38 protein-coding genes (1 of these 38 running past the window's edge) are annotated in these 44,895 nt (G+C 72.9%); 18 read left to right on the top strand and 20 right to left on the bottom strand.

The features are described from left to right. Positions 1-158 precede the first annotated feature (158 nt). Complete coding sequence (locus I4Q55_RS06110) at positions 159-1,586, bottom strand: NAD(P)/FAD-dependent oxidoreductase (RefSeq protein ID WP_206785000.1); 1,428 nt, start codon at positions 1,584-1,586, stop codon at positions 159-161. Between the two features lie 221 nt (positions 1,587-1,807). Here I4Q55_RS06110 and I4Q55_RS06105 point away from each other — a divergent pair, with 221 nt between their 5' ends. From I4Q55_RS06105 to I4Q55_RS06090, 4 genes are all read left to right on the top strand, one after another. Beyond that, entirely contained in the window at positions 1,808-1,954 is a 147-nt protein-coding gene (locus I4Q55_RS06105) for a hypothetical protein (protein ID WP_206785052.1), read from the top strand. Positions 1,955-2,043: 89 nt separating this feature from the next. Next, the gene (locus I4Q55_RS06100) at positions 2,044-2,988 is read left to right on the top strand and encodes an RNA polymerase sigma-70 factor (protein WP_206784999.1); all 945 of its coding nucleotides are present in this window, start codon (positions 2,044-2,046) and stop codon (positions 2,986-2,988) included. A gap of 82 nt (positions 2,989-3,070) precedes the next feature. Continuing rightward, positions 3,071-4,246 (top strand): NAD(P)/FAD-dependent oxidoreductase, encoded by a 1,176-nt coding sequence (locus I4Q55_RS06095; protein WP_206784998.1) that lies wholly within the window; start codon positions 3,071-3,073, stop codon positions 4,244-4,246. 26 nt (positions 4,247-4,272) lie between these two features. Beyond that, positions 4,273-5,103 carry an NAD(P)H-binding protein gene (locus I4Q55_RS06090; protein WP_206784997.1) on the top strand — a complete coding sequence of 277 codons (831 nt, stop codon included), beginning with the start codon at positions 4,273-4,275 and terminating at the stop codon, positions 5,101-5,103. Positions 5,104-5,239: 136 nt separating this feature from the next. On the opposite strand, the gene I4Q55_RS06085 is transcribed toward I4Q55_RS06090, so the two are convergent. The 3 genes from I4Q55_RS06085 to I4Q55_RS06075 all read right to left on the bottom strand — a co-directional run bounded on the left by I4Q55_RS06085 (position 5,240) and on the right by I4Q55_RS06075 (position 9,247). Beyond that, entirely contained in the window at positions 5,240-6,832 is a 1,593-nt protein-coding gene (locus I4Q55_RS06085; protein ID WP_206784996.1) for a histidine phosphatase family protein, read from the bottom strand. Positions 6,833-6,957: 125 nt separating this feature from the next. Next, the gene (locus I4Q55_RS50510; RefSeq protein WP_206784995.1) at positions 6,958-8,049 is read right to left on the bottom strand and encodes a CdaR family transcriptional regulator; all 1,092 of its coding nucleotides are present in this window, start codon (positions 8,047-8,049) and stop codon (positions 6,958-6,960) included. Between the two features lie 190 nt (positions 8,050-8,239). Continuing rightward, positions 8,240-9,247 carry a LacI family DNA-binding transcriptional regulator gene (locus I4Q55_RS06075; RefSeq protein ID WP_206784994.1) on the bottom strand — a complete coding sequence of 336 codons (1,008 nt, stop codon included), beginning with the start codon at positions 9,245-9,247 and terminating at the stop codon, positions 8,240-8,242. 167 nt (positions 9,248-9,414) lie between these two features. Here I4Q55_RS06075 and I4Q55_RS06070 point away from each other — a divergent pair, with 167 nt between their 5' ends. Next, positions 9,415-9,570, top strand: a complete 156-nt coding sequence (locus I4Q55_RS06070) for a hypothetical protein (RefSeq protein ID WP_206784993.1) — start codon at positions 9,415-9,417, stop codon at positions 9,568-9,570. Positions 9,571-9,664: 94 nt separating this feature from the next. Here the strand turns inward: I4Q55_RS06070 and I4Q55_RS06065 are convergent, their stop codons facing one another. Further along, the gene (locus I4Q55_RS06065; protein WP_206784992.1) at positions 9,665-9,922 is read right to left on the bottom strand and encodes a hypothetical protein; all 258 of its coding nucleotides are present in this window, start codon (positions 9,920-9,922) and stop codon (positions 9,665-9,667) included. A gap of 271 nt (positions 9,923-10,193) precedes the next feature. Here I4Q55_RS06065 and I4Q55_RS06060 point away from each other — a divergent pair, with 271 nt between their 5' ends. The 4 genes from I4Q55_RS06060 to I4Q55_RS06045 all read left to right on the top strand — a co-directional run bounded on the left by I4Q55_RS06060 (position 10,194) and on the right by I4Q55_RS06045 (position 13,010). After that, positions 10,194-10,727: a hypothetical protein gene (locus I4Q55_RS06060; protein ID WP_206784991.1), complete on the top strand. Its 534-nt coding sequence runs from the start codon at positions 10,194-10,196 to the stop codon at positions 10,725-10,727. Between the two features lie 159 nt (positions 10,728-10,886). Continuing rightward, entirely contained in the window at positions 10,887-12,281 is a 1,395-nt protein-coding gene (locus I4Q55_RS06055) for an amino acid permease (protein WP_206784990.1), read from the top strand. Positions 12,282-12,376: 95 nt separating this feature from the next. Beyond that, a complete protein-coding gene (locus I4Q55_RS06050) occupies positions 12,377-12,676 on the top strand; it encodes a hypothetical protein (protein ID WP_206784989.1) in 300 nt (99 codons plus the stop codon). A 52-nt stretch (positions 12,677-12,728) separates the two neighbouring features. Next, positions 12,729-13,010 (top strand): hypothetical protein, encoded by a 282-nt coding sequence (locus I4Q55_RS06045; RefSeq protein WP_206784988.1) that lies wholly within the window; start codon positions 12,729-12,731, stop codon positions 13,008-13,010. Between the two features lie 58 nt (positions 13,011-13,068). Here I4Q55_RS06045 and I4Q55_RS06040 read toward each other — a convergent pair whose 3' ends face one another. From I4Q55_RS06040 to I4Q55_RS06015, 6 genes are all read right to left on the bottom strand, one after another. Beyond that, a complete protein-coding gene (locus tag I4Q55_RS06040; RefSeq protein ID WP_242545318.1) occupies positions 13,069-16,755 on the bottom strand; it encodes a glycoside hydrolase family 2 TIM barrel-domain containing protein in 3,687 nt (1,228 codons plus the stop codon). Positions 16,756-17,034: 279 nt separating this feature from the next. Continuing rightward, complete coding sequence (locus tag I4Q55_RS06035; protein WP_206784986.1) at positions 17,035-18,963, bottom strand: DUF2264 domain-containing protein; 1,929 nt, start codon at positions 18,961-18,963, stop codon at positions 17,035-17,037. Positions 18,964-19,015: 52 nt separating this feature from the next. Continuing rightward, positions 19,016-20,026, bottom strand: a complete 1,011-nt coding sequence (locus I4Q55_RS06030; protein WP_206784985.1) for a hydroxyacid dehydrogenase — start codon at positions 20,024-20,026, stop codon at positions 19,016-19,018. Then, the gene (locus I4Q55_RS06025; protein ID WP_206785051.1) at positions 20,023-20,832 is read right to left on the bottom strand and encodes a carbohydrate ABC transporter permease; all 810 of its coding nucleotides are present in this window, start codon (positions 20,830-20,832) and stop codon (positions 20,023-20,025) included. The genes I4Q55_RS06030 and I4Q55_RS06025 overlap by 4 nt, the downstream gene beginning before the upstream one ends. Positions 20,833-20,873: 41 nt before the next feature. Next, a complete protein-coding gene (locus I4Q55_RS06020) occupies positions 20,874-21,806 on the bottom strand; it encodes a carbohydrate ABC transporter permease (protein WP_206784984.1) in 933 nt (310 codons plus the stop codon). Next, the gene (locus I4Q55_RS06015) at positions 21,806-23,122 is read right to left on the bottom strand and encodes a sugar ABC transporter substrate-binding protein (RefSeq protein ID WP_206784983.1); all 1,317 of its coding nucleotides are present in this window, start codon (positions 23,120-23,122) and stop codon (positions 21,806-21,808) included. The genes I4Q55_RS06020 and I4Q55_RS06015 overlap by 1 nt, the downstream gene beginning before the upstream one ends. A 106-nt stretch (positions 23,123-23,228) precedes the next feature. Here I4Q55_RS06015 and I4Q55_RS06010 point away from each other — a divergent pair, with 106 nt between their 5' ends. The 3 genes from I4Q55_RS06010 to I4Q55_RS06000 all read left to right on the top strand — a co-directional run bounded on the left by I4Q55_RS06010 (position 23,229) and on the right by I4Q55_RS06000 (position 26,670). After that, entirely contained in the window at positions 23,229-25,022 is a 1,794-nt protein-coding gene (locus I4Q55_RS06010) for a heparinase II/III family protein (RefSeq protein ID WP_206784982.1), read from the top strand. Then, positions 25,022-26,122: a substrate-binding domain-containing protein gene (locus I4Q55_RS06005; RefSeq protein WP_242545317.1), complete on the top strand. Its 1,101-nt coding sequence runs from the start codon at positions 25,022-25,024 to the stop codon at positions 26,120-26,122. Before I4Q55_RS06010 ends, I4Q55_RS06005 begins: the two co-directional genes overlap by 1 nt. 224 nt (positions 26,123-26,346) lie before the next feature. Continuing rightward, complete coding sequence (locus I4Q55_RS06000) at positions 26,347-26,670, top strand: hypothetical protein (protein WP_206784980.1); 324 nt, start codon at positions 26,347-26,349, stop codon at positions 26,668-26,670. A gap of 111 nt (positions 26,671-26,781) precedes the next feature. Here the strand turns inward: I4Q55_RS06000 and I4Q55_RS05995 are convergent, their stop codons facing one another. From I4Q55_RS05995 to I4Q55_RS05980, 4 genes are all read right to left on the bottom strand, one after another. Next, complete coding sequence (locus tag I4Q55_RS05995; RefSeq protein WP_307793131.1) at positions 26,782-27,636, bottom strand: protein kinase; 855 nt, start codon at positions 27,634-27,636, stop codon at positions 26,782-26,784. Between the two features lie 82 nt (positions 27,637-27,718). Beyond that, positions 27,719-28,816, bottom strand: coding sequence for a LacI family DNA-binding transcriptional regulator (locus I4Q55_RS05990; protein WP_206784979.1), 1,098 nt, complete (start codon positions 28,814-28,816; stop codon positions 27,719-27,721). A 125-nt stretch (positions 28,817-28,941) separates the two neighbouring features. After that, on the bottom strand, positions 28,942-30,315 hold the full coding sequence (locus I4Q55_RS05985) for a serine/threonine-protein kinase (protein WP_206784978.1): 1,374 nt from the start codon (positions 30,313-30,315) through the stop codon (positions 28,942-28,944). Positions 30,316-30,479: 164 nt separating this feature from the next. Beyond that, positions 30,480-31,862, bottom strand: coding sequence for a serine/threonine-protein kinase (locus I4Q55_RS05980; protein WP_206784977.1), 1,383 nt, complete (start codon positions 31,860-31,862; stop codon positions 30,480-30,482). Between the two features lie 258 nt (positions 31,863-32,120). On the opposite strand from I4Q55_RS05980, the gene I4Q55_RS05975 reads away from it, so the two are divergent. The 3 genes from I4Q55_RS05975 to I4Q55_RS05965 all read left to right on the top strand — a co-directional run bounded on the left by I4Q55_RS05975 (position 32,121) and on the right by I4Q55_RS05965 (position 34,376). Further along, complete coding sequence (locus I4Q55_RS05975; RefSeq protein ID WP_206784976.1) at positions 32,121-32,546, top strand: STAS domain-containing protein; 426 nt, start codon at positions 32,121-32,123, stop codon at positions 32,544-32,546. Between the two features lie 34 nt (positions 32,547-32,580). Next, positions 32,581-33,762 carry an MFS transporter gene (locus tag I4Q55_RS05970; protein ID WP_206784975.1) on the top strand — a complete coding sequence of 394 codons (1,182 nt, stop codon included), beginning with the start codon at positions 32,581-32,583 and terminating at the stop codon, positions 33,760-33,762. A 200-nt stretch (positions 33,763-33,962) separates the two neighbouring features. Then, a complete protein-coding gene (locus I4Q55_RS05965) occupies positions 33,963-34,376 on the top strand; it encodes an STAS domain-containing protein (RefSeq protein ID WP_206784974.1) in 414 nt (137 codons plus the stop codon). Positions 34,377-34,434: 58 nt separating this feature from the next. On the opposite strand, the gene I4Q55_RS05960 is transcribed toward I4Q55_RS05965, so the two are convergent. After that, positions 34,435-34,929 (bottom strand): hypothetical protein, encoded by a 495-nt coding sequence (locus I4Q55_RS05960; protein ID WP_206784973.1) that lies wholly within the window; start codon positions 34,927-34,929, stop codon positions 34,435-34,437. A gap of 147 nt (positions 34,930-35,076) precedes the next feature. Here I4Q55_RS05960 and I4Q55_RS05955 point away from each other — a divergent pair, with 147 nt between their 5' ends. Continuing rightward, entirely contained in the window at positions 35,077-35,577 is a 501-nt protein-coding gene (locus I4Q55_RS05955) for an SgcJ/EcaC family oxidoreductase (RefSeq protein WP_206784972.1), read from the top strand. On the opposite strand, the gene I4Q55_RS05950 is transcribed toward I4Q55_RS05955, so the two are convergent. Genes I4Q55_RS05950 through I4Q55_RS05935 form a run of 4 tightly spaced genes read right to left on the bottom strand, consistent with a single transcriptional unit; the run spans position 35,557 to position 38,742 of the window. Next, entirely contained in the window at positions 35,557-36,939 is a 1,383-nt protein-coding gene (locus I4Q55_RS05950) for a HAMP domain-containing sensor histidine kinase (RefSeq protein WP_206784971.1), read from the bottom strand. The two genes, I4Q55_RS05955 and I4Q55_RS05950, sit on opposite strands and share 21 nt — an antisense overlap. Beyond that, positions 36,936-37,604 carry a response regulator transcription factor gene (locus I4Q55_RS05945; RefSeq protein ID WP_206784970.1) on the bottom strand — a complete coding sequence of 223 codons (669 nt, stop codon included), beginning with the start codon at positions 37,602-37,604 and terminating at the stop codon, positions 36,936-36,938. Before I4Q55_RS05945 ends, I4Q55_RS05950 begins: the two co-directional genes overlap by 4 nt. A gap of 26 nt (positions 37,605-37,630) precedes the next feature. After that, positions 37,631-38,113 carry a DinB family protein gene (locus tag I4Q55_RS05940; protein ID WP_206784969.1) on the bottom strand — a complete coding sequence of 161 codons (483 nt, stop codon included), beginning with the start codon at positions 38,111-38,113 and terminating at the stop codon, positions 37,631-37,633. A gap of 11 nt (positions 38,114-38,124) precedes the next feature. Further along, positions 38,125-38,742 carry a cyclopropane-fatty-acyl-phospholipid synthase family protein gene (locus I4Q55_RS05935; RefSeq protein ID WP_206784968.1) on the bottom strand — a complete coding sequence of 206 codons (618 nt, stop codon included), beginning with the start codon at positions 38,740-38,742 and terminating at the stop codon, positions 38,125-38,127. A gap of 66 nt (positions 38,743-38,808) precedes the next feature. On the opposite strand from I4Q55_RS05935, the gene I4Q55_RS05930 reads away from it, so the two are divergent. Beyond that, on the top strand, positions 38,809-39,381 hold the full coding sequence (locus tag I4Q55_RS05930; RefSeq protein WP_307793130.1) for an XRE family transcriptional regulator: 573 nt from the start codon (positions 38,809-38,811) through the stop codon (positions 39,379-39,381). A gap of 218 nt (positions 39,382-39,599) precedes the next feature. Next, positions 39,600-44,895, top strand: the 5' portion of a protein-coding gene (locus I4Q55_RS05925) for an RHS repeat-associated core domain-containing protein (protein ID WP_206784966.1). 1,394 nt of this gene lie beyond the right edge of the window; the window shows 5,296 of its 6,690 coding nt (coding positions 1-5,296); the start codon lies at positions 39,600-39,602; its stop codon lies off the right edge, out of view.

The raw sequence follows: 44,895 nt of genomic DNA, 5'->3' as shown, positions 1-44,895 counted from the left end.
GCCCGTCCTGGGGGCGTACGGGCGAGCGGGCCCGGCTGTGGGGCCGGCCACCCGGGTGTCCCCACCGGGCGCGGCCATGGGACAAGCGTATTTCGCCCACCGGCCCGCGGGCCATCAGCGATCGGCGGAAACCTTCCCGGGGGAAACGCGGAACGCGGTCACGCCCGCCGGGCGCGGCGGAGGTGGCGCAGGGCCCGCGCGGCGGCGTTCGCGCCGCACATGCCGTGCGCGCCCGCGCCGGGCGGGGTCGCCGCCGAGCACAGGTACATGCCCGGCACGCCGACGTCGTACGGCGAAAGCGTGATCCGCGGCCCGAACACGAGCTGGCGGACGGTCGTGGCGCCGGTGATGACGTCGCCGCCGACGTAGTTGGGGTTGTACACCGCCATCTGCGTGGCCGAGCGGACCGCCGTGCCGACGATCCGGTCGCGGAAGCCGGGCGCGAACCGTTCGATCTGTTCGATGATGGCTTCGGTGGCGTCGCCCGGGTAGCCGTGCGGCACGTGCGCGTACGTCCACAGTGGATGGACGGTGCCCGCCGAGCGGCCGGGATCGGCCAGGTACTGCTGCCCGGCCAGGACGAACGGTCGCGCCGGCAGCCGTCCGGCGTGGATTTCGCGTTCGCCCGCGGCGAGCTCGGCGTAGGTCCCGCCCAAGTGGACGGTGCCGGCCCGGCGGACGTCGGTGTTGGCCCACGGCACGCCGCCCTCGACGGCGAAGTCGACCTTGAACGCGCCCGGCCCGTGCCGGTACCGGCGGTAGGCGCGGGCGATCCGCGGGGGCAGGCGGTCGCCGAGGATGTCCGCGACCGCGCCAGGGGTGAGGTCGAACAGCGTCACGTCGGCGGGCGGGAGCTGCGTCGCCGAGGTGACGCGCACGCCCGTCTCGATCCGGCCGCCGAGGTCGGCCAGCAGCTTCGCCAGCGCGGTGGTGATCGAGCCGGACCCGCCGACGGCGACCGGCCAGCCGTGCCGGTGCCCGGCCGCGATGATGCCGAGGCCGATGGCCGACGTCATCGGGTGGTGCAGCGGCCGGAAGGCGTGCGCGGCGATGCCGCCGAAGAGCGCCCGCGCCCGCTCCGTGGCGAACAGCCGCGCGAAGACGGCACCGGGCAGGGTGGCGGGCAGGCCGAACCGCGCCAGCGTCAAGGGGTGCTTCGGGAACCGCACCAGCGGGCCCATAATGTCCTCGGCGAGCGCGTCGAACCGCGCCGCCGGGCGGCCGAAGGCGCGCCGCCAGCGGGCGCCGTCGGAGCCGAGGGCGGCTTCGGTGGCCGCGACGGACCGGTGCAGCAGGGCCGCGTCCCCGCCGTCGAGCGGGTGCGCGCAGTCGATCTCCGGCCACGCCCAGGACAGGCCGTACCGGTCGAGGCCCAGCTGCGCGAGGAAGGCCGAGCCGACGGCCATCGGGTGGAACGCCGAGCAGTCGTCGTGCAGCAGCCCCGGCAGGATGGCCTCGGTGGACCGGGCGCCACCGCCGATCCGCCCGGCGGCCTCGAGCACGGTGACTTCGACACCCTCGCGGGCCAGTGCCACGGCGGCGGCGAGCCCGTTGGGGCCGCTGCCGACGACGACGGCGGTGCTCATGGTCTGCTCCCGATCGGCCGGGGATCACGGACGTCCAGTTTCGGGCGCGGACGGCGGCGCGCGGGCGGAAAGACGCCGAATCGGGGAGAAGGTTCCTCGAACGGCGGACGGGCCGGCCGTGGTCGTGAGGGATTTCCCCACCCGGGCCCGCCGGGCCGGTGGCGCGGGGTCCCGGGTGGTGTCATGAGGGGAACAGGCGCAAGCCGGGAAGGAGCGGCCGGATGGACACCGGAGCACAGGTGGTCGTGGCGGCGGTGGCGATCCTGGTGGTGTCGGCCCGGCTCGCGGTGGCACTGTGCCAGGCCCGCACGGACGCCCGCATCGCGGCCCGCCGCGCCCGCGAAGACCGGCGGCTCCCGGCGAGTTAGGTTCCCCGGCCGCGGCCGAGCGCACGTCCGGGCCGGACGGGTTGGCGAAAACCGGACACCACCGACCGGACACCTGGTTGACTGAAGGCATGCCGGTCGGTGTGCACGAGGTCGAGGTGTTCGAGAGCGCCAGGGCGAGGCTGGAAGCCATCGCCTACCGCCTGCTGGGGTCGGCGACCGACGCCGAAGACGCGGTGCAGGACACGTTCCTGCGCTGGCAGTCCGCCGAACGGGACCGCATCGAGACGCCCGAAGCGTGGCTCACGAAGGTGCTCACCAACCTCTGCCTCAACCGGCTCACCTCCGCGCGTGCCAAGCGGGAGACCTACGTGGGCCAGTGGCTGCCCGAGCCGGTCTTCGCCGGCGACCGGATGCTCGGCCCGTCGGACACCGTCGAGCAGCGGGAATCCGTCTCGATCGCGATGCTCACGTTGATGGAGCGGCTCTCGGCCAAGGAACGCGTCGTCTACGTGCTGCGCGAGGCGTTCGGGTACTCGCACGGCGAGATCGCCGAGGTGCTCGACCTCACCGAGCCGAACTGCCAGCAGATCTACCGGCGGGCCAAGCAGCACCTGGCCGCCGACCGGCGCCGGGTCGAGGTCGACGCGGCAGCCGCCCGCAAGATCGTCGAGGAGTTCCTCGCCGCGGCCCTCAGCGGCCGGACCGACTCCCTCGTCAAGATGCTGGCCGACGACGCCGTCAGCATCGGCGACGGCGGCGGCGTGGTCCTCTCGGTGCGGCGGCCGATCACCGGTGCCCTGCGGGTGGCCCGGTTCCTGCGCACGCTGTTCACGCCCAGCGACGCCAAGTGGGACATGGTCGGCGGCCGCCCCGACCTGTACGCGGCGGTCGCCAACGGGATGCCCGCGCTGGTCATGGTGGTCGGGGAGCGGATCGCCGGCGTCTTCACGCTGGACGTGACCGACGGCGGCATCGCGGCCGTCCACGCCCAGGCGAACCCCGCCAAGCTCGGCCGCGCGATGCGCGGCTGGGCGGGCGCCGACCACGGGGAGCCGCTCGCCGGCGACTGGTGACTCAGGTCACATCGAGCTTCTGTCAGGTTTCGCGCCGCTGTCCGGTTCAGGGAGCACACACCGACCGGACAGGAGCAAAACCATGAAGCACCGCATCGTCGTTCTCGGGGCCGGATACGCCGGAGCCAACGCCGCCGGGCGCCTCGCGAAGCGGCTGCACCCCGCCGACACCGAGATCACCCTCGTCAACGCCGACGCCGAGTTCGTCGAGCGCGTCCGCCTGCACCAGCTGGCGACCGGGCAGGACCTGAAGCCCCGCCCGCTGGCCGACGTCTTCGCCGGCACCGGGGTGCAGGTGCGGATCGCGCGGGTCGCCGCCGTCGACGCCGAACGGAAGACCGTCGCCCTCACCGGCGGTGACGAGCTCGCCTACGACACGCTCGTCTACGCCCTCGGCAGCACGGCGGGCGACCACGGCGTCCCGGGCGTCGCCGAGCACGCCCACCACATCGCCGGCAAGCAGTCCGCGCTGCGGTTGCGGGGGCGCCTGGCCGAGCTGGCCGCGGGCGGGACCGTGCTGGTCGCCGGCGGCGGCCTCACCGGCATCGAAGCCGTCACCGAGATCGCCGAAGCTCGCCCGGACCTCGACGTCGCCATCGCCGCCCGCGCCGGCCTCGGTGACTGGCTGAGCGAGAAGGGGCAGAGCCACCTGCGCAGGACGTTCGACCGGCTCGGCATCACCGTGCACGAGAACACCGGCATCACGGGCGTCGAACCGGGCGCCGCGGTCACCGCCGACGGCCGCAGGATCCCGGCCGACGTGACCGTCTGGACGGCCGGGTTCGCCGTGCACCCCATCGCCGCGGCCACGACCCTGGAAGTCGCCGAGACCGGGCAGATCGTCGTCGACGACACGATGCGGTCGGTCTCGCACGCCGACGTCTACGCCGTCGGTGACGCCGCGTTCGCCAAGGGCGCGAGCGGTGCGCCGCTGCGGATGTCCTGCGCCTCGGGGGTGCCGACGGCGCACCAGGCCGCCGACGCCATCGCCGCCCGGTTGACCGGACGCCCGCTCCCGGAGAACAAGATCGGCTACAGCGGCCAGTGCATCAGCCTCGGCCGCCACGACGCACTCGTGCAGTGGGTGACCCCGGACGACCGGCCGAAGCCGTCCGCCCTCACCGGCAAGACGGCCGCGCGCGTCAAGGAACTCATCTGCAAGACCGCGGCGTGGAGCATCGCCCACCCGACCTCGATGGCCCCGGTGCGGCGCCGCCACGTCGTCGCGGCCGCAGAGCCGCTCGTGACCGCCGGCTGACCTCGTCCGAGAAAGGAACGATCACCATGATCCTGCTCACCGGAGCCAACGGCGTCGTGGGACGCCAGGTGCTGAAACTGCTGCCGGACGAGGCTGTCGCGGTCACCCGCGGTCTCGACGGGACGTCGCTGCCCGGCGGGAAAACCGTCCGGGGCGACCTGTTCCACCCCCAGTGGATCGAGGCGGCGCTGGACGGCGTCGAAGCGGTGCAGATCAGCCCGCGCGCCACCGGTCCCGGGCTCGGCGAGCTGCTGAAGCTGGCCGTCAAGCAAGGGGTGCGGCGCGTGGTGCTGCTGTCGGCCACCACCGTGGAGTACCCCGCGGGCGAGCCCCGCTTCGCCGCCCAGTTCACGGCGGCCGAGGACCTCGTCACCCAGTCCGGTCTGGAGTGGACGGTCCTGCGCCTGGCCGACTTCGCCGCCAACGCGCTGGCCTGGGCACCCCAGATCAAGGCGGGCGACGTGGTGCGCGGCGCGTACGGCCGGGCGGCCAGCTCGCCGATCCACGAGGCCGACATCGCCGCGGTCGCCGTCCAAGCCCTCCGCGGCGAGCTCCCGGCGGATGCGGTGTACACGCTGACCGGGCCGCAGTCGCTGGACCAGCACGAAAAGGTGCGGCTCATCGGCGCCGCCCTCGGCCGGACACTGTCCTTCCAGGAGCTCCCGCCCGAGCAGGTCCGGCAGGGCCTGCTCGCGCAGGGGCTGCCCGAGGAGGTCCCCGCCCGCCTGCTCGGGTCCCTGGCCGACTACAGCGAGCGTCCCGGTCCGACGACCGGCACCGTGGCGGACCTCCTGGGCAGGCCCGCGCTCACCTTCGCCGACTGGGCCGGTGACAACGCGGCCGCGTTCGGCCGCTGAGCACCGCGAACACGGGCAGCCGCTCAGGACAGGCCCGGCAGCAGAGCGATGAGCTGGTGCGCCGGCAGGCCGGCACCGTGCGCACCGGCTCCGCCCGCGGCGGGCGCGGGCGAGCCGGGTGGAAGCTTCCACCTCGTCACGCTCGCGCCGGGACGGCGACCGGCGTGACACTCCGCGCCATCGCGGCCCCCAGCTTCTTCCGGTGGCGCCGCACGAAGACGAACTCGTCCGCCGGCATCGCCGCGAAAAACCCGAAGGCGGCGACCGGTGCCAGCAACGCCCCGCCGTGCCCGAGCGCGCCGGCGAACGTGAACCACAGGAAGATGTTGGGCGTGCACTGGGTGATGAACAGGTCGCGGGCCTCGCCGGCCGGGAGGGCGCGTTTCCTGAGGTACAGCACGGCGATCGCGCGCAGCACGAGCAGGGTCGCGAGCACGACCGCCACGGCCGGCAGCAAGCCGGCCGGGTGCACGCCGTCCGCCGGCGTCAACGCGAAGGTGGCGACCGCGGCCAGCGGGACCAGCGCGGCGCCGCCGACCCAGGTCCAGTTGGTGCTCAGCTGCCCGGCCCGGATGGGGTCGCGGCGGCGGAGCACCTGCGCGACGATCGCGGGCAGCACCATCGCCCCGCCCAGCACCGCGACGTAGCCGGCCGCCGCCGTGCCGAGCCCGGGCAGCCGGTGCGGGAACCACGCGGCCGCCAGCACCACGACCGGCAGCACGAGCGAGGCCGTCACCGTCTGCCGGACGGCGGCGAAGTAGTCGCCGCCCCACAGCAGGGAAAGGGCCGGCGTCAGCAGTGCCGGTGGCAGGAGCAGGAACAGGCCGAGCGACGACGCGGGGCCGTCGGCGAAGAACCAGACGAGGGCCAGCCCGGCGCCGACCCGCAGCGCCGTCAACGGCAGCGCCTTCCGGATGCTCGGGCCGTATTCCCGCAGTACCCCGGAATGGAGCCGGAGCATGCCGAAGAACGTGCTCAGCCCCAGCAGTGCGACCAGCACCCCGGTGAAGACCGGCGCCGGGATCGGAACGTGCAGGGCCAGCTGGGCCGCCGCGCCGAGCGCGGCGCCGCCCGCCACGAGGACCGGGAGCCGGATCTCGACGATCTCGCCGAAGTCGTGCACCGCGGACGTCTTCGCCGAGCCGCGCACGAGCCGCCGCAGGTCCGCTTCGGACACCGGGCGCGCATTGGGGACCTTCAGGTCGTGGTAGTCCTCCGCCGCGAGGTCCGCGACGACGACGGCGAACATCTCGACCACGTACTTGTGCGCGACCACGAGGATGTTCTTCCCGGCCCGGGACCGGGGCAGCAGGACCTGCTCGTAGTACCGGCGGATCCGGTCGTGCAGCAGGCTCCAGGACTCCCCGCCGGGCGGGCACCCGGTGCTGCTGTGGAAGTATTCGGTGTAGGCGCGGAAGCCGATGCTCTTCTTCACCAGGCTCTTGTTCTGGGCGGTGAAGACGCCGAAGTCGCGCTCGACGAGCGCGTCCGAAACGACCAGTTCGGGGTGGGCGCCGAGCCGGTCGACGATCACGCCGGCGGTGCGCCGGGCCCGGTCCAGCGGCGAAACGTGCACCTCGTCGTAGTGGATCCCGAGTGCGGCGACGCGGTCGCCCGCCTGCCGCGCCTGCCGGAGGCCCAGCTCGGTGAGCGGGGTGTCCTGCCTGCCCGCGAAGAGGTTCTGCTCGTTCGCCAGCGATTCGCCGTGCCGGACGAAATGGATGACCATGCGCGCCTGCTTCCGGAAGAATGCGGAAAGGAAACCGGTCCACATCGACCGTCCGCCGATCGATGATCGGCTTCGCCAGTCTCGGCCAAGCCGGCGGCGGAATCAATTCGCATTCGGCGAAAGCCTCAGTGCCCGGATTCCTCCAGCGGCAACGGCGGGGGCGGGGTGGTGGTCGCCTCGTGTGCCGTGAGGGCCGTGCTGAGGATGTGCAGCTGGCGCAGCGACGTCGGGTCGTAGCCCGTCAGCTGTTCGATGCGCTGCAGCCGGTAGTCCAACGTGCTGCGGTGGATGATCAGCTCGGCCGCGGCCTTGGACCGGTTGCCGTCGGCCGCCAGCAGCGCGCGCAGGGTTTCCAGCAGGACCTCGTTGCGCGTGATCGGCTCGATCTTGGCGACGAGCAGGTCGGCCACCGGCCGCTGGGTCAGCACGGCGTACTCCACCAGCACGTCGCCGAGCAGGTAGCACCCCGGCGGCCGCCGGGCCGCCAGTGCCGCCGTCACCACGTCCGCCGCCTCGGCCCGCCCGGCGGGCAGCCGCCCGGTCTTCTGCCACGAGACGCCCGCCCAGGTTCCGTCGGGGAGGGACGTGTGCAGGCCGGCGCACCGGGCGAAGCCGGTTTCCTCGTCGCCGGCGGGGACCAGCACGTACCCGCCGTGTTCGCACAGTGCGGTCAGCACGCCGGTGCCCGGTTCGCCGAACACGGAGTCGTCCACAGTGGACGCGGAGACGGTCCGGAACGCCATCACGGCGTAGGCCGGCGCGAACCGGCCCTGGTCGGTCGCCGCGTCGCCGCGGAGGAGCGCCACGGCGTCGTCGTACGCCGCGGACCGCGGGGACCTCACCGCGAGCGTCGTTTCCTGGTAGCCGCGCAGCAGTTCCCGCAGGAAGCGGTTGCAGGTTTCGGTGAGCGCCTTCAGCCGGCCGGCGGTGGTGCCGGGCGTGGCCGCCAGCACGGCCACGGTCTCCTCGCCCGTCCGGCCGAGTAGCTCGAGCACCTGGTCCAGCGGCCAGCCGTCGGCGGCGCAGCCGTTGCCCATGGTTTGCATCGCGGCGATCCTGCGCGCGTCCCACTCGGTGCGGGTGTCCGCGTCGATGTCCTCGCACAGCAAGGAGATGGCCATGGTGACGAGGTCGTGCGCCTTGTTGCGCCGCGCGGGCGGTACCTGCTCGATTTCGACGGCCAGCCGGCCCCAGATTTCGGCGCGGAGGCCGTTCACCTGATTGCTCTTTGCGCGGACATCGAGCGTGGAGTCCCTTTCCCGGCCGAGGATGCACATCCGACGGCGACCATCGCCGCCCGGTTCAGTGTAAGCGTTGCACCGCCTCGGCCGCGCTTTCCTGCGCGGAATTCGGGAAGATGCGCGAGGAAACGCCGGTGGTTCCGAAAAACGCGGAAGGCGGCGGCGCTCAGACCGGCACGGGGGCCGGCCCGGTGCTGCCCCGCCGGACCAGTTCCGTGGGGAGCACCACATCCGCGGCCGGGGGCCGGCCCCGCAGCTGGTCGAGCAGCAGCTCCGCCGCGCGTTCTCCCTGGGCGGACACCGGTTGCGCGATCGTCGTGAGGTCGAGCGCGCCCGCCAGCTCGTGGTCGTCGAAGCCGATCACCGACACCTCGGCCGGGATGCCGACCTGCGCGCGGCGAAGAGTCTTCAACGCGCCGAAGGCCATTTCGTCGGACATCGCGAACACCGCGGTCGGCGGGGACGGCTGCGCGAGCAGGCGCTCCATCGCCGTTTCGCCGGCGGCGGCGGTGAACCCGCCGGCTGCCTCGAGCCCCGGCTCCGGCTCGATCCCGGCTTCCGCGAGGGCGTGCAGGTAGCCGTTCCGGCGCTTGCCGGGCGTGGCGAACCCGTGGGGCGGGGGATCGGTCTCCCCGAGCAGGCCGATCCGGCGGTGGCCGAGCCCGGTCAGGTGCCGCACCGCCTGGGCCGCCGCGGCGAGGTCGTCGATGCGGACCGACGGGATGCCGTCGGCGGTGCTGCCGACCAGGACCACCGGGACCCGCAGCGCCCGCAGCGCGTCGGCTTCGCCCGTGGTCAGCGGCAGGGACAGGACCAGCAGCGCGTCGACCCGGCGGCGTACCGGCAGCCGGTCGAAGAAGCGGGCCCGGCCGGCCGCGTCGGGCACGCCGTACACGACGAGGTCCAGGCCGGCTTCGCGCAGCACCGCCTCCGCCCCGGCGATCACCGTGCCGAAGAACCACCGGGACACGTACGGAACCACGATCCCGACCGAGTTGGTACGTCCCGAAGCCAGGCTGGAGGCGTTGAACGGGATCACGTAGCCGAGCTCGGCGGCCACCCGTTCGACCCGCGCCCGGGTCTCCGCGGTGACCGAAGGCAGCCCGCGCAGCGCGCGCGACGCGGTCGCCGTGGACACCCGCGCCTGCCTGGCGACGTCTCGGATCGAGGGCATGCTCACCTCCACCGGGCGCACGGTACCCGGTGTCCGGTCCCGTTACGCGGAGAAGCGGGAATTCCGCGGGATGCGGAAGGACTTTCGGCGGCGGGAGAGTTCCGCGGGTCAAGCACAAGTGCACGACGTGGCCCGCGGGTGCGCTCGGCGGCACGTACAAGGTCCGGGTGCCTGCCAACGCCGCCACCACGCGCTTCATCGCCTCCGACCGCGGCACGCAGATGATCGGTGTCGACCTGGCCGACACGCGGGGCTGGTGCTTCCGCGCGCCGGCGAGCTGGAACGGCCGGATCGAGGGTCCGGTCACCCCGTGCCGCCCGTGATCCCGGAAGGGCTGCGGCCCTTCCGGCACCGTTCGTTTCCGCCACGCGCGAAAGCCGGGCCGGCCGGAGCCGGCCCGGCTTTTGCGCCGGGTGGTCAGGAAACGCGCTGGGTGCGCGTCTCGAGCAGGTCCGCCAGGGAGAACTTGGCGGCCCCGGCTTCGCCGAAGTCGACGGGGTCGGGGTTCTCGTGCAGCACACCGTCCTGGCCGCCGGTGATGTTGACCCAGGCGTCGACGGCCTTGTGCGCGAAGGCGTGGAACCAGGCCTTTTCGCTCTGCGGGAGCCCCATTTCAAGCGGGGCGATCTCCTCGAGTGCGGGAACGCGGGATTCGATCGTGGCTGACGTGCTCACAGTACCTCCAGGGGAGTCGACGGGATGGGGCCGTGTGCCGGAAAGAGTAGCGAGCATTCCGCGACCGGCACATCCACCGAATGACGGGGAAGCGCGAATTCCGGTCCGCGAAGTGCGGTGATTCACCGCACACGGCCTCCACGGTGAACACTTCTTGAACACGCTTGGCCGTGCCGACCGGTCCGTGTCATCGTGGCGAAAGCGGCGGCCGGGTGAATCGAAATCTCGGCGCCGCGGGAATAGACATCCAATGTTTCCAAGAAAGGGAATCATGTCCGTGGCCACACCGTCCCGGGTCGTCACCATCGCCGATGCCACCGATTTCGGCGCGAGCGCAACCTACCTCACCCCCGCGGTCGCGCCGACCCTGTGCGAAACCGCCGTGCTGGTCGCGGCGGTCGGCGCCGGCGCCGCGGTCGCGGCCTGCGCGGGCTACGTCGCCAACGCCTGGGCCAACAACTTCGGCCACCACCGCGGGCACCACGGGTACCGCGCCGACGTCGACGCGCCCCGCGGGCTCGACGTCGCGGGTGGCTCGGTGGCCGAACTGATCGACGCGCGCGGCGGGCAGTTCGGATTCGCCGCCGAGCAGCCGGCCCAGCCCGTTTCCTGCTATGCCGCGGCGGCGACGGTGGCCGCGGGTGTCGTGACGGCTTTCGCGACCGGTGCGGTGCTCGTCACGGCCGCACACCATTTCGGCGGGCACGGCCATTTCGGCGACGATCCGGAATCCGCTGTCGCGGAGATCGGCTCCCATTCCGTGCAGGGCCTGATCGACGCTCGGCTGGGCGCGCTCCCGGCGTGAGCACGCGAGCGTAACCCGCGTTTTCCGGATTCCCCGTGCCGCGATCGCGGTTCTCTCGATCCGAGGAAGATTTTCCCGGCTTCGCGCAGTGAACGCGGCTCGGCCAGGGCCCTAGCGTGATGGCGCTCTCTTCGCCGCTTCGAGAACAGGGGAATCCTGATGGCACCACCGAGGGAAGACGGGCCCGGCCTGTCCCGGACGCTGAGCTCCCGGCACCTGTCGATGATCGCCGTCGGCGGGGTGATCGGCGCCGGCCTGTTCGTCGGTTCCGGCCAGGCGATCGCGGACGCCGGGCCCGCTGTGCTGATCACCTACGCGCTCGCCGGGGTGCTCGTGATCCTCGTCATGCGCATGCTGGGGGAGATGGCGACCGCCGACCCGCGGACGGGCTCCTTCTCGGCCTACGCCGAGGAGGGTATCGGCCGCTGGGCGGGTTTCTCGGTGGGCTGGCTCTACTGGTGGTTCTGGGTGACCACGATCGGGGTCGAGGCCACCGCGGGCGCCGCCATCGTGCACCGCTGGATCCCGCTCCTGCCACAGTGGGCGTGGGTGCTGGTGCTGATGGCGGTGCTCACGGTGACGAACCTGTTCTCGGTGAAGTCCTACGGCGAGTTCGAGTTCTGGTTCGCCTCGATCAAGGTCGCGGCGATCGTCGTGTTCGTCCTGCTCGGCCTCGCGGCGGTGCTGGGTGTGCTGCCCGGGGTCGAGGCGCCGGGGCTGCGCAACCTCACCGGCCACGGCGGGTTCGCCCCGCACGGCGCCGGGCCGGTGTTCGCGGCGATCTTCGTGGTGGTCTTCTCCTTCTTCGGTGCCGAAATCGCCACGATCGCGGCGTCGGAGTCGCCGGACCCGGTCGGCTCCGCTCGCCGGGCCGTGCGCTCGATCATGTGGCGCATCCTGGTGTTCTACTTGGGTTCCATCGCGGTCGTGGTGACGCTGCTGCCCTACGACGACGCCAGTGTCGGCAAAAGCCCGTACGTCGCCGTGCTCGACCTGATCGGGCTGCCGGCGGCCGGGACCGTGATGGACGTGATCGTGCTGACGGCCGTCCTGTCGTGCCTGAACTCGGGGCTGTACACCGCGTCCCGGATGGCCTTCTCGCTCTCGGGCCGCGGCGACGCGCCCCGTTCGTGGCGGCGGATCTCCACCGGCGGCGTCCCGCGGGTCGCGGTCCTCGTCTCGACGGTCATCGGCTTCGCCACGGTGGTGCTCAACTACTTCGTGCCGGAGGAGGTGTTCAGCTTCCTGCTCAACACCTCCGGCGCGCTGGCGGTGTTCATCTGGCTCGCCATCTCCGTGACCCAGCTGCGGATGCGGCGCCGGCTGGAAGCCGCGCACCCGGCCGGCCTGCCGCTGCGGATGTGGGGCTACCCGTACCTGACGTGGCTGTCGATCGTGGCGATGGCGGCGCTGCTCGTGGCGATGCTCTTCTCGCCGTCCGGCCGGCCGCAGCTGCTGGCGAGCCTCGCGTTGACCGTGGTCGTGGTGGCGGTCGGCATCACCCGGCAGGTCCGGGCGAACCGGGACGTTCCGGTCGGCGCCGGTCCGGAGTGACCGCCGATGCGGGAAAAAACCTTCGGCGATCGCCATTCCCGTTTCGTTGTTTCGGTGGATGTCACGGCGGATCCGGCACTTTAACCTTCGGTGCCATGAGCGAAATCAACTCCTCTGACACCGCCGTTGCCCGCTATCTGACCGACGTGCCGTCGCCGCTCGGCCCGCTCGAGTTCACGACCGCGGAGGACCCCACCACCTGCTGCATCAACCTCCTGCGGGCGGTGGCCGCCGCCGAGGACGCGACCCAGACGGCGCGGGCCGCCCACCTGGCGGACCAGGCGTACCGCCGGGCCTTCGGCCACGGCTACCACCCCGGAGTGCCGGCCGTCGAGGTCACCTCGCCGGGTGACATGTCCGCCCGGCAGCTGATCGACGCGATCATCAACCGCTGACCACCGGGAATTTCCCGGCCGATTTTCCGCAATTGAAATGGATGAAGTGAACGTGACCCGCATCGAAGAATTCGCGAACGTCCAGGGCCCGGTCGCCGCGCTGGAGGTGCCGTCGGTCGTCCAGCCGATCGGCTGCACCCTCGACGCCGCCTTCCACGCGGCCAGGGCGGCGTTCAACGCGACCAAGGCCGTCGACTACGAGGTGGCGGCCAAGTTCGCGCGTGAAGTCGTCCACCACGGTGGCTTCGCGAACGCCGACCGCGGCCTTTCCGCGGCGATCGGCGAAGACCGGTCGAGCGAGCAGCTGCTCGCGATCCGGAGCGACCTGGTCTGAGTGCTCACGAGGAAGCCGCACCGAGAGAGAGTCCTCGGTGCGGCTTCCTCGTCTGAGCTCAGCCGCCCGCGGGCAGGCCGGTCAGCGCCTCGGCCAGGCTCAGCGGGCGCATCGACAGCGTGTACTCGTACGTGGTGTCCGCCGCCACCTGGCTCTTCTCCCGCACCGGGTTCGGGGTGTCGCCGACGCCCGTGGCCGCGTGGTCGGCGTGCAGCGTGAACCAGCCCTTGTTCCGCTGGAGCTGGAACGGGTAGGCCGCCCGGTCGAGGTCGTCGTACGGCGTGACGCTGACGTCCTTCACCCCGCTGACCAGCAGGCCGGACAGCCGGCCGTCGGTCAGCAGCGCCCAGCGGGTGTCGGTGTGGTTGCCGTGGTCCTGCGGGCGGTGGTAGTCCACGTACTGCTCGTCCACAGTGGACTTGTTCACCGCGATCGGCGTGCCGTCCCTGCGATCGACGTAGCTTTCCGCGGTCCGGCCGTACCAGGAGAACCGCTTGAAGCTGTCCGGGACGCCCAGCGACACCCCGATGCGCGGCAGGTAGTTCAGCGTGCGCACCGCGCCCTGCGGCGTCACCTTGTGACCCAGGCGCAGCACACCCGTCGAGTCCACCGTGTACGTCATGATCTGGTCGAACCACGCGTTCGCCACGTCCGGCGCCGCCACCCGGCTGTCCACCACGACGCTGACGCTGCTGCCCGCGCGGTCCACGCGGACCCCGGTCACCGTCGTCTGCAGCCGGTCCAGACCCAGCTTGCGCCAGTCTTCGCCCTCGGCCCGGCCCCAGGCGAACGTCTCGTTGCTGATCGGCGCGCGCCAGGCGTCGAGCTTCGGCCCGCTCGCCAGCAGCTCCTTGCCCCACGACTGCATCGACGACAGCGTCCCGGTGCGCTTGTCCACCCGGTAGGCGACCGGACCGGCCTGCGCGGTGACCGCGTCCGCCGTCTCCCGCGCCGTCACCCGGCCCCAGTCGAGCGGTGCCTGGTCGAGGCCCGGCACCCGGGCGCCACCGAGCGAGAACTGGTCGTGCGCCAGGACGTGGCCCGCGGGCAGCGTCGGCCCGGACTGCTTGACGACCGCTTCGACCGTGAGGAAGCGCTCACGGTCACTTGCCTTGACCGGCAGGGTGATCCGGCCGGTGGCGGCCGCCGCGACGCGCAGGGGCTGCTCGCCGCTCTTGACCGTCTTCGCGCCTTCGGTGACGCGCCACCTGAGGTTCACGTCGCCGGTGTCGCTGAACTGGCGTTCGTTCGTCACCGACAGGACGCCGTCGGCGTAGGCGAACCGGAGGGGCTGGTGGGCCCACGCCATCTGGGCGGTCTCCGGCTGGGGCTTGCGGTCCGCGCCGATCAGTCCGTCCACTCCGGACAGGCTGGAGCCGTAGGACAGGTAGGTGCCCCGGTCGATCACGTTGTCGAAGTCGAGGGCGAGCAGCGCCCCCGGGGCCGGCTCCGACGCGGCGAGCTCGGCCGCGGTGAGCGCGCGGTCGTGGATGCGGACCTCATCCACCAGGCCCCGCCCCAGCCAGCCGATGGTCGAGGGGTCGTTCCACGACGTCTCGAAGTCACGCCCGATGTTCACCTCGGCCGACGAAGAGTCGATCCGGCCGGTGAACGCCTTCTGCCCGACCTCGCGGCCGTCGATGTACAGCCGCAGCATCGTGCCGTCGTAGGTGCCGGTGACGCGGTGCCAGTTGCCGTAGAAGTCGGCGGGCACCGGCGCCTGCACCGGGATCCACGTACCACTGTGGACGAAGAACTCCAGCGTGTTCTCGTTCTTCATCTTCAGCGAGTACTGGTGGTCGCCCTTGGTGATGATCCCGAACTCGCCGGTCCACTTGCCCGGCTTGACCCAGGCGTCCAGGGTCAGCGCGGTGCCGGTGAGGTCCAGCCTGCGGTCGCGGTAGACCTCGGCGAAGTCGTCCAAACCGGACAGTTCCAGTGCCTTGCCGCGGTGGCCGTCGACGAGCCTGGACAGCCCGGAGAGGTGGGTGGCGATGCCGTTGCCCGACACGTCCGGGACCGTGCGGACCCGCTGGCGGATGTTCTGCTCGGCCCAGTCCCAGATGAACCCGCCCTGGGTCTGCGGGTGCGCGCGGATGGTGTCCCAGAACTCGCGGAAGTTGCCGAGGCTGTTGCCCATCGCGTGCGCGTACTCGCCGAAGATCAGCGGTTTCGTGGTGCTCTTCGCCTGCTCGGCGAACCGCTCCGGCGACGGGTACCGCGGCCCCCAGACGTCCGCGAAGGGCGCGTCGCCGTCGGGGTTGTTGGACTGGTGGTAGATCGGGCGCGTCGGGTCGTTGGCCCGCAGCCAGTCCGCCATCGCGTAGTGGTGGGCGCCGAGGCCGGCTTCGTTGCCGGTGTCCCAGAGGAAGACGCTGGGGTGGTTCTTGTCGCGTTCCACCATGCCGATCAGCCGGTCGAGGAAGGCGTCCCGCCACTCGGGCTGGTTCGCCTGGCACCACCGGGCGCAGTTCTCGTGGTTGTGCGTCTCGATGTCGACCTCGTCGTCGATCCAGAGGCCACGGGAGTCCGCGAGCTTGTAGAAGTACGGGTCCGAGGGGTAGTGCGAGGTGCGGACGGCGTTGACGTTCAGCTGTTCCAGCAGCGCGACATCGCGTTCCTGCGCCTTGCGCGGCACGTGGCGGCCGTGGTCGGGGTCGGTTTCGGCGCGGTTGACGCCCTTGAACAGCACGCGTTTGCCGTTGACCAGCAGCTGCCGGTCCCGGATCTCGATCTCGCGGAAGCCGGTGGTTTCGCGGGTGACGTGGGTGGTCCTGCCGTCCGGGCCGGTGAGCGTCAGGACGGCGGTGTACAGGTTCGGGGTCTCGTCGGTCCACTTGGCCGGGTTGCGGACGGGGAGAGTGAGGGTGGCCGCGCCGCCGTTGTCGCCGACCTCGACGTCCTGGCGGGTGGCGCCGACCTCCTTGCCGGCCGCGTCACGGAGGCTGAGCGCGGCCGTGTGCTTGCCGGTCGTGCCGCCGGGCTTGCGCGCGACCTCGACGGCGGCGGTCAGGACGGCGTCGGTGTAGGTGCTGTCGAGGTCGGTCCGCAGCGTCACGTCCCGGACGTGGGTGGCGGGCGTGGACGTCAGCGTCACCGACCGGAAGATGCCTGCGTACCGCCACTGGTCGACGTCCTCGAGGTAGGCACCCGCGCTCCAGCGGTGCACCTGGACGGCGATCCGGTTGGGGCCGGGCTTCAGCGCGGCGGAGATGTCGAACTCCGCCGGGGTGTAGCCGCCCTGGTCGTAGCCGATGTACTGGCCGTTGACCCAGACGAAGTACGCCGACGTGACGCCGTCGAAGCGCAGGAAGGTGTGCCGCTGGTCCCAGCCGGCGGGCAGGTCGAAGTCGCGGGTGTAGGCCGCGGTGGGGTTGACGTCACGCGGCACCTTCGGCGGCGCGTCCGGCTGGATCTCGGTGGCGATGTTGCGGAAGACGGGGTGGTCGAGGCCGTCGGTCTGCCAGGTGTGCGGCACGGAGACCTCGCGCCAGCCGGACGTGTCGTACCCGGCGGCGTGGAAACCGGCGGGCACCTGGGCGGGGTTGTCCGCCATGGCGATCCGCCACTTCCCGTCCAGAGTCTGGGTGAACGGCGTCTGTTCCCGCCCCCGGACGGCGGACTCGACATCGGCGTACGGAGCGAGGAACGCGTGCGGCGGCTCCTGGTTTTCGCCGACTTTCCGCGGATCTTCGAGGTAGGCGTAGACGTCGTCGACAGCCGCGTGGCTTGGGCCGGCGGGCAAGAGGGTTCCCGCGAGAGCCAACAGAACCACACTCAGAGCGCGCAGCCGCACGGGAGGAACCTCCATGTTCCGACAAGATTCAGACAGAACCCAACAAAATGGAACAGGATGAGGCGGGGAGAGGTCAATAGGACATTCGTGCGGGAAGAGGCATCAAGCGTGACCCGGCGGGCATCACGCGTGTCTGGAGGGGCATCTCGCGTGATGCCTCCCTGATCACGGGTGATGCCCGCTCAAGCACGGGTGATGCCCGCTCAAGCACGGGTGATGCCCGCCCCGTCACGGGTGATGATCCGCGGAGGCGGGGAGGGCTACCTCGGCGGTGACGCCGCCGGGCCAGGCCAGGGTGATCCGGTGACCGCCTCGGCCGTCGGGGGCGATGGTGAGGGAGGGGTCGGGCTCGTCCGGGCCGCCGCGGTCCAGGACCACCACCGCGGCGAACACCGCTCCCGGCTCCGGCGGCCCCTCGGTCGCGACGAACGGGATCGCCGTCCACTCGCCCAGCGGCGACGTGCCGGACTCGACCGTCACCTCCGCCGTGGTGAAGCCGCGCAGGGAACGCACTTCCGAGCGCAGGTCCGGCGTCCGCGCGGCGGCCACCCCCGGCTCGGTCACCGGCCGGGTCGCGTGCGAGACCGGCCAGCCGCTCAGCCGCAGTGACCCGGCCGGAGCACCGTCGAGACGGGCGAGCCGCACCTCCACGCCGTCGCGCACCACGGACGCCACCGTCAGCGCCGGCCCCGGCACCACCGGCCCGCTGCGGCCGGAACCGTGGTCGGGGGAGTCGTCGGCGGACGTGTCGACCCAGCGGACCCGGCCCTGGGACGCCGCCGCCAGCACCCCGCCCGGCAGCTCCTTCGTGTAGCACGTCGAGAACCCGGCCCGGTGGCTCGCCCGGCCGTCCTTGTCGAGCACGTACACCGCGTTGTCGGGTAAGGAACCGAGTGGGGGGAACGTCGCCGTCGAATAGCCGAGCCGGGCGTAGAGCGGCGCATCGGACCGCGGGTCGCCGGGGCGGGCGTGGTCCGTGCCGTGGTTGACCACCAGCGCGATGCCGTCGCGACGTCGTCCGGAAACCAGCCAGCCGGGTGCGGTGACGACGCGGGCGACGTCGCCGGTCTCGATCGGCAGCGGCTCCTCGACGTCCGTCCACACGGGATGATGCGCGGGCATCGCCAGTCCCAGCAGGCCTTTGGCGGCCCAGTACGGCGAACCGGGTCCGGAATACGCCTGGCGCATGGCCGGCCAGGCGTGCTGCCAGCCGAGGCTGAGCACACCGTCGGACGTGGGGAAGTGCCGCACCATCCCGCCCGCCACCCGGCGGGTCAGGCCCGGGGACAGCCGGGACGTCCCGGTCAGCGCGCCCACCCAGAACGGCGCCGCGGCCGCGAACCGGTAGACCAGGCTGCGGCCCTGCAGCAGCGGCGAGCCGTCGCTGCCCACGAGCCGCACGGCGTCGTCGAGGTAGTCGCGCAGGTCCGCCGCCCACCGGTGCCGCAGCGAGCCGGGGCACAGGGTTCCGGTGACGTCGAAGAAGTGCGTCCACAGCAACGGGTACAGGTGCAGGGCCCAGCCCGTGTAGTGGTCGTAGGCGCGCTCGTCGCCGTCGCTGAGCCAGCCGCCGGGCCGCCGCAGCGACGCGTGCACGGCGAGGTCCTCCTCGACGTCCGCCGGCGACCACGGTCCGCCGGCCTCGCGCAGGAACGACTCCACGACGATCCGGAACCACACCCAGTTGATCGGCGGGTAGGGCTGCCCGATCACCGTCGCGAGCCAGGCGACGACCCGCTCGCGGACGACGTCGTCCAGCCGGTCCCACAGCCAGGGCCGGGTCAGCTGGAGCACCAGCGCGATCGACGCGGCCTCCACTTTGGACTGCCCGAGCTCGTCGGGCCGCGGCCACGCCTCGGGCGACGCCGGATCGCTGCCGGCGGCCAGCCCGCGGGCGTAGTGCTCGAGGAACCCGCCCGGGTCCGCGCCACCCTCGCCGGCGACGCGGAAGCCGGCGATCAGGAACGTCCGGGCGAACCCTTCGAGACCGTCCGAGACGCGGCCGTTGCGGCTGGCCGGCCCGGGCAGGTCGATCCGGGCGCCCGCCGGCGAGCGGTACTTCCCGGCCGTGGTGAGCAGCCGGTCCGCCAGCGCGGCGTAGTGCGCGCGGGTCCAGCCGGTGTACGGCGACAGCCGCCGGTCCTCGACGGCGCTCATGCCGGCACGGCCAGGTGGCGGCCCGGGCTCGCGGCGTGCTGCCCAGGCGCGGTCATGCCTGCACCGCCAGCGAATGCCGCGTCACCGGAGCCCGGGGCGGCAGGCCGGCCGCGTAGCGCTCGAGCTCGCCGAGCGCCTCGGCGCTCATCCGGCGGGTCTCCGACCCCAGCGAACCCGCCACGTGCGGCGTGAGCACCACGTTCGGCAGGTCGTAAAGCGGCGAACCGGCCGGCAGCGGCTCCGGCTCGGTGACGTCGAGGACGGCGTGCAGGCCCTCGGCGCAGGCGTGCTCCAGAGCCGCGGTGTCGACGAGCGCGCCCCGGGCGGTGTTGACCAGCACCGCGCCGGGCGGCAGCGCGGCCAGCTCGGCGGCGCCGATCATGTGCCGGGTCTCCGGCAGCGACGGCGCGTGCAGGCTCAGCACGTCCGCCTGGGGCAGGGCTTCCGCCAGCGAGACCGGCTCGGCGCCGGCCGCCCGGATTTCGGCCGGGTCGGCCACCGGGTCGACCACCACCACCCGGGCCAGGTCCAGCAGGCGCAGCAGGGCCGCGACCCGGCGGCCGACGCGGGAGAAGCCGACCAGCACCACCGTGCGGTCCCGGCCGGACAGCTCGCCCCGCCGGTCGCGGTAGCCCCAGTCCTCCCGGGACTTCCGGGCGTCGGCGGCGAGGAACGGCACCTTCTTGAACGCCCACAGGATCGCGCCCAGGGTGTACTGGGCGACCGGCTCGGCGTTGGCGTCGGCGGCCGTGGTGACGAGCAGGCCGCGGTCGAAGACCGCCGCGCCGACGTGGTCGCGGACGCTGCCCGCCGCGTGCAGCACCGCCCGCAGGTTCGGGGCGGCGCGCAGGACCGCCTCGTCGAGCGGGGGACAGCCCCACGACGTGATCAGCACCTCCACCTCCGCCAGCCGCGCGCGCACCGGCGCCGACGTCAGCTCGTCGGTGCACAGCGGCTCGCCCAGCCGGGCCGTGGCCCGCAGCCGGGCCAGTTCCGCCTCGCCGAACTGCACCTCCATCGTGTCCCGTGCCATCACCAGCAGGGTCTCGGGGCGGCGCGTCACTTGACGCTGCCCGCCGCCAGCCCGGACCGCCATTGCCGGTGCAGCAGCACGAACGCGACGACCAGCGGCAGCACGGCCAGCAGGGAGCCGGTGATGACGAGCGGGTTGTACTGCGGGAACTGGGTCACGCGTGTGCTCCACTGGTACAGGCCGAGGCTCATCGGGAACAGCTTCGGGTCGGTCAGCATCACCAGCGGCAGGAAGAAGTTGTTCCAGATCCCGACGAACTGGAACAGGAAGATCGTCACCAGGCCGGGCCGCATCATCGGCAGCCCGATGGTGAAGAACGTCCGCAGCTCGCCCGCGCCGTCGGTCCGGGCCGCCTCCAGGACCTCGCCGGGCACCGCGGCCTCGGCGTAGACGCGGGCGAGGTAGACGCCGAAGGGGTTGGTGAGCACCGGGATGAACACCGCCCAGAACGTCCCGACGACGTGCAGCTGCGAAGCCAGCAGGTACAGCGGCAGGGCCAGCGCGGTCGTCGGCACGAGGACCCCGGCGAGCGTCACGGCGAACAGCGCGCGGCGGCCCGGGAAGTCGAGCTTCGCGATCGCGTACCCGCAGGCCGCGCAGATGAACGAGCCGAGCACCGCGCCGAGCCCGGCGTAGAGCAGCGAATTGCCGATCCAGGCCAGGAAGATGCCGTTCTCCTGGGTGAACAGCGCCTGGATGTTCGTGCCGAGGTTGAACTGCCCGAGTTCGAACGCGCCGGTCGTGGAGAAGTCGCCGACGGACTTGGTGGCCGAGGTGACCAGCCAGACCAGTGGCAGGACCGCGTACAGCGCGGCCAGTACCAGCAGGACGTGCACGACTGTGCGTGATGTCCACCGCGAAGCGGCAGGGGACAGCGTCACCGGGACCTCCGGGCGGACAGGCGCATGACCAGCGCCGAGAGCAGGGCGGAAACGAGGGCCAGCAGCACGGACGCGGCGGCCGCGCGGCCGTAGTCGTTGGCGATGAACGCGGCTTCGTACACATAAAGACTCGGAGACCAGGTGCTCGTCACCGAACCGGTGAACCCGCGCAGCACCAGGGGTTCGGTGAACAGCTGCAGGGAACCGATGACGGTGAACACGAGGGCGACGAACATCGTCGGCCGGATCATCGGCACCTTGATCGACAAGGCCGTCCGGAAGCCCCCGGCGCCGTCGGCGCGCGCCGCTTCGAGGACGTCACGCGGCACCGCCTGCAGCGCGGTGTAGAAGATGATCATGTTGTAGCCGACCCACTGCCAGGTCGCGATGTTCACGATCGAAGGCAGGATGCCGGTCTTGCCCAGCGGGTCGAACGGCAGGAGCGCGGTCAGCCCGGAGTTCGGGCTGTAGAGGTAGGCCCAGATGAGCCCGGTGATCACGGTCGGGACCGCGTAGGGCAGGAAGACCGACAGCGACCACAACCGCCGCAGCCGCACGACGGCGGAGTCGATCAGCAGGGCCAGCACGAGCGCCAGGCCGAGCATGATCGGGATGTGCACCAGCACGAACAGCGCCACGTTGCCGAGGCTCGCGTGGAACGCGCTGTCGGTCACCACGTCGACGTAGTTGCCGAGCGCGATGAACGCCTGCCTCGGGCCGGAGAACCCCAGGCCGGACAGCCGGTCGGTGAACAGGCTGAGGTAGAGCGCGTAGCCGATCGGGACGAGCACCGTGGCGGTCAGCAGGACCGCGAACGGGGCCGCCAGCACCAGGCCGGCGCGGCCGCGGCCACGGCGGCCGCCTGCCGGGACGCCGGCCCCGGGCGGGGCCGGGACGCTCGCGGCGCGTTCGGGGGTGAGGACGGTCATCACGCTTTCCCTTCCAGCACGGTCAACCCGCGCTCGCGCAGCGCGGCGACGGCGTCGGCCTGCGTCTGCCGGACGGCGGTGGCCAGTGTCGAGCCGCCCGTTTTCACCCCGCTCATCCGGTCGACGACGGTGGAGAAGATCCGCAGGGCGTTGGGTCCCCACGTCCAGTCCGGGACCCGCAGGGCGGCTTCGTCGAGCACGTCGTACACCGGGGCGCCGAGGAAGTAGCCGCCCTTGTACGCCTGCCGGGCGACGTCCCGGCTCGGCAGGTAGCCGGGGAAGGGCGTGGTGAACGTGGTGCCGATCTTCGCGACGGCCGGGTCGGTGCTCAGCCAGCGCAGGAACTTCACGGCGGCGTCGGGAACCTTGCTTTCGGCGGAGACGGCGAACGCGCTGCCGCCCTGCACGCCGTTGGCCCGGACGCCGTCCCAGGTCGGCATGGTGGTGACCGCCCACCGGCCCTTGTCCTGCGGGATGGACTTCACCAGCGAACCGACGCTCCAGGACGCGCCGAGCAGGCCCCAGAGCCGTCCGGTGTGCATGGCGCCGATCCAGTCCTGGTCGCCGGTCGGGGCCGTGGCGACCAGGCCGTCGCGGATCATGCCCTGCCAGTAGTCGGCGGTGCGCAGCGTGCCTTCGCCGCTGATGTTCACCCGCCACGAGCCGCCGTCGACCCGCCACCACGGATCGCCTGCCTGCCAGCACATCCCGGCGAAGAAGGAGCCATCGTTGAGCGGGAACGTCGTCACGCGCGCCGCCGGGTCGGCCTGCTTCACGGCCTGCGCCGCGGCGCGGAACTCGGCCCACGTGCGCGGCACCGCGATGCCGTGCCGGTCGAACAGGTCCTTGCGGTAGTAGAGCACCATCGGGGCGAGGTCCATCGGCACGGCCCAGGTGCGCCCGCCGGGCCGGACGCCCTGCCAGGCCGCGGGGGAGTAGCCGCGTTCGAGGTCCGCCATGTCGTCGGTCAGGTCGCGCAGCCCGCCCGTGGTGAGCAGCTGCGGCAGGCCCTGGTACTCGGCGTGCAGGATGTCCGGGGCGTTGTGGGCGCGCAGCGCGTTCGTCTGCTGGGCGTACCCGCCCTTGAGACCGGCCGCGATCACGTTGAGCTCCACCGCGATGTCCGGGTGCGCGGCGTTGAACGCGGCGACGTACTTGTCCATGCCGGTGAGCCAGGACCAGATCCGCACGCGGGTGGCGCCCGACGCCGTGGTCGTCGCCGACGCGCAGCCGCCGAGCAGCCCGCCGGCCGCGAGCCCGGCCGTGGCCGTGATGAATGTCCGGCGGTTCAGGCCCGCCGATCCCGGAAGCGTCATTGCTCCTCCGTCGAAGTGATGGCTGTCACTGTCGGGGTGTGCCATAGTTCGAGTCAACAATTGAGGTCAAAAGCGATCACAAACGATCAGGATCGAAGGTGCTCCTGTGTTGCGCGTGTTCTTCGACGGCCGTCCGGTGCGGCGGCCGGCCTTCCCCGACGTCCGTGACCGGCAGGTCTGGGCCGCGGCCGACGGCGCCGCGGTGCTCGCCGACGCCCATGCCGTGCTCGCGCGGCCGGCCCCGGTGCTCACGGCGACGGCGTGGGCCCGCACGTTCCGCGACGGCGTCCGTACCGACTACGAAGATGCCGCCCGCGAGTTGCGCGAACGCGTGACCACGCTGGTGCTCGCCGCGGTGCTGACCGGCGAGGAGTCCTTTCTGGACGGTGCGGTCGACGGGCTGGTCGCGCTGGCCGAAGCGACCACCTGGTGCTGGGCGCCCCACGACCGGCACGCGGCCGGCCGCGCGGAGGTGCTGGCCGATCCCGACGACCCGTTCCTCGACCTGGGCGCGGCCGAGGTCGCGTCGCTGTTCGCCTGGGCCGACCAGGTCCTCGGCCCGCACTTCGACGTCCGCGCCCCCGGCCTGCGCCGGCGGCTGCGGCGCGAGGTCGAGCTCCGCGTCCTGACGCCGTTCGAGCGGATCCGCGACTGGCACTGGCTCGGCCTGGCCGGCGACGCGCACAACTGGAACCCGTGGATCCACAGTGCCGTCCTCGCGGCCGCGGTGCTGCTCGTCGACGACGAGGAGCGGCGCTCGCGGCTCGTGGCGCTGGTCGTCGAAGGCCTCGACCACTACGTCGCCGTGCTGCCCGACGACGGCGGCATCGACGAGGGCGTCGCGTACTGGTGGCACGGCGCCTGCCGCCTGCTGGAGTGCCTCGACCTGCTGGCCGACGCGACCGGCGTCGACGTGCGTGACCTTCCGGTACTGGCCCCGCTGATCCGCTTCCCGCACCGGATGCACCTGGGCGGCGACGCCTACGTCAACGCCGGCGACGCCCCGGCCCGCCTGTCGCCGGCCCAGCCGTGGCACGTCCTGCACCGCTGGGGCGAGCGGCTCGGCGACGACGACGTCCGCGCGCACGCGGTGAGCCGGGCGCGCGCCGGTGGGCGGCCCGTGTGGCCGTCGGCCGGGCTGGGCCGCGCCCTGTCCGGCCTGGCCGACGCGGACTGGCGGAAGGCGCTGGCGACGGAACCCGAAGCCACCTGGCTGACGCGCGAGGAATGGCTGCCGCGGGTGCAGGTGCTCGTCGCCCGGGAGACGGCGGGCACGCCGCGCGGGCTGACGGTCGCGGTCAAGGCCGGGCACAACGGGGAACGGCACAACCACCTCGACGTCGGGTCCTACTGGGTGGCGGTCGACGGCGTGCCGGTGGTGGCCGACGTCGGCCAGCCGACCTACACCGCGGCCAGCTTCGGCCCGGACCGCTACGAGGCCTGGCCGTTGCGCAGCGAATGGCACAACGTACCCGAGCCGGGGGCCGGTCAGGAGCCGGGCGAAGCCTTCGGCGCTCGCCACGTCCGGGTGGACCTGACCGCTGCCGCGGCCACGCTGTCCGCCGACCTCGCCGGGGCGTACCCGGGTGTGGCGCGCTGGAACCGGTCCGTGCGGCTGGTCCGGTCCCCGCACCCCCATGTCCTGGTGACCGACGACGACAGCGTCCGGCCGGTCCGGCTCCGGCACGTGCTCGCGGGCGACGTCGAGCTGGGCGACGGCGAAGCGGTCGTGTCGGGGGTGCTGCGGCTGAGCTGGGATCCCCGGCACACCACCGCGGAGCTCGAACGCCGTCCGCTGGAAGACCCGCTGCTGCGGGCCTCCTGGGGCGAACACCTGGCCCGGCTGACCCTGGTGGTGCGCGACGGCCCGGCGCGGGTCCGGCTGGAGCGGGTCCGGTGATGCTCGCGTCGGAACGGCACCAGTTGATCCTTTCCCTGGTGCGTGAACACGGAGCGGTCCGGCTCACCGAGCTGGTCGAGCGGCTGGGCGTCACCGCGGTCACCGTCCGCCGGGACGTCACCGAGCTGGCCGACCGCGGGCTGCTGACGCGCGTGCACGGCGGGGTGACGCTGACCCGGCCCCGCGGCAGCCACCCCGAGCCCGGGCGTGCCGCGTCGGTGTTCGGGCCGGCCGTGCCCGGCGCGCTGGTCGGCATGGTCGCGCCGTCGGTGGAGTACTACTGGCCGACCGTGGTCCAGGGCGCGCAGTCCACCGTGGCCGCGGCGGGCGGGCGGCTGGTGCTGCGCGCGTCGAGCTACGACGCGGCGGAGGACCGCCGTCAGATCACCAAGCTCCTCGAACGCGGCGTGCAGACGCTGCTGGTCGCGCCGGCCACCAGCGGGCGTGGTGCGCTGGACCTGCTGCGCTGGCTGGGCTCGCTGAACGTCCCGGTGGTCCTCGTCGAGCGCGTCCCGCCGCCGGAGCTGCCCACCCTGGCGCTGGACGCGGCCACGACCGCGCACGCGCTCGGTGCCGGGCTGGCCGTCCGGCACCTGGTTTCCCTCGGCCACCGCGGGGTCGGGCTGGTGACGTCGCGGTCCAGCCCGACCAGCCGCGCGCTGCGCACCGGCTGGCGCGAGACGATCGGCTCCCTCGGCCTGGACACGGCGCTCGATCTCGACGTCCCGGTCTACGGCTCCCCGGGCTGGGCGGCGGAGTACGACACGCTGCTGGCGCGCTGCCGCCGGGCGGGCGTGCACGCCCTGCTGGTGCACGCCGACCGCGAGGCCATCGGCCTGATCGAGCGGGCCCGCGACGGCGGCATCGCGGTGCCCGGTGAGCTGGCGGTGGTCTCCTACGACGACGAGGTCGCGGCGGCGTCCGACCCGCCGCTGACCGCGGTGTGCCCGCAGAAGCACCGGCTCGGCGCGGTGGCCGCCGAGCTCGCGCTGGCCCGGCTCGCCGACCCGGCCGGGCGGCCCGTGCACCGGCTCCAGCTCTGGCCGACGCTCGTGGTGCGCGAATCCTGCGGGGGTGCGGCGGAATCCGTGGCACAGTGAAATCGTCGAATTCACCGGCGTTTCTTTCGGGCTACGGCCGAAATGCGGATCCGGTTGTATCGAAGCGATAACGACCGGATCGCGATCGTGGGATTTACAAGAAGTGGATCACCTCCTAGTCTCCGCGACGGGACATGCGAGAGTTCGCATGTGGGGAATCGGAGGTGGTTCGGTTGACGCGCCCGACGGCGCCTGCGACCAGGCGGCAGATTTCGGTCCAGGAATTGATTCAGCGGTGCCAGGCGGAGAATTCCGCGCGGCCTCCGGCGGACACCCGCGGCCCGGCGGCGGCGGTCCCGGGCGTACGGCGCCCCGACCACGTCACGCGCTGGCTGCTCGCGGGCGCGGCGGGAGTGGCGGCACTGAGCGCGTTCGCGGTGATTTCGTTCGTGGTTTCCGACGAACCGGAGCCGCCGTCGGTCCGCGGCCCGGCGGCGCCGGGCCAGATCACTTTCGCCGGCACCCGGACGGTCACCGAAACGGCGGCCCCGCCACCACCGACTGTTTTCTCCCCGCAGTACGGCAGCTATTACGTGCCGTCGAGGTAGCTCGCGGGCCGCCGGTCACCGGCGCCCCAATGTGGCCTTCGTTGCGTCCAACGCACCGAACGCCACATTGGGTGCGTGAGATGCACCGAACGCCACATTGGGGTGCTTGGGTCAGGTCGTGAGGCGGCGGAAGGCCGCGCGGGTCGTCACCGCCGTGCCGAGCGCCACCACCAGCACCGTGCCCGTCACCAGGACCCGGGTGCGGGACCGGCCGCTCCGGGGCTCCGCGACCGCCACGGGACGGGAGACCGCCAGGTCGGTGAGCGTCCGCTCGGCTTCGGCCATCGACGGGCGGGTGGCCGGTTCGGGCCGGAGCAGCGGCAGCAGGGCGTCGAGGACCGGGCCGCTCGCCCGCGGCGGGACGGCCGTGCCCGGCACGCGCCCCTCGAGCGTGAAATACAACGTCGCACCGAGGGAATAGACGTCCGCGGCGAATCCCGGGCTCGCGCCGCCGGCCACTTCCGGGGCCGGGAAGCCGCCGGTGCCCAGGCCGAAGCCGGCTATCTTGGCCGTCCCGTCCGCGGTGAGGAGTACCTTGTCCGGGCCCAGCCCGCGGTGGCGGATGCCCGCCGCGTGCGCGGCCGCCAGCGCCGACGCCAGCTGAGCGCCGAGTGCCGCGACGCGGTCCGGTGGGAAGCTCCCGCGCCGCTCGACCAGCTCGGCCAGCGTGCGGGTCGCCAGGTCCTCCGTCACCACGTACGGGGTGAGGTCGTGCTCGAAGACGTCGTGCACGACGACCACGTGCGGGTGGTGCAGCCGGACCGCCACCCGCGCGTCGCGGATCGCCTTGGCCCGGACGCGGTCGGAATGGGCCGCGTCGAACGGGCACCCCGGCGGCAGCTGTTCGACGACGACGAACCGGTCGAGCAATTCGTCCCTGGCCCGCCACGCCGCGCCGCCGGGATGGTGGCCGGCCGGTTCGAGAAGCCGGTACCGCCCGGCCAATGCTCCCTTTTTCGCTGCCACCCGTAATCCCCTGTCGACGTCGACGGACCCTCGAAAGGAAATACGGCCGTCCGGCGCGACGGGTTCGATTTTCCGCGAATTCTCACCCGCGCGGCAGCGGCACCTCTTCCCGCGCGGTGGCCGCGGTGCTTTCGCCCTCGGCGAGCCGGGGGAACACGACCTCGGGGTCGGCGGCAGGCCCGCCGTCGAGCTGGCGCACCGCCCGCCGGACCGCCAGCGCGCCGAGCTCGGCCGCCGGGATCACCACCGCGGTGGGGCGGATCCGCTGCTGTCCCGCCACGGTGTCCGAGCAGACCGCGACGACCGAGACGTCACCGGGGATCTGCCGCCCGCGCTGCCCGAGCGCGGTCGTGACGAGGGGGAGGACCGCTTCGTCGTGCACGACCAGCGCGGTCGGGCCGCCGTCGGCGAACAGCTCGTCCAGGCAGCGGGCGACGTCTTCGGCCGTCGGCGCGCACGGCCGGGAAACCGTGGCCACGCCGCGCTCCGCGGCGGTGGCCCGGGCGCTCTCCGCGAAGCCCTTCAGGTACCGGAGCCGGTGGCCCGGCTGCGTCGCGGACGGCGCGAGGTGGGCGATCGACCGGTGGCCGAGGTCGGCGAGCCGGTCGAGGCAGGCGCGGCCGGCCGGGGCGAAGTCGAGCGTCACCGACGCCAGCCCGCGGTGCCGCCCCGGCGCGCCGACCAGCACCGCCGGGCGACCGGAGGCCAGCAGGACGGGCACGCGCGGGTCGTCCTCGCCGGCGTCCAGCACGATCACCGCGTCGGCCAGCGCGGCCGACGTCACCCGGTGCAGGCCCGCGGTGCCTTCGTCGTCGGTCACCAGGAGCAGGTCGAACCCGAGTTCGCGGGCCGCGCCCGCGGCCGCGGAGAAGAACTCCATCTCCAGGCCCAGCTGCCGGTCGCCGAGCAGCGGCACCGCCACCGCGATGACGCCCGCGCGCGGGGCGGGCGAGCCACTGCGCCGCCGGTAGCCGAGGGCCCGGATGGTTTCTTCGACCCGCCGCCGGGTGGCGGGGGAGATCGTCCGCTTCCCGGTGATCACGTACGACACGGTGCTCGCCGAGACACCGGCGGCGTTCGCCACGTCGGTGATCGTGACCGCGCCGCGGCCGCCGCCGGACGGTTCGTCCGCCACGTCGCGGAATTTCGTCATCTTGGTGAGGACTTTCTCGAGACCCATTGTCCGATCCGTTGTCCGGTCGGAAGTTAGCGCTAACAAGAAGGGGTGGACGTTGACCTTAATGCCGGGCAACGGCGCTGGTCAAGCCACCTTCGTCGGGTGGGGCGAAACGGCTGGACGCCGATTCATTCCCCCGGTCTGCACTCGGTCACCGGCATCCCGCGGTTGCCCCCGCGGGCCAGGGCGATGAAGCCGAAGGTGGTCGATTCGCCCTGCTTCAGCTCCGCATTCCACTCGGCGTTCACGATCACCGACGTCGCGCCGGTCCGCACCAGCCTGCCGTTCCACAGGTCGTCGATGCTCGTCCCGGCCGGCGTCGCCCAGCTGACCGTCCACCCCCGGACCTGGGCCTGCCCGCTGTTGCGGACGGTCACCAGCCCCTGGAAGCCGCCGGCCCACGACTTCACCACCTGGTAGCGCGCGGCGCAGCGGGCGGGTTCGGCCGCGACCGGGCCGGTGGCCGGGGTGCTGGACGGCGCCGACGCGAGCTGGGCCGCGGCGCTTTCGGGCTCCCGGCCGGGTGGGATGGTGGTCGCCGCGACGACGGCGGCCGCCGTCAGCACGAGCGCCGTCCCGGCGAAGGCCACCCGCGAGCGACGTCGCCGGGTGGGTACCGGCTCGGCGTCGGCCGGCGTCACCACGGGGGCCACGCCCGGCGCGGTGGCGCGGGTCAGCAACCGGGCCGCCCCGGCCATCGCGGGGCGGGCGGCCGGATCCCGGTGAAGCAGCCGGACGACGACGTCGGTGACCGGGCCGCTCGTGGCCGGCGGGGTGATCTGGCCGCCGCCGACGCGCTTGAGCAGGGCCAGCTGGTTCTCGTCGGTGCCGAACGGCGGCCGCCCTTCGAGGGCGGTGTAGAGCGTCGCGCCGAGGGAGTAGACGTCGGAGGGGAAGCCGGGTTCGTCGCCGTCGGCGACCTCCGGCGCGAGGTAGGCCGGCGTGCCGACGACCAGGCCGCGGCCGGTGGCGGTGCCCTCCCCGCGTGCGTGGGCCACGCCGAAGTCGGTGATCTTGGCCGTGCCCTCGGTGGTGACGAGGACGTTGTTCGGGCTGATGTCGCGGTGCACCACGCCTTCCGCGTGCGCCGCGGCCAGTGCCGAGGCGAGCTGGGCGCCCAGTTCCGCCACGTACTCCGGCACCAGCGGCCCCTGTTCCTCCAGCAGGTCGGTGAGCGTGCGGGCCGGCAGGTACTCCATCGTGATGTAGGCGGCGGCCCCCTGCTCGACGACGTCGTACACGACGACCGCGTGCGGGTGGCGCAGCCGGGCGGTGACCCGGGCCTCCCGGATCGTCCGCTCGCGCGTGCGTTCCGCGGCCGCCGGGTCGGCGGGGGAGTCGGGGAAGAGCTGCTTGATCGCGACCAGGCGGTCGAGCCGTTCGTCCTTCGCCCGCCACACGGTCCCCATCGCGCCGTGACCCGCCCGGCCCAGCACGCGGTACCGGCCGGCGATCACTGCCCCTTCGTGCACGGGCACGCTCCCCTCTGTCGCTTCCGTCATCAGGGGACACGGCCGGCGCGGGCACGCAGTTCGGCCCGTCGGCCCAATTCACTCACCTGGGTGGGTGCAGGAAAAAGCGTTCGACGTATTCGTTCCGGATGCCGGAAACGAAACCGGTCGCTACGGAAGAAATGCGGATCCGGTTGTGACGGAACGATAACGAATCAGTTCGTCCGGCAGCTGAGGGCCGGCACGGCGGGCAGGCCCGCCGTGATGTCCTGGTTCAGCCCGAACGACGCCGAGCCCGCCGGCTCGACGAGGGCGTTCCAGCCCGCGTCGGTGACCGTCACGGCGGAACCGCGCTGAGTCAGGGTGCCGTTCCACAGGTCGCGGATGCCGGCGCCGCCGGGCAGCACCCAGGTCACGATCCAGCCGGTGAGCCGCGTCGGCCGGTCGTTGCGCACGGTGACCTGTGCCTGGGCGCCACCCGGCCAGGCGCTCACGACCTCGTAACGCGCGGTGCAGCCCGCGGTCTCGGGCGGTGCCGCCGGTGCGGACGAGGTCGGGCGCCGCGCCGGACCGTCGGAGGCGCGGGCCGGTACCGGGGCGGCGGCCGTGGTGGTGCTGTGGACGGTGCGGTCCGCGGTGACGGTCGTCGGCGGGTGCTCGACGGGGGCCGCAGCGGTGGTCCCCGGCCGGTCGGCGAGGGCGAGGCCGGCCGCCACGCTGATCGACGTCAGGCACGCGGCGGCGCCGGTCACCGCGGCACGGCGGAGCCGGGACCGGCGGGGAACCGCGGGCGGGACCGGTCTGCCGACGGCGGCCAGGAGGTCGACCGCCTCCTGCATCGTCGGGCGCGCGGCCGGGTCGCGTTCGAGCATCCGCATCAGCACGGCGGTCAGCGGGCCGCCGTGGGCCGGCGGGGTGAGCTGGTTCTCGGTGATCCGCCGGAGCAGGGCGATCGGGTCGTCGCTGGTGCCGAACGGCGGCGTGCCCTCCAGGGCGGTGTAGAGCGTGGCGCCGAGCGAATAGACGTCGGACGGCAGGCCCGCCTCGCCGCCCCGGGCGATCTCCGGGGCCAGGTAGGGCAGCGTGCCGACGACGACGCCCTCGTCGGCGGCCGGGTGCTCGCCGAGCGCGCGCGACACCCCGAAGTCGGTGATCCGGGCGGTGCCGTCGTCGGTGACGAGCACGTTGTTCGGCGTGACGTCCCGGTGCAGGATCCAGTCGGCGTGCGCGGCCGCGAGGGCGGCGCCGAGCTGCCGCCCGAGCTTCACCACGTCGCACCGCGGCAGCGGGCCCCGCTCGACGAGCAGCTCGGTCAGCGAACGGGCCGGCACGTACTCCATGACCAGGTACATCGAGCCGGCGTCTTCGAACACGTCGTACACCGCGACGGCGTGCGGGTGCCGCAGCCGGGAGGCCAGCCGCGCCTCCCGGATCGCCCGGTCGCAGATGTCAGCGCCCGGCTCGTGCAGGAACTGCTTGACGGCCACCACGCGGTCCAGCCGCTCGTCCCGGGCTCGCCACACCAGGCTCATCGCGCCGCGGCCGAGGTGCCCCAGTAGCCGGTACCGCCCGTTGACGAGCTGTTCCTCGAAAGCCACCCATACCCCTGCGTCGGTCGACGAAACGATGCACTTTTTAGCAGAAGACGGACGGCTGGTGGGCTTCTGCGCCGACTGGATCTCCGAACCGTTATCCGGATCGGCGGCGGCGCATTCCCGGAATTCGGCACGCCGGACTCCGAATTCGACGAATTCGGCGGCGGGGCGGAACCGGCCGCCGAGGAGGCGTACGGTGTGGGGCATCGCGGTTCAGCCGGCAGCCGCTCCCCGCGTTTCCCTCGCTTCGAGGAGGTCTGTGTGCTCGGCCAGATCGCCGCTCCGCGGTTTCGCGTCGACGTCCCGTCCGCGATGACCCTGCGGGTGACCACCACCGCGGAGGCGACGACCGTCGCGGTCCGCGGCGAGATCGACCTGCCGGTCCTGGGCCGGCTCCGGGTCCGGCTGGGCGAGGAGATCGACCTCGCGCCGCGGGCGCTCGTGCTGGACCTGTCCCAGGTGTCGTTCTGCGGCGCGGGCGGGATCACCGAGCTGCTGGTGGCGGCATCGGAGGCGCACGTGAGCGGGGTGCCGTTCGCGATCGCGGCGGACGGGCGGGCGGTGCTGCGGCCGATCCGGGTGCTGGGGCTGGCGCGGGTGCTGCCGATCCACGGGAGTGTCGAGGCGGCGTTGGCGTGGCTGGCCGTGCTGCCCCGGTTGCGGGGCAGCGGGTCTGGCCGGGCTTGACCTCGACCAAAGGTGAGGTCTTACCGTCGCCGGCATGACACTCGCCGACGTCGGGCGGCCGCCGAAGTCCGTGCTCGCCGCGCTGCTCGCGGTCAGCACCATGACCATCATGGCCAGCGCCACCATCACCCCGGCCCTGCCCGGCATGGAGCGGCACTTCGCCGCCGAGCCGCACGCGCAGCTGCTGGTCCGGCTGGTGCTCACCCTGCCCGGGCTCGCGATCATGGTCGCCGCACCGCTGCTGGCCCGGCTCGGCGACCGGATCGGCCGCGTCCCGCTGCTCGCCGGCTGCCTGCTGCTCTACACCGTCGGCGGCGGCTCCGGGCTGGTGCTCGACTCCCTGCCCTGGCTGCTCGCCGGGCGCGCCCTCCTCGGCGTCGGGATCGCCGGCGTCATGACGACCTCGACGGCCCTGCTCGCCGACCACCACCCCGCCGCCGAACACGGCCGGGTGCTGGGCCTGCAGGGCGCGGCGATGGGGTTCGGCGGCGTCGTCGCCCTGCTGCTGGGCGGCCTGCTGGCCGCGGTGAGCTGGCGCGGCCCGTTCGCCGTCTACCTGCTCGCGCTGCCGCTGCTGCTCCTCGTGCTCCGGTACGTTCCCGAAGCGGCCGCGCACCCGGACACCGGGAACGTCCCGGCCGCGTCGCCGTGGCAGCCGCGCCTGCTCGGGCTGTACGCGGTGATGTTCCTCGGGGTGGTGGTCTTCTACACCGTGCCGACGCAGGCGCCGTTCTGGCTCGGCCAGGTCGGCGGCGCGGGCCCGGCCGTGACCGGCGCGCTCATCGCCGCGGTCAACCTGGTGATGACCCTGGTGGGCCTGAACTTCCGGCGGCTGCGGGCCCGCTGGGACTTCCCGGCGCTGGCGATCGTCCTGTTCACCGCGTTCGCCGCCGGGCTGGTCCTCCTCGGCTCGGCGGGCTCCCTCGGCGTCGCCGCGCTCGGGATGGTCGTCGTCGGGGCCGGGATCGGCCTGCTGAACCCGACCGTCAACGGCTGGGTGGTCGCCTCGGTCGCCCCGGGGGCGCGCGCCCGGGCCCTCGGGCTGCTGACGTCGGCGTTGTTCCTCGGCCAGTTCGCCTCGCCGCTGCTCGCCCAGCCCGTCGCCGACGCCGCCGGGCTCGGCTGGGCCTTCGGCTGCGCGGGGATCGCCGCGGCGGTGATCGCGGTCGTCATAGCGGTGACGCGCGCCACCGCGGCGGCACGACGACGTCCTTGAGGTCCTTTGTGAACTCACTGGCGAGGTGGACCGTCTCCGGCGAGCGCGACGACCATCTTCGGGAGCCGATTGTCCCACGAACAGGTCGACTCCGACGGTCACGGGTTGTGATCAGCCGGACGGCGTCAGTAGCCTGGTGCGCGGGCGGGTCGTGCAGGAGCCGCGGGTCCGGTCTGTCTCGAAGATGGGGTGTTTCACGCGTGGCGTCCTTCGGTTCCCCGACGGGGCGGCTGCGGGTCTTGTGCTCGCACGGCGATCCGGCGCTCCTGACCTTCGCCGGCGAACTCGACGTCGGCACGGTCCTCGTCGTCGTGAAGGCGGTGGCCGCCGCGCTGGCCGGTGCTGGGGAACCGCGGGCGGTCGTGCTGGACCTCGCCGGGCTGCACTTCCTCGGCGCGGCGGGAGTCCGCGTGCTGAGCGCGGCCACCGACCACGCCGCCGCCCAGAACGCCCGGCTCCGCGTCGTCACCGGCGGCAACGCGGTGGTGAGCCGCGCGCTGCGGCTGACCGGCGCCAGCCGGGTGCTGGACGTCTACCCCGACCGCGCCGCCGCGCTGGCCGCCGGAGACGACGACGAGTTCCTCCGGCTCACGGCCCGGATGCGGAACAGCTGAGGTTCGTCGTCCACCACGGACGGAGCGGTTTCCCCGGCGCCGCTTGACCCCGGCCGGGTCAGCGCTGACCCTTGGCCGCCGCGAAGAAGGCGTTCGACGGCCCCGTGAACGACAGCACCACGCCGACCACCGCCGCGAGCACGGCGACGTAACCGCCGATCGTGCTCTGCCCGGTCAGCACCGAGAGCAGCTGGAGGGCGGCGAGCACCGTCAGCACGATGCGCGCCCAGTTGCGGCCGGCGCGCAGCTTGAACGCGAACAGCAGGTACAGCCCGGCGATGACCACCGCGATCACCACCGCGGTGATCATCGTGACGGTCACGACCTGGTCGAGCTGCGCGTCGGTGAGGTTGCCGCCGCGTTGTCTGTCCGTGTCGCGCAGGCCGGCCGCGATCCGGTCCCGGTCGGCGAAGATGAGCAGGCCGCCGATCAGCCCGATGACCGGCGCGGCGATGAACGCCCAGAAAGCGCCTTCGATCGTGCCCGGACGCGGCGGAGCGGGCGCCTGGCCCAGTGAGGCGGGCGACTGCGGGTGGTTCGGTGATTCGGTCATACCGGATCAATTAGCACTCTCCCCGGTGGTTCGCACAGCGAACGGCTTGGCCGAACTTTTCCCCGTTCCTGTCCACGCGCTGGAATTCCCCTTCCGGTCGCCGTTCCACAGTGGATTCGTAAGCGATTCCCGGTCCAGGAGGCGAAAATGCGCAAGACACGGTGGGGTGTGGTCGTGGTGGCGACCGCGGCGGTCGCGGCGGTGACGGCCGGGTGCGGTACCGGTACCGCCGCGACGCCGACCGGTGCGGCGGCCGCTCCGGCACGGCCCACCGAGCAGCAGATCGAGGCGTTGTTCCCGCAGTGGAACGCGGCGCTGGCGAACGGCGACCCGCAGCGGGTGGCCGATCTCTACGCGCCGGACGCCGTCCTGCTGCCGACGGTGTCGAACGAGGTCCGCCGCAGCCGCGCGGAGATCGTGGACTACTTCACGAAGTTCCTGCAGAGCAAGCCGCAGGGCGTGATCGAGGACGAGATCGTCGACGTCCTCGACGCCGACACCGCGGTGAACACCGGCGTCTACGAGTTCACGCTGACCAAGGACGGCAAGACCGAGCGGGTGCGGGCGCGCTACACCTACGTCTACGAGCTGCGCGAGGGCAAGTGGCTGATCGTCAACCACCACTCGTCAGCGATGCCCGAGGGGTAACGCGATCCGGACGGACAGCCCGCCGCCGTCGGCGTCGCCGAGTGACACGGTGCCGCCGTCGTCGGTGACCAGCTGCTTCACGATGGCCAGGCCGAGACCGGACCCCGACGGGCCGGTCCGGCCCTGGCCGCGCCAGAACCGGTCGAACGCGCGGCTCCGCTCGGCCTCGGGCATCCCTGGGCCCTGGTCGGCGATCTCCAGCACGGCGTGGCCCTCCCGGCGGCCGCTCGACACGGTGACCGCGCCGCCGTCGGGGGAGACTTCCAGGGCGTTGGACAACACGTTGTCCAGCACCTGCTCGAGGTGCCCGGGGCTGACCATGGCGAGCAGGTCCGCGTCCGCGTCGGCCTGGCGCAGGTCGACGCCGCGGTCGGCGGCCACCGCGCGCCAGACGGCGAGCCGCCCGGCGACCACGTCGGCGACCCGCACCGGCTCGGGGGCCGCGATCGCCGCCTCGGCCTTGGCCAGGGTGAGCAGGCCGTTGACCAGCCCGCTCATCCGGACCACCTCGGCCGTCGCCTGGTCGACGTCTTCGTGGACGTCGGCGTCGGCCACGCCGTCGGCGATGTTGTCCAGCGACAGCCGCAACGCCGTGAGCGGCGTGCGCAGCTGGTGTGACGCGTCGGCGATGAACGCCCGCTGCGCCCGCACCAGCGTGTCGATCGTTTCGGCGGCGTTGTTGAGCGTGCGCGCGAGGGTGCGGGTTTCGTCCGGGCCGGTCTCCTCGGCACGCGCGGTCAGCTCGCCGTCGCGCAGCCGGCCCGCCATCCGGGTGAGCTCCCGGAACGGCCGGGTGAGGTGCCGGGCGAAGAACGCGCCGAGGAACGCGGCGACGACGAGCACCGCGACCGCGAGCACCGCCCGGAAACCCCAGATCTGCAGCTGCCGCGCGTCCAGCGGCGCCGACGGGTAGCTGACCCGGATCGCCCCGGCGACGCGGCCCGCCGCGTCCCGCGCGGGCACGGCCAGCACGAGACCGTCGGCGTCGAGCGCCGCCGCGTGGGTCCACCGGGTGGTGGCCCGCCCGGCCAGCGCGTCGCGGAAGGCCGGGTCGTCCGCGGCGGGCGGCACCGGCAGCGGGCCCGGCGCGGTGCCGTCGGCGAGGACGGCGTCGAGCCGGCCCGGCGTCTCCTTGCCGTAGGCCTCGGCCAGCCGCGCCAGCGCCTGCCGCGACGGCAGGTCCCCGGCCGAGAGCAGGAGCGCGGCGGTGTCGGCTTCCCGCCGCACCGACGTCTCGACGTCCCCGCGCAGCTGGCCGGTGAGGACGAACGCGACCGGCACGGTGAACGCGGCGATCGCGATCGCCACCAGCAGCACGTAGCTGACGACGAGCCGGCGGTTCAGCGACTCCCGCCCGCTCACCCGGCGACCACCAGCCGGAAGCCGACCCCGCGCACGGTTTCGACGACGGCCGCGTCGCCGAGCTTGCGGCGCAACGCTCCGATGTGGACGTCCAGGGTCTTCGTCGGGCCGAACCAGTGGGCGTCCCAGACGGCTTCCATGATCTGCTCGCGGGTCAGCGCCGCGCCCGGCGCGTCCGCGAGGAAGGCCAGCAGGTCGTACTCCTTGGGGGAGAGCGCGAGCTCGGCGCCGTCGACGTGGACCCGCCGCGCCCGCCGGTCGATGACCAGCCGCCCGCCGGCGAGCGCGTCGGGCGGCTGCGGCTCGGCGGCGGCCGGCCGCGCCCGGCGGGCCACCGCCCGCATCCGCGCGATCACCTCGCGCACGCCGAAGGGTTTCGACACGTAGTCGTCCGCGCCGATCTCCAGCCCGACCACCCGGTCGACCTCGTCGGCCCGCGCGCTGATCACGATGATCGGCACGTCACCGCGGGCCCGCAGGTCGCGGCAGACGTCGAGACCGTCCACATCGGGCAGTCCCAGATCGAGCAGCACCATGTCCGCGGGCTCGGCGGCCAGGGCCTCCGCGCCGGTCCGCACCCACGTCACCTCGTAGCCGTACCGCACCAGACCGCGCCGCAGCGAGTCGGCGATCGGCTGGTCGTCCTCCACCAGCAGTACCCGCACGGAGTCCGATCATGCCAGGTCAGCGGTCAGCGGCCGGTGCTGCCGTCGATCAGCTCGCGGAGGATGTCGGCGTGCCCGGCGTGGCGGCCGGTCTCCTCGATCATGTGGACCAGGGCCCAGCGCATCGACGGCGCGTCGCGGCCGGGGCGGGCGACCGGCCGCGTCAGGTCGGTGCAGGCGTCGATGACCGCGTTCGCCCGCGCGCAGGCGGCGCGGTAGTCCGCCAGGACCGAGGCGACGGTCTCCTCCGGCCGCGGCCGGAACGTCCCGGGCCAGTCGGTGGTGTTTTCGCCGAGGAACGTGAAGCGCTCGACGTGCGCGAGGTGCCGGACCAGACCCAGCAGCGACGTGCCCGACGGGACACCGGGCGTCCGGACCTGCGGCTCCGGCACGCCGTCGGCCTTGGCGGCGACGGCGGCCCGCAGGTGGTCGAGGAAGCCGCGCAGGACGTCCTTTTCGGCCGGTCCGGTGCGCGGGGGCGGGGTGTCCCGCCTCCGGGTTCGGGGCATCGTGGGTCCTCTCAGCGGGAGCGGCGGACGAGCAGGAGGTGGTCGACGACTTCGGCGGTCTGCCCGCCGGGTCCGGTGGCGGTCCGGGTGAGGGCGTCGGCGCGTTCGACGGTCCACTGCGCCGGATCGAGCGACGGCGCTTCCAGCGCCGGGAAGGCAGCGGGGTCCTGGTTCCACGACCACGGCGCGGCGGACCCGTGCTCGACGACCAGCAGCCGGCCGCCGGGGGAGAGGGCCGCCGCGGCCCGCCGCAGCACCTGCTCGCGCGGCAGCGGGAACGACGTGTGCAGGTAGTGCGCCGAAACCAGGTCGAACCGGCCCGCCGGGAACGTCGCGGCCAGGTCGTGCCGCTCGGTGGTGACCCGGTCCGCGAGCCCGAGGTCCCGGGCGCGGGTGTCCAGGCGGGCGAGGGCGACGGCGGAGATGTCGGCCGCGGTGACGCGCCAGCCGCGGCGGGCCAGCCACAGCGCGTCCCCGCCGGCGCCGGTCCCGAGGTCGAGGGCCCGGCCCGGGGTCAGTCCGGCGACGACCTCGACGAGGCGGACGTTGGCGCGCGGCTCGCCGTCCGGCACGTGGGTCGTGTGGTGGCCGTCCCAGAACCGGGACGCTTCGGTGGTTGTTTCCGTCATGGGCCCACCCTGACCCGGTCCTGGCCGGTTCGGCACGCTTTCTTGCGGTTCCGGCAAGATGGCCGGGTGGACTTCGAGGACGTGCTGCACGCGGTCGGCCCCCGGCTGCGGGCGCTGCGCCGGCACCGCGGGATGACACTGGCGGACGTCGCGGCCGGCACCGGGGTGTCGGAAAGCACGCTGTCCCGGCTGGAGAGCGGGCAGCGGCGGGCCAGCCTGGAGCTGCTGCTGCCGCTGGCCCGCGTCTACGGCGTTCCGCTCGACGACCTCGTCGGCGCGCCCCGCACCGGCGACCCCCGGATCCACCTCACCCCGATCCACCGCCACGGCATGACGTTCGTGCCGCTGTCCCGGCGGCCCGGCGGGATGCAGGCCTACAAGATGATCATCCCCAGCACGGACCGGCCACCGGTCCCGGACCATCAGACCCACGACGGCCACGAATGGCTGTACGTGCTGCACGGGCACCTGCGGCTGGTCCTCGGCGAGCACGACCTGGTCCTGCCGCCGGGCGAGGCTGCGGAGTTCGACACGACCATCCCGCACTGGCTCGGCAGCGCCGACGGCCAGGCGGTCGAGCTGCTGATCCTGTTCGGCCGCCAGGGGGAACGCGCGCACCTGCGCGCCCGCACGCGATGAAGAATGGCCGGCGATTTCGGGGAATCGTCCGATTGCGGATCAAGAAATTCAAGAAAAAGTAATGTCCGATTGCGTGTTTCCCGGATCGAATATCACCCCAATGGGTGATGGGCGCCGGGGAGTGGCCGGTTAGATTTCCCGTGGCGCCCGGGCTCCCGGTGGCCGCTCGTCCAGGGGGAGGATCTGCCGTGCCCGGTAGGGTCGTTCGCGCTCGAAGAATGTCCGGTTTCCGGATTTCGACGGTTTTGCTCGCCATTGTCGCACTGATTGGTGCGTCCACTTCTGTTGTTGCCGCGGCGCCCGCGCCGGCGGCCGCCGCGCAGCCCGCCGCCGCGCCGAAACCGGCGGATTTCGGGCCGGACGCGGCGAAGTCGGCCGACCTCGCGGTCGACGGCTACGGCGACGCGCAGGGCTACCACGTCACGCTCGGCCGGGAGGCGGCCGGATTCGCGTGGCAGGAGGTGGCGCTGATTCACCCGGCCGGGTTCGACGACGGTTCGTGGACCGGCTACCAGTGCGTCTCCGGTGACGGGAAGTACGCCGCCGTCGCGATCCTGCCCGCCTCGGCCGTGAACACCCAGGCCGCGCGCGACCACGGCGCGTTCGCCTACTCCGTCGACCTCGCCACGGGAGCCGTGCGCGCCCTGGCCGGCGGGGTCGGCCTCAAGTACTACTCGCCCGGCTGCGGCACCGGCGGCACCGCGGTGTTCACCGTCGCGCTCGACGGGCAGACCCGGCTGCTCACCGCGAACCTGGCCACCGGCAGGATCGACGCGGACGTCACCACGCCCGGGCAGATCACCTCCGCCGTCCCGGCCGCCAGTGGTGTCGTCGGCGTGACGGGCAACCGGCTGGTTTCCGTGCCCGCCAAGGGAAAGCCCGCCGTGGTGGCCACCTTGCCCGGTGACGTCTACGACGTGCGCCCGGCCGCCGACGGCGGCGTCAGCTTCCTGCACACCAAGCCGGGCACGCGCACCGCGACCGCCGCGCACGAGCTCGACGGCACGGTCACCACGCTCGGCTCCGGCGACCTGACCCGGGTGCAGCTGTTCCAGGGCCGCGCCGGGCACGCCGTGCTCTCCGGTGCCGCCCCGGCGGCACCCGGCGCGCTGGCCGCCGCGGGGGTGCGCAGCGTGGGTGACGGCGCCCTCGCGCACGGCGCCGAAGCGTCCTCTTTGGACGGCGACGCGCTGCTCGGCCCGGACGCCGACGGCCGGAAGGCCGCGCCCGCCCTGCTCGCGACGAAGACGGGCAAGGTGCTCGCGCCCGCCGTCCCCGCCGCCACGAAGGCCGCCGCCACCCAGGTGCCCACGTATTCCGCCGCGCCGAAGCCCGCCCAGGCCCCGCGCCAGAGCCGGCTCAGCCCGAAGGCCGACGCCGCGCCCACCACCCAGGCGGCGCCGAACACCGTCCAGGCAAAGCCGAACACGAGCCAGGCCGCGCCGAACACCACCCAGGCGCAGACGCCGAAGTGCGCGGTGCCGCCACTGAACGCCGACCGTCAGGTCATGCAGCCCAGCCCGGCCCAGGTCGACTGGGCGGTGCAGCTGGCCGAGCAGGGCCTGCTGACCGGCAGCGCGTACACGCGCCCGGCCGGGTACGCCAATCTCGGCCTGGTCGCCTACGCCCCCAACAGCGACTTCCCGCTGATCCCGCTGTCGCACCCCGCCGGGGCGTCGAACACCGTGCCGCGGTCGATCTTCGAGGGCATCATGGCCCAGGAGTCGAACTGGTCGCAGGCCTCCTGGCACGCGCCCGCCGGCACCGCGGGCGACCCGCTGATCGCCAGCTACTACGGCGCCGGCGGCGACATCGTCTCGATCGACTACGCCGCTTCCGACTGCGGGTACGGCATCAGCCAGGTCACCGACGGCATGCACATCGGCGACACCTCGCTGTCCGCGCACGGCCAGTGGAAGGTCGCGGTCGACTACCAGGAGAACATCGCCGCCGGCCTGCAGATCCTGGAGAGCACCTGGAACCAGCTCTACGCCGACGGGATCACCGCCAACAACGCCGACCCGCGCTACCTGGAGAACTGGTACTTCGCCGCCTGGGCGTACAACTCGGGCATCCAGCCGAACGCGGCCAACGGCAACACCACCGGCTGCACGCCCGGCCCGTCCTGCACCGGCCCGCACGGCACGTGGGGCTTGGGCTGGACCAACAACCCGGCCAACCTCGACTACCCGCCCAACCGCGATCCGTACCTGCAGGACACCTACGCCGACGCCGCGCACCCGGCGAGCTGGCCGTACCAGGAGCGCGTGCTCGGCTGGACCGCGAGCCCGCTGATCCGCTACAGCAAGCCCGCGTACGCGAAGCCGACGTACAACGGCGGGCAGAGCTGGGTGCAGCCCGCGCCCTACACCGCGATGTGCTCCCTGTCCGCCAACCAGTGCGACCCGAACAACACCAACACGTCCAACCCGGGTGCCAGCCACTGCATGCTCGACGACTTCCAGTGCTGGTGGCACAACCCGGTGACCTGGATCCCCAGCTGCGCCACGACGTGCGCGACCAGCCCGTATGCCGTTTCCGGCGGTTCCGAACCGGCGAACCCGACGCAGAACCCGCCGACGTGCAGCCAGGACACCGCGAAGGTGCCGAGCGGGTCGATCATCGTCGACGACGAGCCGAACCGGCTGAACCTGCAGGGCTGCGGCGGCGCGAACTGGTCGAGCAACGGCACGTTCACCTACACCTACGGCACGAACTCCGCCGGCGACCCGATCGGCGCGATCGACACCCACCAGCTCGGCACCGGCCTCGGCGGCCGCGTGCTGTTCACCCACACCGAGGACGGCTCGAACCCGGCGCTGATCAACACCGGCGTGTGGACGCCGAACCTGCCGTCGCTGCAGTACTACAAGGTCAAGCTGCACCTGCCCGGCCTCGGCGCGCAGGCGACGAACGTCGTCTACACCATCAACCCCGGTGGCGGGGTCGCGCCGTGGAAGATCCGCGTCAACCAGGCGTGGAACTCCGAGCAGTGGGTCACCATCGGCACGTTCGCCATGCAGAACGGCGGCAACGTCACCCTGACCAACAACGGCAGCTCGGTCGACAACGGCGGCTTCGGCTACTCCGACTTCGACGTCGCCTTCGACGCGGTCGCGTTCGTGCCCCAGGGTGGCACGCCGGGCCAGCCGATCGGCGGCCCGCCGGGCATCCAGGACGCCCCCCGCGGCTCGAACCCGGCGTTCATCGCCTGTGGCTGCGCGAAGCGCACCGCCGGCGACCCGGTCGACACCTCGACCGGCTACTTCGGCGACAGCTTCACCGACCTCGCCACGCCCGGCCGCGGCATGGCGCTGAACTTCGCCCGCAGCTACGCCGAGGGCATCGCCGACCTCAACGGCCCCAACAAGGCGCTGGCCGCGGACGGCCCGTTCGGCTGGGGCTGGACGTACTCCTACAACCTGACGGCGGCCACGGACGGCACGACCGGCAACGTGACCGTGAAGCAGGAGGACGGGTCCGCGGTCACCTTCACCCTCTCGAACGGCACCTACGCGCCCGCGGCGCCGCGGTACGACGCCACCCTGGTGAAGACGGGCTCGAACTACGTCTACACCCGGCGCGGCACCGCGATCTTCACGTTCGACGCCGCCGGCGGGCGGTTGACCGCGGAGACGGACCGGGCCGGGAGCAAGGCCGTTCCGGCGTACCAGACGACACTGGCCTACGACGGCTCCGGCCACCTGGCGACGATCACCGATCCCGCGGGCCGCAAGTACACGCTGACCTGGACCGGCAACCACATCACCGGTCTCGCCGACACGGCCGGCCGCCAGGTCACCTACGGCTACGACGCCACCGGAAACCTCACCGACGTCTACGGGGTGGGCACGACCCGGACGCCCTCGTTGAAGGACGACGACCACGCGAAGTACACCTACGACGGCAACCACCTGATGACGTCGATGCGGTCCCCGGCCAACTTCGCCGGCCCGGCGTCGGCGGTGACCTCGATGGCCTACGACAGCGCCGAACGGGTGCGCACGCAGACCGACCCGAACGGTCACGCCACGACGTTCACCTACGGCCCGGACGGCGGGCTGGCCGCGGGCCAGGTCCTCACGACCGACCCGGCCGGGCACCGGAAGCTGGACACCTACCAGAACGGCCTGCTGGTCTCGGAGACCAAGGGCTACGGCACGCCCGACGCGGGTACGACGTCCTACACCTACGACCCGGTCACCCTGGGCGTCAGCACGCAGACCGACCCCGACGGCGGGGCGGAGACGTTCACCTACGACGACCGCGGCCGCAAGACATCGGAGTCGAACGCCCTCGGCTTCACCACGAACTGGGTCTACGACGACGCCGGGAACCTGCTGGAGACGATCGACGCGAACGGCGTCGCCACCGTCGAGGGGTACGACCAGGCCGGGCATATCCCGGCCGGCGCGGCCGGGGTGCTCGACCTGACCTCGACCTCGGTCACCCGGGCGAACAACGTCGTCGAGTCGATCACCGGCAACTTCGGGCCCGCTCCCGTCCGCACCGTGAACTTCTACTACGACGACGCCGCGCACCCGGCGGACCAGACCCGCGTCGCCGACCCGGACGGCAAGACCACCACGACCGCCTTCGACGCCTTCGGCGACAAGGTCTCGGTGACGAACCCGATGGGGGACAAGACACAGTCCGGCTACGACACCGGCACCGGGTGGCTGACGTCCACAGTGGACGGCAATGGCACCGCGGCCGGCGTCGCCCCAGGCTGCACCCCGCCCGCCAAGGGCTGCACCACCTACCACCAGGACGCCCACGGCAACGTCACCGCCACCACCGACGCGCTCGGCCACACCGCTTCGGCGACCTACGACGCCGACGGCAACAAGACCTCGACCACCGACGCCAACCACCGGACCACGGTCACGACGATCGATCCGGCCGGCCAGCGGGTGAAGGTCACCCAGCCGGACAACACCACCCAGATCACCGGCTACAACCCCGACGGCACCATCGCCGACACCGTCAACGGCCTGAACGCGAAGACCACATACGGCTACGACGGCCAGGGCCGCGAGAACTCCCGCACGGATCCGGACAACCGCACCACCACGTCGCACCTGGACCCGGCCGGGCGAGTGTTGACCAGCACCGATGCCCAGGGCCGAGTCACGACGATCGGCTACGACGCGGCGGGGCGGACGAAGTCGGTGCAGTACTCCGACGGCGTGACACCGGGCGTCACCTACGGCTACGACCCGGACGGGCACCGGGTGTCGATGACCGACGGCACCGGGACGTCGACGTGGACCTACGACACCTTCGGCGAGGTCACCGCCCAGACCCAGGGCTCCGGGGCGGCGGTCGGGTACGGCTACGACGACGCCGGCAACCAGACGTCGATCACCTACCCCGGCCACCCCACCCCGGTCGCCCGCACCTTCGACGACGCCGGCCGGCTCAGGACGGTCACCGACTGGAACGGCAACAAGACCACCTTCGGCTACGACAACGACAGCGTGGTCAAGACGACCACGTACCCGAACGGCACCA

The organism is Amycolatopsis sp. MtRt-6 (assembly GCF_017308975.1).
In the GTDB taxonomy this organism is placed as follows: Bacteria; Actinomycetota; Actinomycetes; order Mycobacteriales; family Pseudonocardiaceae; genus Amycolatopsis.
Note: the sequence above shows the minus strand (reverse complement) of the source record. Positions and strands in the feature narration are given on the sequence as shown.

Coding starts and splice junctions, on each gene's coding strand:
- I4Q55_RS05955 (WP_206784972.1), top strand. CDS start 35,077: ATGCGCAAGACACGGTGGGGTGTGGTCGTGGTGGCGACCGCGGCGGTC.
- I4Q55_RS06090 (WP_206784997.1), top strand. CDS start 4,273: ATGATCCTGCTCACCGGAGCCAACGGCGTCGTGGGACGCCAGGTGCTG.
- I4Q55_RS06100 (WP_206784999.1), top strand. CDS start 2,044: ATGCCGGTCGGTGTGCACGAGGTCGAGGTGTTCGAGAGCGCCAGGGCG.
- I4Q55_RS06005 (WP_242545317.1), top strand. CDS start 25,022: ATGCTCGCGTCGGAACGGCACCAGTTGATCCTTTCCCTGGTGCGTGAA.
- I4Q55_RS06015 (WP_206784983.1), bottom strand. CDS start 23,122: ATGACGCTTCCGGGATCGGCGGGCCTGAACCGCCGGACATTCATCACG.
- I4Q55_RS06055 (WP_206784990.1), top strand. CDS start 10,887: ATGGCACCACCGAGGGAAGACGGGCCCGGCCTGTCCCGGACGCTGAGC.
- I4Q55_RS05935 (WP_206784968.1), bottom strand. CDS start 38,742: ATGACGGAAACAACCACCGAAGCGTCCCGGTTCTGGGACGGCCACCAC.
- I4Q55_RS05990 (WP_206784979.1), bottom strand. CDS start 28,816: ATGGGTCTCGAGAAAGTCCTCACCAAGATGACGAAATTCCGCGACGTG.
- I4Q55_RS06050 (WP_206784989.1), top strand. CDS start 12,377: ATGAGCGAAATCAACTCCTCTGACACCGCCGTTGCCCGCTATCTGACC.
- I4Q55_RS06095 (WP_206784998.1), top strand. CDS start 3,071: ATGAAGCACCGCATCGTCGTTCTCGGGGCCGGATACGCCGGAGCCAAC.
- I4Q55_RS06110 (WP_206785000.1), bottom strand. CDS start 1,586: ATGAGCACCGCCGTCGTCGTCGGCAGCGGCCCCAACGGGCTCGCCGCC.
- I4Q55_RS06060 (WP_206784991.1), top strand. CDS start 10,194: ATGTCCGTGGCCACACCGTCCCGGGTCGTCACCATCGCCGATGCCACC.
- I4Q55_RS06105 (WP_206785052.1), top strand. CDS start 1,808: ATGGACACCGGAGCACAGGTGGTCGTGGCGGCGGTGGCGATCCTGGTG.
- I4Q55_RS06020 (WP_206784984.1), bottom strand. CDS start 21,806: ATGACCGTCCTCACCCCCGAACGCGCCGCGAGCGTCCCGGCCCCGCCC.
- I4Q55_RS06075 (WP_206784994.1), bottom strand. CDS start 9,247: ATGCCCTCGATCCGAGACGTCGCCAGGCAGGCGCGGGTGTCCACGGCG.
- I4Q55_RS05970 (WP_206784975.1), top strand. CDS start 32,581: ATGACACTCGCCGACGTCGGGCGGCCGCCGAAGTCCGTGCTCGCCGCG.
- I4Q55_RS05940 (WP_206784969.1), bottom strand. CDS start 38,113: ATGCCCCGAACCCGGAGGCGGGACACCCCGCCCCCGCGCACCGGACCG.
- I4Q55_RS06035 (WP_206784986.1), bottom strand. CDS start 18,963: ATGAGCGCCGTCGAGGACCGGCGGCTGTCGCCGTACACCGGCTGGACC.
- I4Q55_RS05985 (WP_206784978.1), bottom strand. CDS start 30,315: ATGACGGAAGCGACAGAGGGGAGCGTGCCCGTGCACGAAGGGGCAGTG.
- I4Q55_RS05960 (WP_206784973.1), bottom strand. CDS start 34,929: ATGACCGAATCACCGAACCACCCGCAGTCGCCCGCCTCACTGGGCCAG.
- I4Q55_RS06085 (WP_206784996.1), bottom strand. CDS start 6,832: ATGGTCATCCATTTCGTCCGGCACGGCGAATCGCTGGCGAACGAGCAG.